36 protein-coding genes and 1 pseudogene (1 of these 37 running past the window's edge) are annotated in these 49,183 nt (G+C 31.7%); 27 read left to right on the plus strand and 10 right to left on the minus strand.

The genetic code is table 11. The features are described 5' to 3' along the window. From N4T77_RS04970 to N4T77_RS04980, 3 genes are all read left to right on the plus strand, one after another. Nucleotides 1–1,236, plus strand: the 3' portion of a protein-coding gene (locus N4T77_RS04970; RefSeq protein ID WP_261670636.1) for a DEAD/DEAH box helicase. Its footprint begins 210 nt before the window's first position; the window shows 1,236 of its 1,446 coding nt (coding positions 211–1,446); its start codon lies beyond the left edge, outside the window; its stop codon occupies nt 1,234–1,236. A gap of 261 nt (nt 1,237–1,497) precedes the next feature. Next, nucleotides 1,498–1,668, plus strand: coding sequence for a zinc-ribbon domain-containing protein (locus tag N4T77_RS04975; RefSeq protein ID WP_261670637.1), 171 nt, complete (start codon nt 1,498–1,500; stop codon nt 1,666–1,668). Between the two features lie 202 nt (nt 1,669–1,870). Then, nucleotides 1,871–2,737, plus strand: a complete 867-nt coding sequence (locus tag N4T77_RS04980; protein ID WP_261670638.1) for an ATP-binding protein — start codon at nt 1,871–1,873, stop codon at nt 2,735–2,737. A 38-nt stretch (nt 2,738–2,775) separates the two neighbouring features. Here the strand turns inward: N4T77_RS04980 and N4T77_RS04985 are convergent, their stop codons facing one another. Further along, nucleotides 2,776–3,708, minus strand: a complete 933-nt coding sequence (locus N4T77_RS04985; protein ID WP_261670639.1) for a DUF2935 domain-containing protein — start codon at nt 3,706–3,708, stop codon at nt 2,776–2,778. Nucleotides 3,709–4,249: 541 nt separating this feature from the next. Here N4T77_RS04985 and gdhA point away from each other — a divergent pair. From gdhA to N4T77_RS05000, 3 genes are all read left to right on the plus strand, one after another. Then, nucleotides 4,250–5,617, plus strand: a complete 1,368-nt coding sequence (gene gdhA / locus N4T77_RS04990; RefSeq protein ID WP_261670640.1) for an NADP-specific glutamate dehydrogenase — start codon at nt 4,250–4,252, stop codon at nt 5,615–5,617. Between the two features lie 183 nt (nt 5,618–5,800). Continuing rightward, the gene (locus N4T77_RS04995) at nt 5,801–7,342 is read left to right on the plus strand and encodes a glycosyltransferase family 39 protein (RefSeq protein ID WP_261670641.1); all 1,542 of its coding nucleotides are present in this window, start codon (nt 5,801–5,803) and stop codon (nt 7,340–7,342) included. 92 nt (nt 7,343–7,434) lie between these two features. Further along, the gene (locus tag N4T77_RS05000) at nt 7,435–8,415 is read left to right on the plus strand and encodes a glycosyltransferase family 2 protein (RefSeq protein ID WP_261670642.1); all 981 of its coding nucleotides are present in this window, start codon (nt 7,435–7,437) and stop codon (nt 8,413–8,415) included. 28 nt (nt 8,416–8,443) lie between these two features. Here the strand turns inward: N4T77_RS05000 and N4T77_RS05005 are convergent, their stop codons facing one another. Next, on the minus strand, nt 8,444–8,983 hold the full coding sequence (locus tag N4T77_RS05005; RefSeq protein ID WP_261670643.1) for a hypothetical protein: 540 nt from the start codon (nt 8,981–8,983) through the stop codon (nt 8,444–8,446). Nucleotides 8,984–9,066: 83 nt separating this feature from the next. Further along, nucleotides 9,067–9,501 (minus strand): cell wall hydrolase, encoded by a 435-nt coding sequence (locus tag N4T77_RS05010; protein WP_261670644.1) that lies wholly within the window; start codon nt 9,499–9,501, stop codon nt 9,067–9,069. Between the two features lie 223 nt (nt 9,502–9,724). Between N4T77_RS05010 and N4T77_RS05015 the strand changes: the two genes are divergently transcribed. Continuing rightward, nucleotides 9,725–11,965 carry a bifunctional diguanylate cyclase/phosphodiesterase gene (locus tag N4T77_RS05015; protein WP_261670645.1) on the plus strand — a complete coding sequence of 747 codons (2,241 nt, stop codon included), beginning with the start codon at nt 9,725–9,727 and terminating at the stop codon, nt 11,963–11,965. Between the two features lie 71 nt (nt 11,966–12,036). Here the strand turns inward: N4T77_RS05015 and N4T77_RS05020 are convergent, their stop codons facing one another. The 5 genes from N4T77_RS05020 to N4T77_RS05040 form a co-directional block, all read right to left on the minus strand. Next, a complete protein-coding gene (locus N4T77_RS05020; protein WP_261670646.1) occupies nt 12,037–12,900 on the minus strand; it encodes an SDR family oxidoreductase in 864 nt (287 codons plus the stop codon). Next, the gene (locus tag N4T77_RS05025; protein ID WP_261670647.1) at nt 12,900–13,160 is read right to left on the minus strand and encodes a spore coat protein; all 261 of its coding nucleotides are present in this window, start codon (nt 13,158–13,160) and stop codon (nt 12,900–12,902) included. Before N4T77_RS05025 ends, N4T77_RS05020 begins: the two co-directional genes overlap by 1 nt. A gap of 31 nt (nt 13,161–13,191) precedes the next feature. Beyond that, nucleotides 13,192–13,440 carry a hypothetical protein gene (locus N4T77_RS05030; RefSeq protein WP_261670648.1) on the minus strand — a complete coding sequence of 83 codons (249 nt, stop codon included), beginning with the start codon at nt 13,438–13,440 and terminating at the stop codon, nt 13,192–13,194. 299 nt (nt 13,441–13,739) lie between these two features. Further along, complete coding sequence (locus tag N4T77_RS05035; RefSeq protein ID WP_261670649.1) at nt 13,740–15,179, minus strand: IS200/IS605 family accessory protein TnpB-related protein; 1,440 nt, start codon at nt 15,177–15,179, stop codon at nt 13,740–13,742. Nucleotides 15,180–15,755: 576 nt separating this feature from the next. Further along, nucleotides 15,756–17,768 (minus strand): cell wall-binding repeat-containing protein, encoded by a 2,013-nt coding sequence (locus N4T77_RS05040; RefSeq protein WP_261670650.1) that lies wholly within the window; start codon nt 17,766–17,768, stop codon nt 15,756–15,758. 370 nt (nt 17,769–18,138) lie between these two features. Here N4T77_RS05040 and N4T77_RS05045 point away from each other — a divergent pair, with 370 nt between their 5' ends. The 20 genes and pseudogenes from N4T77_RS05045 (at nt 18,139) to N4T77_RS05140 (ending at nt 48,246) form a co-directional block, all read left to right on the plus strand. Continuing rightward, a complete protein-coding gene (locus N4T77_RS05045; RefSeq protein WP_261670651.1) occupies nt 18,139–19,005 on the plus strand; it encodes a DegV family protein in 867 nt (288 codons plus the stop codon). 183 nt (nt 19,006–19,188) lie between these two features. Beyond that, on the plus strand, nt 19,189–20,229 hold the full coding sequence (locus N4T77_RS05050; RefSeq protein WP_261670652.1) for a cell wall-binding repeat-containing protein: 1,041 nt from the start codon (nt 19,189–19,191) through the stop codon (nt 20,227–20,229). A 563-nt stretch (nt 20,230–20,792) separates the two neighbouring features. Further along, nucleotides 20,793–24,491, plus strand: a complete 3,699-nt coding sequence (locus tag N4T77_RS05055) for a cell wall-binding repeat-containing protein (protein ID WP_261670653.1) — start codon at nt 20,793–20,795, stop codon at nt 24,489–24,491. A gap of 668 nt (nt 24,492–25,159) precedes the next feature. Continuing rightward, the gene (gene ltrA / locus N4T77_RS05060) at nt 25,160–26,581 is read left to right on the plus strand and encodes a group II intron reverse transcriptase/maturase (RefSeq protein WP_261670679.1); all 1,422 of its coding nucleotides are present in this window, start codon (nt 25,160–25,162) and stop codon (nt 26,579–26,581) included. Between the two features lie 296 nt (nt 26,582–26,877). Further along, nucleotides 26,878–28,695: an O-antigen ligase gene (locus N4T77_RS05065; protein ID WP_261670654.1), complete on the plus strand. Its 1,818-nt coding sequence runs from the start codon at nt 26,878–26,880 to the stop codon at nt 28,693–28,695. 378 nt (nt 28,696–29,073) lie between these two features. Beyond that, nucleotides 29,074–29,832 (plus strand): IS110 family transposase, encoded by a 759-nt coding sequence (locus N4T77_RS05070; RefSeq protein WP_261670655.1) that lies wholly within the window; start codon nt 29,074–29,076, stop codon nt 29,830–29,832. A gap of 68 nt (nt 29,833–29,900) precedes the next feature. Then, nucleotides 29,901–30,220, plus strand: a pseudogene (locus N4T77_RS05075) (transposase). A gap of 607 nt (nt 30,221–30,827) precedes the next feature. Continuing rightward, nucleotides 30,828–32,306, plus strand: coding sequence for a polysaccharide biosynthesis tyrosine autokinase (locus tag N4T77_RS05080; RefSeq protein WP_261670656.1), 1,479 nt, complete (start codon nt 30,828–30,830; stop codon nt 32,304–32,306). Between the two features lie 86 nt (nt 32,307–32,392). After that, nucleotides 32,393–33,349: an NAD-dependent epimerase/dehydratase family protein gene (locus N4T77_RS05085; protein ID WP_261670657.1), complete on the plus strand. Its 957-nt coding sequence runs from the start codon at nt 32,393–32,395 to the stop codon at nt 33,347–33,349. 113 nt (nt 33,350–33,462) lie between these two features. Continuing rightward, complete coding sequence (locus N4T77_RS05090; protein WP_315903156.1) at nt 33,463–34,818, plus strand: nucleotide sugar dehydrogenase; 1,356 nt, start codon at nt 33,463–33,465, stop codon at nt 34,816–34,818. A gap of 3 nt (nt 34,819–34,821) precedes the next feature. Then, the gene (locus N4T77_RS05095) at nt 34,822–35,904 is read left to right on the plus strand and encodes a glycosyltransferase (protein ID WP_261670658.1); all 1,083 of its coding nucleotides are present in this window, start codon (nt 34,822–34,824) and stop codon (nt 35,902–35,904) included. Between the two features lie 21 nt (nt 35,905–35,925). Then, nucleotides 35,926–36,999, plus strand: coding sequence for a hypothetical protein (locus N4T77_RS05100; protein WP_261670659.1), 1,074 nt, complete (start codon nt 35,926–35,928; stop codon nt 36,997–36,999). A 23-nt stretch (nt 37,000–37,022) separates the two neighbouring features. Next, nucleotides 37,023–38,129, plus strand: coding sequence for a glycosyltransferase (locus N4T77_RS05105; protein ID WP_261670660.1), 1,107 nt, complete (start codon nt 37,023–37,025; stop codon nt 38,127–38,129). Nucleotides 38,130–38,132: 3 nt separating this feature from the next. Next, the gene (locus tag N4T77_RS05110) at nt 38,133–39,308 is read left to right on the plus strand and encodes a glycosyltransferase (protein ID WP_261670661.1); all 1,176 of its coding nucleotides are present in this window, start codon (nt 38,133–38,135) and stop codon (nt 39,306–39,308) included. A gap of 34 nt (nt 39,309–39,342) precedes the next feature. Further along, entirely contained in the window at nt 39,343–41,313 is a 1,971-nt protein-coding gene (locus tag N4T77_RS05115) for an alginate lyase family protein (protein WP_261670662.1), read from the plus strand. A 158-nt stretch (nt 41,314–41,471) separates the two neighbouring features. Then, nucleotides 41,472–43,595, plus strand: coding sequence for a bi-domain-containing oxidoreductase (locus N4T77_RS05120; RefSeq protein WP_261670663.1), 2,124 nt, complete (start codon nt 41,472–41,474; stop codon nt 43,593–43,595). Further along, the gene (locus N4T77_RS05125; protein ID WP_261670664.1) at nt 43,596–44,687 is read left to right on the plus strand and encodes a glycosyltransferase family 4 protein; all 1,092 of its coding nucleotides are present in this window, start codon (nt 43,596–43,598) and stop codon (nt 44,685–44,687) included. Between the two features lie 111 nt (nt 44,688–44,798). Further along, a complete protein-coding gene (locus tag N4T77_RS05130; protein WP_261670665.1) occupies nt 44,799–45,983 on the plus strand; it encodes a hypothetical protein in 1,185 nt (394 codons plus the stop codon). A gap of 17 nt (nt 45,984–46,000) precedes the next feature. Continuing rightward, a complete protein-coding gene (locus N4T77_RS05135) occupies nt 46,001–47,482 on the plus strand; it encodes an oligosaccharide flippase family protein (protein ID WP_261670666.1) in 1,482 nt (493 codons plus the stop codon). Nucleotides 47,483–47,532: 50 nt separating this feature from the next. After that, the gene (locus N4T77_RS05140; RefSeq protein WP_261670667.1) at nt 47,533–48,246 is read left to right on the plus strand and encodes a hypothetical protein; all 714 of its coding nucleotides are present in this window, start codon (nt 47,533–47,535) and stop codon (nt 48,244–48,246) included. Nucleotides 48,247–48,319: 73 nt separating this feature from the next. Here N4T77_RS05140 and N4T77_RS20275 read toward each other — a convergent pair whose 3' ends face one another. After that, nucleotides 48,320–48,682 carry a transposase gene (locus N4T77_RS20275; RefSeq protein ID WP_396125088.1) on the minus strand — a complete coding sequence of 121 codons (363 nt, stop codon included), beginning with the start codon at nt 48,680–48,682 and terminating at the stop codon, nt 48,320–48,322. Beyond that, on the minus strand, nt 48,682–49,183 hold a 502-nt coding region (locus N4T77_RS05145; RefSeq protein ID WP_261670668.1), incomplete at its 5' end, for an IS3 family transposase. The genes N4T77_RS20275 and N4T77_RS05145, both read right to left, overlap by 1 nt.

The following is a 49,183-nucleotide window of genomic DNA, read 5'->3' on the forward strand; positions in this document are numbered from 1 at the left end:
AGAGACTCCCAGGTATTAGTGCTTACACCTACTAGAGAATTAGCAATTCAGGTAAAAGAAGATATAACTAATATAGGAAGATTTAAAAAAGTAAGAGCTGCAGCTATCTTTGGTAAACAGCCCTTCGAATCACAGGTAAGAGAGCTAAAACAGAGAGTTCATATGGTAGTAGGCACTCCAGGAAGAACAATGGATCATATTGACAGAGGAACCTTAAGCTTAGATAAGATTAAATATTTAATCCTAGATGAAGCTGACGAGATGTTGAATATGGGCTTTATTGACCAAGTGGAGGCTATAATAAATAAGCTGCCTAAAGACAGAATAACTATGTTGTTTTCTGCAACTATGCCAGAGCAAATAGAAGAACTAGCCCGTAAATACATGATTAATCCTACTAATATTGAGATTGAATCTAAAACACTAAATAGGGAAAAAATTAAACAGGTGTACTACGAAATTGAAGAGGATAAGAAATTTAATCTTTTAAATAAAGTTATATACACAGAAAGACCAGATAGCTGTATACTGTTCTGCAGAACAAAAGATAACGTAGGAACCTTAGCTCAGAAAATGAAAAATAGAGGTTATTCTGTAAGTGCACTTCATGGAGGAATGCTTCAGAAGGAAAGAATTGATACTATTAGAAGCTTTAAGCGAGGGGAATTCAGCTTTTTAGTAGCTACTGATGTAGCAGCCAGAGGAATTGATGTAGAGGATATAACTCATGTTATAAATTACGATATTCCGCTAGAAAATGAAAGTTACGTTCATAGAATTGGAAGAACTGGTCGTGCAGGCAGCGAAGGAATGGCAATAACTTTTGTAACTCCTTATGAACATAGATTTTTAAGTGACATAGAAGAATATGTGGGATATAAAATAGAAAGAGCTGAGATGCCTTCTAATGAAGATGTAGAGCAGGGAAGAAAAATATTTGAGGAAAAGTCTAAGGTTAAGCCTAAGTTGAAAACCGACAAAAGTGCTAAGCTTAACAAGGAAATCATGAAAATATATATAGGTGCTGGGAAAAAGAAAAAAATAAGACCAGGAGATATAGTGGGGACTATTACCAGCATTGAAGGTATAACTGCAGATCATATCGGAATCATAGATGTTCAAGATAATGTTTCCTATGTGGATATATTAGATGGAAAAGGAAAGCAGGTGCTAGAGGCACTTCAGCATAAGACTATAAAAGGGAAAAGTGTTAAGGTTCAAAGAGCAGCAAAGTAAACTGAAAATTATTCAATAGATTAAAACAGAAATTTGCATCACCAAATAGATGGAATAGTAAATATTTCATAAATATGGTTAACGATTTTTAAAATATTATTTTATTATCTATTGCATAATAAATAGTGGTATGGTATTATGAATAAGTACTAGCGGTTAAAATAATCGCTAAGGAGATTTAATAATGGTGAACAACATGTCCTCGTTTTGAGAATTAGTTGTCAGTTTTAAATCTTAATTTTCAAAAAGGAGGAAATTAACATGGCAGATAAGAATTTAGTATGTAAAGACTGTGGTAAAGATTTCGTATTCACTGAGGGAGAGCAAGCTTTCTACAAAGAGAAAGGATTCGAAAACGAGCCACAAAGATGTGCTGATTGCAGAAGAGCAAAGAAGCAACAAAACAACAACAACAGAGGATTCAGAAGATAATAACATTTTGAATACTTTACCCTATAAGATTTAATCTTATAGGGTTTTTAGTTTTATATAACATTATACATCTTAATATAAATAAGCTGTTATCTAAGAAATAATTCTTTTTGGTAATTGTATCTACAAGTTACGATAATTTTCAAAGACAAAAAATTAAAAAAATGATATAATGATGTGGTCAAAAAGCGAGGTGTTAAAGATGAGTGATATTGCAGGAAGTGGTTGCGACGTATTAGTTCCCTTTAATGAAAGAAAGCCACTAGAGGAAATAGAACGTAGTATTACCAAGAGATATAAAAAACATATATGGTCAAAATTTATAAGAGCTATAAAGGACTACAAATTAGTAGAAGAGGGAGACAAGATAGCAGTAGCTGTATCTGGAGGAAAGGACAGCTTACTTATGTCAAAGCTATTCCAAGAATTACAGCGTCATGGCCAGATGAAGTTTGAATTAGAATTTATCGCCATGGACCCAGGATATCATCCAGATATAAAAAAACTTTTAATTGATAACTGTGAATACCTAAATATTCCTATTAACATATTTGAATCTGGTATTTTTGAAGTAGTAGACCGTATTGCAAAGGACTACCCTTGCTATATGTGTGCAAAAATGCGTCGTGGTTCGCTATATTCAAAAGCACAGGAATTAGGCTGTAATAAACTAGCTCTTGGACATCACTTTAATGATGTTATTGAAACTACATTATTAAATGTACTTTACTCAGGGAACTTTAAAACAATGCTTCCCAAATTAAGATCAACAAACTTCTCAGGATTAGAATTAATTCGTCCTCTTTACTATATTGAAGAGCAGAACATTCAGCGTTTTACACAAAATGCTGGTATATGGCCATTAAACTGTGCCTGCATGGTAGCTGCGGAGAAAATAGGAAACAAGCGCTATGAAATTAAGGACTTACTAGTTGAATTAAAGAAAAACTTTAAGGATGTAGAAAAGTCTGTATTCCAAGCAGCACAAAATGTCAACATGGATTCAATTTTAGGTTGGCAGAAGGACGGAGAAAAACACTCCTATTTAGATTTTTACGATGAAGAATAAAAAGGTGCCACCCAAGCTTAATTGGGTGGCGCTTTTATTTATACATTATGAACAGTACTAAATTCTCTAAGAAGTCTCAAATAATGATTTGCTTCTCTAGTTACATGGTCTGCCAAAAGTGGCAGCATAACAGATCTTATCTTACAATCTAGAATTCCTTCAGTACCCTGTTTCTTAAAGTTCCTCAATTCTGTAACTTCATTTAAGCTTTTCTTTGTAACTGCTGGGAATCTATTAGGTTCCTTCTTAAGGGAATTAACCTGCTTTTGAAGGGCGTCAAAGGTATTTGCAAAATCGTTAGCCTTTTGGAAAAGCTGTACCTCAGTTGGGTCTAGATATCCTCTTATAAATTTAGAATGATCTCCCATAATATCATTCCAAAGAATTTCCTGCTCAATCATTTCTCTAATACTGTCAATACCATCTTTATTCTCAAGTTTAGTAAGAAGCATAACGTAGAATTTAGATTCTTCTATTATATGATGAAGCATAGAAGGATAAGTATAGCTAAAGGCTTTACAGGTAGATATATTCTTTAACAGATTTGATTTAAATATTATAGCAGTATTTGTCCCTGATATTGCAGCCTTATTTAACATGGAAACCTGCTTTAACAGTTGTTTAGTTTGCTTTCCTTGGGTAGCAGCTGTTAAGTTAAGTTCCCTTTGAGTAATTCTAGTATCTATTGGTATACCAGTTAATGCTTGAGTCTGCTTTTCAGCAGGAAGTGTAAGCTTAGTCACAAATTCTCCAGAGGAGAGGGCTTCTTTTCCTATTATTCCATTTGCCAGTATTACTGTTCTAGCTAAGAGTTTTTCGAAGGTGTTTTTTAAGGCAACTAACTGACGGGATACTGTTATGTCTCTTGGAGGTAGAGAAGCTGCTGCGAAGATGGCATGCTCCTTTACAATTCTTAAGAAGAATAGATTTGTTTCTAGTGAGTGTCTTATATAATCCTTATCAGATAACATTATAATCTCCTTTATATTAATGATACTATCCACTTACTATAGTATGCTTTTCTGCATAAAGTTGTGACATTTATTTTTATAAAAATGCAGATTAATCCATAAAATGGAACATAATCTCCGATTTTATAGAGATTGTTACTAAAAATTATATTTAATTTAAAATATTAAATGTAAACGTTTTGTAAACAAGGTTAAATAATTAACAGACATATAATTCTGAATATTAAAACTAATGCATAGTGCTTTTTGGAAATGTTTTTATAAATTAAATAAATTACAGCAGTCCAATTGGAGTAGAATAAAGTCCATGTGAAAATTCTATAATTCAGTACCAAAAAATTCATAGTGAGGTTTAAGTTCTATTTGTAACACATAAACTACAGTGAATCTTTGATAAATTATTAATTAAGAAATTAAAAAAGATTAAAAAAAAAGAGAAGGATTAATTCAATAGTTATCGAATATAAATAGTGTAAAGAAACTTAGACATCAATTGTACAAATTTAATGATAAAATAAATTCATATATGGGGGTAAATAAAATGACAAATGTAAAAGTAAACTCAGCAGACTACATTAAAGAGGTCATTGAAAACGTTAAGAAAAGAAATGGCAATGAGCCAGAATTCTTACAAACTGTTGAAGAGGTTTTAGGATCACTTGCTCCAGTACTTGACAAACATCCAGAATACATCGAAGAAAATCTTTTAGAGAGATTCTGTGAGCCAGAAAGACAAATCATGTTCAGAGTTCCATGGGTTGATGATGCTGGAAAGTTACAAGTTAACAGAGGTTTCAGAGTTCAATTCAACGGAGCTATAGGACCTTACAAGGGAGGATTAAGATTCCATCCTACAGTTTACATAGGAATAATCAAATTCCTAGGATTTGAGCAAATATTAAAGAATTCCTTAACTGGTCTTCCAATAGGAGGAGGTAAAGGTGGTTCAGACTTCGATCCAAGAGGAAAATCAGATGCTGAAATCATGAGATTCTGCCAAAGCTTCATGACTGAACTTTACAGACACATTGGACCAGACGTTGACGTTCCTGCTGGAGACGTTGGTGTTGGTGGAAGAGAAATTGGTTACCTTTATGGACAATACAGAAGAATCAGAGGAGCTTTTGAAAATGGAGTTCTTACTGGAAAAGGCTTAACTTATGGCGGAAGCTTAGTAAGACCAGAAGCTACAGGTTTCGGAGTAACTTACTACTGTAACGAAATGTTAAAGCATGAAGGAGAAACTTTCGAAGGAAAAACTGTTGTAGTTTCAGGCTTTGGTAACGTTGCTTGGGGAGTTTGCCAAAAGGTTAGCGAGTTAGGTGGAAAAGTTGTAACGCTTTCCGGTCCAGACGGATACATCTATGATCCAGAAGGAGTAACTGGTGAGAAGATAGATTACATGGTTGAAATGTTAAGAATAAACAAAGGTGCAAGAATTAAAGACTATGCTGACAAATATGGCGTAGAATTCTTCCCAGGACAAAAACCATTCGGCGTTAAAGCTGACATAATAATACCATGCGCAATCCAAAATGATATTAAAATAGATGAAGCTAAGCAAATAGTTGCAAACAAAGTTAAATTTGTTTGTGAAGCTGCTAACATGCCATGTACAAATGAAGCAGTTGAGTACTTCCAACACAACGGCGTAATAGTAGGACCTTCAAAGGCTGCTAACGCTGGTGGAGTTGCTACATCTGCATTAGAAATGGCTCAAAACAGTGGAAGAATAGCTTGGACTGCAGAAGAAGTAGATACTAAGTTACACCAAATAATGGTTAACATCTACAACAACTGTAAGAAAGCTTCAGAAGACTATGGCTTTGGATACAACTTAGTTGCTGGTGCTAACATCGCTGGTTTCGTAAAAGTTGCTGAAGCTATGCATCAACAAGGAAACTACTAAAATTAAAATAGCGTAGAACCTTCTAAATTAAAGGGGCTGTTCATAGTGATTAAAAAAATCGCTAATGTAACAGCTCCTTTAGTTTATTTATAAAGGAATAGCTTTTAACTATATTAATGAATATAATTGAGCCCAGTTGTACAAAATAACAACTGGGTTAACTTTTGGAAAAGGAGTGCCGACATGAGAAGTACTGAATCAAATAGCCTGGATAAATTGCTGAGTTTTATTGAGAAATACTATTATGTATTTCTAATGCTTGTACTCTCCTTAACATTATTCAATCTTTTTTATTATCTAGGAGAAACCCCTATCTACAGCTGGGATGAGGCAAGACATGGGGTAAGTGCCTATGAAATGGTTAAAAATAATGACTTTATAGTAAACACTTACGGATATAAAAATGATTACTGGAACCTAAAGCCTCCTGTAAGCTTTTGGGCAATAGCCCTTGGTTATAAAATAGCAGGCTTCAATCCTTTAGGTTTAAGATTATTTTCTGCAGTTGCAGCTCTTTTAACTATATTTATAGCAGCAATGCTGGTGAAATATAAACATGGAGCAGCAGCTTCTTTAATCTGTGTATTAATTCTTACTACATCACCAAAGTATATTGTAATTCACAGTGCTAGAACAGGAGATGCAGATGCATTATTTGTGTTGTTTTTCACTGTAGCTATGATATCTATGATTTTAATAGAAAAAAATAGAAGATTTTTATATTTAGTAGGATTAGCATTTTCATTAGCTTTTTTAACTAAAAGCTGGCATGCCTTAAGCATAGCGTTAACAGGCTTTATTTATCTGCTTTTTACTAAGACTTTATTTAAGCTAAAGATTAAAGAATGGATTTTATTTATTTTAAGTTCCTTTTCTCCTATATTAATATGGGGGATTTTAAGATACAGCAGAGATGGTTTTGAATTTTTCAACATGATGATAAATTATGACCTTTTAGCAAGAACAAGCAGAACCTTAGAAGGACATATAGGAAATAAGTGGTTTTATGTTAATACATTAAGGTCCTACTATTCCATGTGGTTTGCAATTCTTATATTAGGTTTATTTATTTACTATATCTCAAATTCTGATTTAATAAAAAAGGATAAAATTAATACTGAAAAGAGAAATTATTATCTGGCGTTAGTTTTATGGATACTAGTTCCCCTACTAGCCTATTCAAAGGCCAGTACAAAGATATACTGGTACATATATCCAGTGTATATTCCTATAGCTATAGCAGTCAGCGGAATATGTGGTGCTTTAATAAGGGGAGTAAGACGAAATGCAGCAGTTCAACTAGCAGTGATTATATCCCTTTTAGTAGGGGCAGGCACCTATGAGACTGTAATTTTAAAGCACATTGTACAATTTAAAAATGACAGTAAAAGGGTAAATATTCAAAACATCCACTTGAGTGAGGATATAAGAGGTGCTGACGTTTATGTCTATTATGGTGCAGATGCAAAAATAAATGTGGGGCCTATTAGTGAAATGAAGGATTGGGAGCAAAGCGATTTGCTGTCTGCAGAGTTTTATTGGGATTTGATACCTAAGGATGGTGGTTTTAAAGCCTTTCTTAAGGATGGAGAAAACTCTGTTATATTAGTCCCTAAAAGAAAAGAGTTTACTAAGGTTATAGAAGATAATAAGCTTAGGGTTATATCTGACAGTGGCTCCATGTACATTTTGACCAAGAATAAAAGTTCTTTTACCAAAGAATAATGATAGTTAGGATAAAAACTTAGAGCTGTAAATTAATAATGAATGGAGGCACTGATTAAGTTTTTCTAAGTTTTCTTAACCAGCATATACTAATGGATGATAAGGCTTTAATTTCAGTAGTTGTACCTATGTATTATGAAGAAGAAGTAGCAGAGGAATGCTATAGGAGATTAAAGGAGGTTATGAATACTGCTGAGCTGGATTATGAACTCATATTTATTAACGATGGCAGCAAGGACAGAACTCTGGAAATACTGAAGTCTATAGCAAAGGAGGACAGAAAGGTAAAAATAATCGACTTTGCTAGAAACTTTGGTCACCAGACAGCAGTTACTGCAGGAGTTTTTAATTCTAAAGGAGATGCAGTTGTTATAATAGATGCAGATCTTCAGGACCCTCCGGAGCTGATTATAGACATGATTGATAAATGGAAAAGCGGCTTCGATGTAGTATATGCAAAGAGAAAGAAGAGAAATGGAGAAACTTTTTTTAAGTTATTCACTGCTAAGTGTTTTTATAAATTTCTATCCTGTATGTCAGAAATTGCAATACCTAGAGACACCGGTGACTTTAGACTTATGGATAAAAAGGTGGTAGAAGTATTTAAATCTATGCCTGAAAAAAATAGATTTGTAAGAGGAATGGTAAGCTGGGTTGGCTTTAATCAAAGTTATATTGAGTACGAAAGAGATGAACGTTTTGCAGGAGAGACAAAGTATCCTTTAAAGAAGATGTTGAAGTTAGCCTGTGACGGTATAATTTCCTTCTCCACTAAACCTTTAAGGGCAGTAACAAAGCTAGGAACTGTAACCATAGCTTTATCCTTAGCAATGCTGCTTTACTCAATAATTATGAAACTTGCAGGTGGAAGTCCCATTAACAGTTGGACTTTTATAATGGAAGGAATCATATTCTTTAGTGGAATACAGCTTCTATCTATAGGAATTCTAGGAGAATATGTAGCGAGAATATACGATGAGAGCAAGAACAGACCTCTGTTTATAGTAAGAGATATGATAAACTTTGGGGAAGAGGAAAAGCAGATATTAAAGGAAGTAAAACAAATATCTTAATAAAAGACCAGCAGTGCTGGTCTTTTACTTATGAAAGGATGCTTACAAATTTAATAGAATAAATATCACATAGTGTACGTCTATTTGTTTCTGGTTCTCCTATGATAATATAACTAATTCCAACCTTTTCCAAAACTCCTGTACGGTCTTGAAGAGTACCGGTTCCTAGAAGGAAGGTTACTAATACTCTTTTACCTACCTGAGTTCTTAAGTAGCCTTGAGTATATTCAGTGTCTAGAATAGTAGGTGAGCCTGGTGCAGTTTCGAAAGGTGAACCAGCAAAAGGTGCCTGAGGAGATTGAACACCAGTAGTTCCAGTACCAGGAGTCATGCCAGTACCAGGAGTCACACCAGTTCCCATACCAGTACCAGGAGTCATTCCAGCACCGCCGCTAGCAGGACCCATTTCAGTTCCTTGCATCATTTCATCAGCCATCATATCCTCTCCTTCATACATATTAATAGGTGTTCCAGTAGCTGCTGGAAACGAACCAGGAAATGAGCCAGGCATTATTGGAACAGCTCTTTGACAAGGCATCATGCAATTAAAGCAGTAATTTGGATACATAAAAATACCTCCGTGATAAATTTATAAAATTAAAGGCTCCGTAACTTTCTGTTTTTAAATTTAGTGATACAAATAGTAGTTAACTAGCTTTGAAAATAACTTGCTGTAGGATTATAGAAACAATGATTTTCCACCTTTACTTGAAAGGTTCCGTTTCCGTTATATGGGAAAAGATAAGGGCAAGGAGCATATGGGTTGAAGTACCATAAAGAGGACCCTACAGTAAATAATCTGTTACCAGCTAATGCCCAATCGGCAATATCATAATGTATTTGCTCTGGAGGATTAGCCCAAAGAGTCTGAGGATTAGCTACTCCACCAAGTACTGGACGGGTACAGTCAAACTGGCCTTTTTGATAGATTACATTTCTTACATTACCTTGACCTATTCTTTGATATTCACCGCCGGGCGTTCTTACTCTGTTCATTACAACAGAAGCAACGGCTTTCATGCCATTGTCACCTTCTCCACCGGCTTCACATTTTATAAGTCTTGCCAGCAGTTCCCTGTTATCCATTAAGTTATACACCTCATTAATTTTGCTTACACTATTATTTTATTTTACAGCACCGAAATGGTTACAAATATTACAAAAAATTATTAGTAAATTTTTAATAAATGCTTTTATGTACAAGGTAGCAAGAAGGTAAAACCTTGCATAGTATAAAATCACAAAGGGTAAGTGGTTACTAAGGAGGGAAAGGGGATAGCGCTCTATTGAGAAATGAGGGGATAAGAAAATGACAATGATAAATAAGACTGCTCATACCATTATTATAAGTACGTTGATTTTTATGCTAGTGTTATCTGGTATTTCTAATGAACTAGTATTTAAAAAATTTTCCCTATTGGAAAATAAAATTGTAGAGGAAAATATAAACAGGGCAAAATATGCATTAGATAGAGAAGTAAACAGCTTGAATACTAGTGCCAGCGACTGGGCAGCCTGGGACGAAACCTACGAATTTATCCAAAATAAGAATAAAAGCTATATTGACAATAATCTAGTAGATGATGTTTTTACTAATTATAAAATAAACTTTATGATTTTTATAAATGAAGATGGAAAAATTATTTACAGCAGATACTTTGATTTGAAAGAAGGTAAAAAAACAGAAGCACCAGCAGGTTTTGAAAATTACATTATTAGATTTTCAAATCTTACAGCGGTAGGAAACCAATCAGATAGGGAGTCAGGAACAATGGTCTTTGAAAAAACTCCTATAATGGTCTCCTCAGCACCTATTATAACCAGTAGTTTTTCAGGACCTGTCAAAGGAAGGCTAATTATAGGAAGATATCTTAATGAAAAAATAGTGGAAAGTATCTCTGAGGCAACAACCTTAAAGGTAACTTACAGCCTCTACAACAGCATGGAAATAGCCAATGATTTTAAAGAGGCCAAGCTATTCTTTGAAAAAGGAAATGAAAGCTTTACTCAGACATTAAATAAAGAAGCTATGGGCGGATATGCTCTGATAAAGGATATACAGGGAAAGCCTATTTTAATATTAAAGGTAGAGATTCCAAGAGAAGTCTATAAAGAAAGTATCAACACTAAAATATACTTCTTTGCACTGCTTATACTAGTTTTTGTAATAGGTGGTGCTGCAATACTGTGGATATTAAAATATAAAGTGCTGCTGCCAGGTATTAAACAAAAGCAAACGGAAGAAAAGCTATATCATGTAGTATATTTTGATCAGCTTACTGGGCTGCCAAATAGACTCTTATTTTTGAAGTGTATAGAGGATTTCGTTGCTACTGCAAAAGAGAATTCTGTAAGCATAGCTATTTTATATCTTGATATTAACAGGTTTAAAATAATAAATGATATTGAAGGCTATGATGCAGGCGATAAATTTTTAAGAGATTTAGCAGAAGAACTTCCTTCCTGTCTAGGAGAGGATATGATACTTGGAAGACTTGGTGAAGATGAGTTTGGTATATTGATGCCTAAGGTTAAAAGTGAGGAAGAAGTTCTGCAGCTGTGCGACAAGATAATAGCATCTATAAATAGAGATTGGAAGATTAGCAATAGAAACTTCAATATAGCAGTTTGTATAGGGATAGCAGTATATCCGCAGCATGGTGAGACTGCTCTCGAACTTCTAAAAAATGCTGATGCAGCTATGTACTACGCTAAGGAAAGGGGAAAGAACTATTATGAGTTTTATAAACCAGCCTTAAGCAGTAGAACTTTAAATCAGGTATCTATGGAGAACTCTATTATTAAAGCTATAAATAGAGAGGAATTTATTCTTTACTACCAGTCTCAAATTCGTATAGTAGATAACAAGGTAGTAGGGGTAGAGGCTCTTATAAGATGGCATAGCCCTGAACATGGAATTGTTCCACCGGACAAGTTTATACCTTTTGCAGAGGAAAACGGACTGATTGATTTTATTGACAGATGGGTTATGAAAACTGCCTGTCTTCAGAGCAGAAGATGGCAGGAATTAAATAAAAAGCCTATAAGAATTTCAGTAAATGTATCTAGTAAACAGTTTGAAGATCCGAAGTTTATAGAATATGTGAGAAATACAATAGATGAAACTAAAGCAGATCCTGCTTGGTTAGAAGTTGAAATTACAGAAAGTGCTCTTATGAAATATCCAGAAGAAACTATTAAAATTCTCAATGAATTAAAGAGCATGGGTATAAAAATAGCTTTAGATGATTTTGGTACCGGGTATTCATCCTTAGCCTACTTGAAAAAGTTCCCTATAGACAAACTAAAAATAGACAAGTCTTTTATAAGGGATATAACTCAAAATAAGGAAAACGAGGCTATAGTCAAGACTATAATTGACTTATCTAAGAGTATGGGAATTAAAGTAGTAGCAGAAGGGGTAGAAACAAAGGAACAATTAGAAATACTAAGGAAGCTTAACTGCGATGAGGTTCAAGGATATTTATTTAGTAAGCCAGTAGAAGGTATAGTTATTGAGGAAGCACTTATTGGAAGGGTTGAAAATTGAGTATAGGGACTGTAGGCTGGTATTTAATATTACTTTTATACCAGCCTGTTAAAATTAAAGACTAATTATATTTATCCGTTTACAATTTCTCCGCCGTTTACATGGATAGTTTGCCCAGATACATAGGTAGAATCACTGGAAGCCAAAAATACATAGGCACCAGCTAGCTCCACTGGCTGACCTGGTCTTCCGTAGGTTACATCTGAACCAAAGGTACCAACATCTTCTTCGCTGAAGGAGGCAGGAATAAGAGGAGTCCAAATTGGTCCTGGAGCAACGGCGTTAACTCTTATGTTGCGATTTGCCAAAGATGCAGCCATAGAACGGGTAAAGGTAACTACTGCACCTTTAGTAGAAGAGTAATCTATTAAAGTTTTACTGCCTTGGTATGCAGTAATAGAGGCAGTGTTAATTATAATACTGCCATCCTTAAAATGAGGCATAACAGCCTTTGTCATATAAAAAAGACTGAAAATATTTGTTTTAAAGGTTTTTTCAAGCTGCTGAGAGGTTATGTCCTCTATACTATTTTGAGGATACTGCACCGCAGCGTTATTCACAAGAATATCTATTTTGTTAAAGGCAGTTATAGTTTTTTCAACTGCTTCCCTGCAGAAGTCTTCGTTGCTTACATCGCCAGGTATTAATATACAACTTCGTCCTAATTTTTCTATAAGACTTTTTGTTTCTTCTGCATCTTGATGCTCATCAAAATAAACTATAGCTATATCTGCGCCTTCTTTAGCATAAGCTATAGCTACAGCCTTTCCGATACCGCTGTCTCCACCGGTAATTAAAGCTGCCTTATCCTTTAACTTATCAGAACCTTTATACTGAGGGTCGTCAAAAATAGGTCTTGGATTCATCAATGCCTCTACACCAGGCTGCTTATCCTGTTTTTGAGGAGGTATTGATTTTGGAAAGTTAGTATACATTATTGCAATTCACCCATCATTTTATTAGCATCATTTTTAGCTTTAGTAACATCAGCATCTGGAGCATCCTTTGTAGCGTACCAGCCCTTTTGCTTCATAGCATCAAATATTTTGTATTGAACATCTTCAACATTTTTAAAGTTGTTAACTAAAGTATCTCTAAGATTTTGACAGGAAGCTTCAGTTATTCCTGTGCTGTAAGCTGATATAACCTGTTTTTCACTAGTAAGTAAATCCTGCATTAAGTCTTTTTCTTGCATTATGTTTCCCTCCAATTAATTAAATTTTACGTTATTGATGAGAGTCTAAATAAGATTTAAGTGAAGTAAAGTTTTGTTTGTGAACATTTGCAGCTTGGTTGCATAGATTTTTTAAATTAGAGTCCTGGCACATTCCAGCAACTTCGTGGAACTTTTTGTTCATAAGTGCTTCATGATTTAATTGATCCTCTAAGACCTTTAAGTTATTGCTTTCTATTTGCATGTTGTTTGGCATAAATTTGACCTGATTTCTAAAACTATGACAAATTGACTTTTTCATAGTTTTTCATCCTACTCACTAAATAGGACGGTAGTATCACAGGATTCAACTACTAGGATTAAGACAATCATCTTAAAATCTCGCTTTACATCTAAGTAATGCCTTTGTTATTTTATACCTTAACAAAATCCTGCAAGATTACGGGTGTTACCCGTTCCTCAAGTATATTATTCCACCAAAGCCTTTCCTTCTAGGTGTACTTTGGCAGTTCTTAATATTTTAAAGGAAACTCCTTTTCGATTCCTCAAAGGAGTAAGCGACTCACACAAAATCAAAGATTTTGGTTCCCTGCTTAAGATTTATGCTATTCCTAATATTTGTTTCCTATTTACTATCCAAGAATCAGGGTTTTCACCTACCTTCCTTTTTATAATTTTATTTATATAACTCCATTTACTCCATTCATTCTTTTGATTGAATAGTTCAATGTTATCTATAAGCTTATCTTTTAATATCCTAGGTACTCTTTCTTTAAATTTATAACTTCTCCTGGCTATTACCATAGCAGCACCATTGTGGACTTCAATTCCATATTGATGGCAATATTTATATAATCCTATTTTACTTGTATACTGTGGTTTTATTTTAAGTAATTCTATGCCCTCTTTATAACAAGATGTTTCAATCATTGTCAGCAGTTTTGAGTATATAAATCCATGCTTTACTCTTGCGAATTTACGTTGAACATCTTTATCATTTTTGAATTTTAAGTTCTCAATAACTAATCCACAATTATAAGTTTTAGCTATTAAAACAACTTGCTTAACTAATTTACCGCATAAGTTTAATCTTCTATTACTTCTGGCATATAATAGTTCATGTTGTTTCAGGTAAGTATGCCATTTATAGTTACCTTTGTTGTCTATCATAGTTAAAGCTACACCATTTGGATTGGTATCTATACCTATAATCCCATTATGTCCTGTATATATTTCATCTGGCTTTGCTAACTCAAAGGTTATATGGCAATAATATTTACCTTTTTTCTTAATCATTTCTACTTGATAAGCTTCTCCAGTAGCTAAGTGATTTAAAAATAGGCTTCTATAATCAGTTCCATTTACTTTACCAGTCTTCTTTGATAATTTTTGTGGCAAATATATAGGAATTTCGATTTTTACTGCTCTATTATTCTCAGTTTTTTCAAGAGTAGATATTTGGAGATAACTCATCCCATTATTTATTATTACCCTTAAATTTGGATTACCCTTTTTAGTTTTATCTCCCCTTGAGTATATACGATTATTTCTACAAGACTTCCATCCCTCATTAGATATTAATCCTCTGCACCTTTTTAAAAACATTTGTTTAGTTCCGAAAACTACAGATGGAATGGAGTTAGTATTAATGAATTCCTTAAAATAGTTAGCTTTTCTTTGTCTTTTATCTAGCTTTTTAAGTAAAGCGATTCGTTTCTTTTCTGATAAGTTTTTCTTCTTATCCTTTAAAACATTTTGTATATTTGCAATCTTTTTAACGTAATTTTCATAGTTCATTTTTAATAATTCTTTTTGTGAAGCAATAGTTTGCCTTGCACTTTCTACTGCATCTTTTGCCTGTCTTATGTTAACATTGAACTTAGAAGCTACATCTTTTTCTAAAGCTCCAATTTTTTTACCCTCTAAGATTCTCTTAAAAGAGTATCTTGTTGCAGTAGAAAATACTAACATCATATTATCTATAACCTGAGTTTGTTCACTTGTTTCATTTATCAAAAGTGCTTTTATTGTTATTTTCAAAGCTTCTTACCTTACCTTCTTTTATAATTCTAATCATCATGCCATATTTGTTTACAGTATTTTCTGGATTTTTATTAATGCTAATATAGTTACTATTTTATCCACTTTAACATAATAATTATAAAGAAACCTATCGGTATTAAGATTTTTGTAATAGCATTTTTTATAAATAAATTTCTATAAGATGTATTTTGGGTACAATTATCAACACAGTATTAATGCTCAGGTAATTGACTGCTCCGCAGTATTATTAAAGCCATTGGTTTAAACTATATTATACAAGTATCAGCTTATTAAAAAAGTTATCATACTAAATCACGTTTTGTCATATTTATCAGCAACTGTTGCTACCTCCTTAGAATTTTTTACAAAGTTATTATTAGCTATTAGGGGAGAAATATGTGTGGAATAAATAGGGATAAGGCGTAGAAATTGATTCCTTAGTTATCTGTTATTGTAAAACCTAAGGAGCTTATTTTTATGCTATTCGCATAAATAAATTTAGTATATAATAAAACCCTATGCTGGGCATAGGGTTTTTCAACACTTTTAAATACTACTATAGCAACTTCTTCCTTATTGCAATTTAACAGCAGCGTTGTTTATTTTAGACACAAGATAGTTGCTCACTATTCCGTTTCCACCAAGAATATCAAGAGTAAATCTATTGCTTCCTGTAAGCTTGTTTATAGACCTTGCTCCGTTAACATAGGATCTATCTGACACAAGAACTAAAGGAGCACCATTATTAAAGGCTGCGGCAGCACTTCCACTTAAAGAATCAGGGAAGTTTTCACCATTTGCTAAAAATACTCGATTTAAGTTACCAGAATAAAAATAATCATTTATCTTTTCATTGGTATCATATCTATCTAGTCCGCCTAATCTTACAATTTTGCTGCTAGTAATATTACTGATTTTATTTTTCACATTTTCAGAAACAACACCAGTTCCACCTACAATATAAACAGTTGAAGGCTGCTGATCTTTAATATAATTTTCTACTGCTCTATTTAAGTTATCCTTAGAAGTTAAAAGTATAGGCATCTGACTGGCACCTGCCTTTGAGGAAATACTTAAGGCATCTGCAAACATAGAGTCATTTGTAACTATTACAGGCATTCCCTTTGTTAAGTTTAAAGTTTGAGCTATTTTAACACTAGTTTCATTTCTATCTAGTCCGCCTACTCTTGTTATATTGTTTCCTGAATAGCCTTGCTGAGTAAAGTATTCAACATAGGAGCTGTCAACAGCGCCTTGTCCTCCTAAAATGTATATCTTGCCGTTTTTATCAAGATTTTTAGTAATATACTGCAGTACAACCTGACTATCTTGAGGATTTTTATCTACAAGAAGCAGTGGAGAATTAAGCCTTCTTGCTAAAGTAACTCCTGATAGACCATCTGGAAAATCATTACCGCTGGCAATAACTACATTTTTTAAGTCTACATTCTTAAAATTCTCATCTGCTATAATCTTTGAAGTCTCATATCTGTCCTGGCCGCCAAATCTTTCAGTTTTGTTTATTTTAGAAGGTACAGTAGAGGTTCCGTTAACAAAGTTTAAAGGACTTAAAACAGGATTGCTCCAATAGCCTCTATTGTTTTTTGTTTCTAGAATAAAATAATAATTACCTTCTGCCATGTTATCAAGATATACTGTTGTCTCTGTTACCTGAGTAGTTCCAGATACCTCTTTAACTAAAAGACCACTTTGATCAGAACTGTTATTTAAATCACCTTTATAAATTCTAATTCTGTACTCGCTTTGGTATCCATTGCTTCTAGTGTCGTTAAAGTTCCAGTCGAAGAATACCCTGCCGCTCTTTTTATCAACAGCTTGTCTGTACAAAGGACTTTCTAAAGTAGGCTGCGCAGAATTGCTTTCAATATAATCACTGTTTATATACTTATATCTGTAGGCCTTGTAATTATTCATTAAATAGTCCTTAGATCTATAAAACTCTTTTACCTTTTGTCCAGTACCGTCAGTATTATCTATAGTTGCCTCTAAAGTAGCAGCTCCTATTACATTACCATAATCATCATAAACCCAACCTTGGAAGAAGGCAGCACTATCGCCTTTATTTAAAAGCACGTCCATATTTCTTAAGTCATCAAAGGATATAGGATCTAGATAATCCTTTAAAGTATAAGAAGTAAGCTTTCCACCGGCAATTTTTAAACTACTTTGAATAAAACTAGCAGAATCTATACCAGCAGTTTCGCCTTTATACCCACCTTCAAAACGTACATTTCCAGCGGTAGCCCCTTTAGTGAGAGCTTCAGAAAAGTTGCTCCATAATCTATTAGAAGTAGTATCAATTCCATCAGAACCACCGTAATTGTAAGGTATACCTGTTTCTGTAGAATCGGTTTTATCTCTTAAATGTTCAGGTAATTGGATATAACCATAGGTTTTTCCATTTGAGTCTTTATTATAATGCCATTGAGTATAAGCCATCTTATAAGCTCTGTCCTGAGCTTCCTGTCTAGAAATAGCTGAAGCGGCCTTAGGGCTGTATATTGAAGAGCTTGTAGCTAAAGAAAATGTCAGTATAAACATAATAAATTTATTTCTTCTTTTCATTCAAAAACCTCCTGATAGGATTGATTTTCCTTTATAAGGTCACAATTTAAAATACTTTTGCTCCTGTAATTATATTTTAACTTTCTCTCTACTTCAATGAAGAAATAATGGAAGCGGTGGAAAAGGAGGAGAGTTCACAAAAAGGTATACAAGTGGTATAATGTTAATTAATATTTTCAAAAGAAGACCAGTATAATTTAGTACTAGAACTTTAAGAGCTAGAAAAGCTCTTTTTTGTTTTGTTAGACTAATTAAGTTTAAAATGGACAAAACTACAATAATGCAATAGTGCATTAAATAATAATGTCTAGTATTAGCAAGTCAAGCTGAAGCAGATATGACGTGAATATAAGAGAAAGGAAGTGCTGACATGAAAACAATATTAATAACTGATTCTTGCAGCGATTTACCATTAGAGTATATAGAAAATAACAACATAATATATATGTCATTAACCTATGAAATTAAAGGACAAGAATTTAAAGATGACTTTTGGAAAACAACAAAATCTAAAGAGTTCTATGACAAACTAAGAGAAGGTGAACTTTCAAAAACCTCACAGGTTAACTCACACAGATACTATGAAGAATTTAAGAAACATATAACTGAGAATAACTCTATTATATATGTAGGCTTTTCCTCTGCTTTAAGCGGAAGTACTAATAGTGCTGCCATAGCAAGGGAACAGCTTCTAGAAGAGTTTAAAGATGCTGACATCACAGTAGTTGATACTAAAGGCGCCTCTATGGGTCAGGGGCTTTTAGTTTATTATGCTAACGAGATGTTAAAAAAAGAAGCTCCTAAAGAAGAAGTTGTTAACTGGTTAGAAGAAAATAAACTAAAACTAAGTCACTGGTTCACAGTAGAGGATTTAAACCACCTAAAAAGAGGAGGTAGAATATCCAGTACTGCAGCAGTAGTAGGTACACTACTTAACATTAAGCCAGTGCTTCATGTAGATAACGAAGGTAAATTAGTTCCTGTTGAAAAAGTAAAGGGCAGAAAAAAATCTTTAAAAACCCTTGTAGATAAACTAAGTGAGAAAATAGTAAATGCCGAAGAGCAGATAATAGGTATAAGTCATGGCGACTGCATTGAAGATGCAGAGCATGTAAGAGATTTAATTCTAGAGCAATATAAGGTGAAGGATTTTATTATAACTAATGTAGGGCCTGTTATAGGCTCACATTCAGGTCCTGGAACAGTGGCGTTATTTTTTCTAGGCAGCAGCAGATAGCTTTTAGGTAGAAAAAACTTATGAAGATATCTTAAAAGTTTTCGATTATAATACTGGGACATACTTTTTAGGAAATATTTTCAATGGTAAAATATTTATCCTAAAGCTGTAAAAAAGTTATGTTATAATATATAATAAAAATAGTTGAATATTTTACTAATTAGAATTTAGGAGGACTTTAAGATGAAGGGAAGAAGATTTCTAAGCTCTGTTTTAACGGCTCTAGTTGTATCAGTAACTTTAGGAACTGCAAGTGTACAAGCAGCTTCCGTAGAAAGAACTAGCGGAAGTGATAGAATAGGAACTGCAAATCAACTGGCTGTTAAATCCTTTGGAACTGCACAAAATGTAATTCTTGTAAACGGATATGGCTATGCAGATGCAGTAAGTGCAACTCCTCTTGCAAAGCAATTAGGTGCACCAATACTTTTAACAGAAAACAAAGGTGCTCTTGAAGCATCAGTGTTAACTACAATGCAAAGCCTTGGAGCTTCTAAGGTTTATATAGTTGGTGGAACAGGAGTTGTATCTCCAGCTATAGAAGCTTCTTTAAAATCAAAGTACACAGTAGAGCGTATAGCAGGAGTAACAGATACTTCAAGAATGGGAACTAACGCAGAAGTTGCAAAGAAGGTTTTAAGCTTAAGTGGACAAAAGGGAGCAATCCTTGTAAATGGACAAGATGGATATGCTGATGCCTTATCAGTAGCATCTATAGCTGCTAAAAAAGGATACCCAGTACTATTTGGAACTCGTACAGAGGTAGCTCCAGTAGTTAAGGAAGTTGCTAAAGACCTAACTATTCTAGGTGTAGGTGGATCATGGGCACTTCCAGATGCTGTTGTAAAATCTGTAAACGGAACAAAGATAACAGACACAGCGGAAAAATCTAAGGACAGATTTGCTACAAACTTAGCAGTTTTAGATTACTTTAAAAATGATTTAGATTTTACTAATATATATGTAGCAGCAGGTGGAGCAACTAATACTCAGTTTGCTGATGCTCTTGTAGCTTCTGCAGCAGCAGCTACAAAAGGCTCACCACTAGTTTTAAGTGGAATAGGAGCAAATGCAGATCAAGTAGCAAAAGCTACTGAATACGTACTAGCAAAAGCAGGAGACAGCGGTAAGGTAATTATAGTTGGTGGAACAGGCTCTGTTTCAACGGATATTGAAGCTAAGTTTGTGAACCAAGATTCTCTTGAAGTAATAAGTATTGAATAATAGCTGGCAAAGTCATAGATAATTTGAATAAAATTATCTATGACTTTTTTTTGTAAATAAAAAAGGAATTCTTAAAAATATGTAGAATAGTATAAGTCATATGAAAATATAATACTAGGAGTAGACCATATTTTTCATAAGCTAGAAATAAGGTGGTCATCGTACCTAAAATTACATAGTATAAAAGTATGGAAAAACCAAAACTAGTGTTGTATAATGATATCAGAGGTTAGGAGTTCTAAAAAAACTAAATTAAAATAAAAAAGCTTATTAAATCATATAAAGTATGGAAAATACAATACGAATATGATATAATAAGGAGTGAGTTTTATATAACTAACTTCTAAGTGGTTTAGTATAATACACAGAAACTCCAAATAATTACATCAGAATTACATAAATTTTAGTAGAATATGCTGTACAAGTGTGTTATAATTAAATCTGTTTCGAAATATAGACCAAGCCATAAGATGCTTGGATATATTGGTAAAGTATATATTTAATAATATATATCTAAAATTGTAAAACAATTTATTCACTTAAATCGAGGAGGGTATTACGATATGAGTAAAAAAGGTACAAGAGCACTTGCTAGTGCTACACTTATGTCCTTAGTTTTAACTACAGCTTTATCAGCTGGTCCAGTTCAAGCTGCAGCAGGACAAGCAACAAGACTTGGAGAAGCTGACAGATACGCTACAGCTGCTAAAGTTGCAACAAGCAACTGGGATAAAGCAGAAACTGTTGTATTAGTAAATGGTGAAGGATATGCAGACGCAGTAAGCGGATCAGCATTAGCTAAAAAATTAGGAGCACCAATACTTTTAACTGCAGGAAATGCATTAACTACAGAAACTAAAGACGCTTTAACAAAATTAGGCGCTAAGAATGTATATGTAGTTGGTGGAAACGCTTCAGTATCAGCAGCTTTAAGAACAGAATTAAAAGCTAGCTATACAGTAACAGAATTAGGTGGAGCTAACAGATATGAAACTAACGCAGCAGTAGCTGAAGAATTAGTTAAATTAGGAGTAGATCCAGCTAACGTAATGATGGTTGGAGGAGAAGGATTCTCAGATGCTCTTTCAGTAGCTCCAATAGCAGCTGCTAAAGGACAAATCCTTTTACTAGGAATGAATGATGCTAACTACATGAAGCCTGTAGTTGACTTCGTTAAGAAGCACAACTCAAAAGTTACAGTAGTTGGAACAAAAGGTGTAATAAACGACACAATCTACAGTGCAGTTGGAGCAACTAGCAGAGTAGAAGGTGGAGCTGATAGATGGGATACAAACCAAAAAGTTTTAGCTGCATTCAAAGAAACAGTTAAATTTGACAAGTTATATGTTGCTTCAGCATCATACAACGCAAAAGATAATGGATTCGCAGACGCTCTAGTAGCTTCAGCTTTAGCTGGAAAATATGCTGCACCATTAGTATTAGTTGATAAAGATGGATCAACTGGAACTAACAATGCTTTAGATTACATTAAGAAGAACGCAAGCAAGACAACTGACTTAAATGTTGTTGGTGGAACTGGTGTTGTTTCAGAATCAGTTCTTAATGCTATAACTAATGCAGTTAACCCAACTACTCCAGTAGGAGATACTACTGTTAAGTCAATAGAAGCAACAAGCTTAAATCAAATTAAAGTTGTATTTGGTACTGATGTTGATTCAGATTCAGCTGAAAGTGTATCAAACTACAAAATAGATGGTGCTACATTATCTGACTCTAATGCAGTAGCAACACTTGGAGATGACAATAGAACTCTTTTAATAACATTAAAAGAAGCTAAGGAACAACACAAAGAATATACTGTTTCAGTTAAAAAAGGTGTTTTAACTGCAGATAAAATAAACAGTGTATCAGAATTTGAGCAAAAAATTGAATTCGTAGATATAACTGCTCCAACATTAGCTTCAGTAGCTGTAAAAGGAAACAGCAAAATAACAGTTAAGTTCTCAGAGCCAGTTAGAATGGAAGCTAATGCTGCTACAACTGGTGCAGGAATAACTGTAAGACCAGCAAATAGCTTAGCAACATATTTCAAAATAAATGGACAAAATATATCAAGCTTTGGTCTTGACTTAGCTAACAGTGAAATCAAACACGCTATAACAACTGGAACAGGAAGTTATGTATGGTCAGATGAAGTAGACTTCTACTTTACAACAAAACTTCCAACTGGAAACAGCACATTAAAAGTTTCAGATGGAAAAGCTAGTGATATGCTAAGCGATGCAACAAACTTTATAATCAAAGAAGTTACTCAAGATTTCAATGTTGATGCTGTAACAACTAAGCCTACAGTTAAAGAAGTTCAAGCTGATGCAGACGGAACACTTTGGGTAAGATTTGATAGACCAATGGATTCAGTTACAGCTACAAGAGTTGGTAACTATGAATTAAATGGTGCTGCATTAGCAGCAACAAAGCTTGAGTTAAAAGAAGGCGACAATACAGTTAAAATTAAAGGTGTAACAGGCATTCAAATCAATTCAAATACTTTATATATAAAAGATAATGTAAAAGATGCTTATGGCAACAAAGTAGATGATGATACAAGAGTAAGCTTTACAAAAGTTAAAGATGAGACTAAGCCAACAGTAACAAATGTTAACATGATAGATAGTGAAACTATCCGTGTAAGATTTAGCAAGGATGTACTTGCAACTGATGCAACAAAGATAAGTAACTTTACGCTAAAAGATTCAAGTGGTGTAGACATATCAGATCATATCAGATTAGTTAAGCCATCAACTACAAGTGTTTCAGACACTACTACTGCAGGCGCTATATCACAAGTTGGCGGCGACAATGTTTGGGACATAAAGATATGGAAGAATGAAGGAGATTATGTAAGATACGGAAGAAGTGGATCTCCAACAGCTCAACAAACTGCTAACGATTGGAGATTAACAGGTTCTAAGTATACTTTAACTATTAAAGGTTTAAGAGATACAACTGGAACTGGCAATACAAGCGCTAACTTCATGGATGAATACACAACTACTATAAATGGATCAGACGATATAGCTCCTAAGATGAACGTTACTTCTTATAGAAAAGATAATCAAAAAATCGTTCTATTCTTCACAGAAGCTATGGACACTGATACTTTAAATGATTTAGATAACTACAAGTACAAGAACGCTTCAGGAGATAGTAAGCAATTACCATCTGCTGCTAAGATTACAGTTGGTAACGACAACAAGAGCGTAACAATAGAGTTCCCATCAAACTACTATGTTCTTGGAAGTTCACCAAGTGGCACTATAGACAATGATAACTGGGTATATGGTATTGTTGCTTCAAACTTAAAAGATGAAGCAGGAAACTTAATAGATTCATTCAATAACTATGCTAATGTAGGTAGCGATGCATATATGGTTTCATATAAAGACAAGACTTACAGAATGGAAAGTGACGGAGATGACCTACTAGTTAAGTTCCAGTATGATAAGACAATAGATCCTGATACAGTAGCTGTAGATAAGTTTACAGTTGCAGGTGAACAACCAGATAGCGTAAGCATTATTGGTTCTGACATTGTATTAAGATTTGTTAAAGACAGTCCAAGTACTACAACAGTAATGGCTGGATATAGCAATGTTATTTCTGGAGTGGACAATGCAGTAGAGAATGCTAAGGCTTCAGATAAGAGAGACGTTCTTGATAAGATTGAAGTTATTAAACTTCAAGCATCACAGGCAAGAGTTGTGGTAACTGATAGAACTGCAGCTACAGGAGTTAAAGATATAGCAGGAACTACTGTTCAAGCTATAGGTACTGTAGATGTATATGACTACTTAGTAGCTCCAAAAACTACTTCTGACTACTGGTATGCTACAGATGTACAAACACTTGCTGATAATGTTACAACAGAAGCAGCTGTAGTTATATCCTTCGATAGTATGCTATATTCAAACAGTGGAGTTAGACCAGATGACTTTACATTCAGAGCTAACGGAGAAGAAATAAAAGCAGATAGAGTAAATGTAAAAGGAAACAGCTTAGTATTCCATTTTGTTAAGGGAGCTGCCCTTACAGATGCTGCTAGAAACTCATTAATAGATACAGCATTTGCTACTGGAAACACTAATGGTATAAGTGTTGCATTGAAAAATACAAGCATAGATGTATCCTCTATAAAAGATGGAAACGGAAATTACGCTAAGTATGTTCCATCAAATGATGATAAGAATAAAACAAGAACAGTTAAAGTATTTAATACTGTAGACATTGACAACTTGAAGTAATAGAAAAGTTAGTTTGAAAGTCTAGTATAATACTTCTAGAATGTAAACAGAAACAGCAATGTTTTTGTTACTAAGGCTAGTAACTAGGAGAGGGGAGGGGAACCTTCCTTCTCTGATTTATAATATGAGCGGAAACTTCATATCAAATATTCATAAAAACACTGAAGTCATATCATTCAGTGAAAAATTAAATAATCCTATCATAATATATGCAAAAGACTAATAATATTTTTATTAGTCTTTTTTGCATGTGCGCCCAGCATGGGCGCTTACTTGTCGGTGAAAGTCCGATACGGGGGTTGATAGTGCCAACCGTTAGCTTAAGACAAGGGTGTCCACCGTGAGGTGGAATCTGAAGGAAGTCGGCGGCAAAGCTCTGGTCTGACGAACAGAAACTACATATGAGGCATATGCTTGTGGGTGAGTTTGCATGACAAAACGAAACCCTAAACTATCCGAAACAGGCAGTGTAAATGTAGCAGATATATGGAGTGAAAGTAAGCGTTCTTACCTGGGGAGGTCTTACAAATAAATTACCCAAAGATATATTTCTAGGTAATAACCCATATAGTGATATATGGCTGAATTGTAAGAAGTCAGCAGAGGTCATAGTACCACGTGAAAATGCGTTAGCGTGGGAAGGACTGAACGTTAGGAGGTTTTCAACTTTGATAAACTCAAAGAATCAAAATAAAAAGCAGACAACTCAATATAGAGGTCACCTTGTGAAAGTAGAAGTGGAACTTCAAGGTAAGCAAGGGGCGCTTAATGAAAATTTGGCGTTTACAAAGAGAGAAAGGGAAAACGATGAGTTAGATTATACCAGTAACTTACTCGATAGAGTATTAGAGCGTGAAAATATGCTTATTGCTATGAAACGAGTGATTTCAAACAAAGGAAGTCATGGTGTTGATGGTATGAGAGTCGATGAACTTCGGACGTTTATCATTGACAACTGGCTGAAAATTAAAGAAAAGTTACTGGAAGGTAGATATAAACCATCTCCAGTCAGGAGGGTGGAAATACCAAAGCCTGATGGCGGAATAAGATTGCTTGGGATACCTACTGTACTTGATAGGTTAATACAGCAAGCGATAGCTCAAGAACTTAATAAAATTTATGATCATACATTCTCAGAAAGTAGTTATGGATTTAGACCAAATAAAAGTGCTAAGCAAGCTATACTCAGGGCAAAAGAATATATTAATGAAGGGTATAGATGGGTAGTGGACATGGATTTGGAAAAGTTCTTTGATAAAGTTAATCATGATATATTAATGGATAGGTTATCAAAGAAGATTAGGGACAAAAGAGTTCTAAAGTTGATAAGGGCATATCTTCAATCAGGAATCATGATAAATGGAATCAAAGTAAATTCTGATGAAGGTACTCCACAAGGGGGACCGTTAAGTCCACTACTAGCTAATATAATGCTTGATGAGGTAGATAAGGAACTTGAGAAGAGAGGACATAGATTTTGCAGATTTGCTGACGATGCAAATGTGTATGTAAGAAGTAGAAAAGCAGGCTTGAGGGTAATGGAAAGTATGAGAAATATACTTGAAGGATGCCTAAAACTCAAGGTTAATGGGAATAAAAGTGCAGTAGACCTTGTATCCAAAAGAAAATATCTAGGTTTCTCGTTCTACTTTGTTAAAGGTGGAGCAAATATAAGAATTCATGAGAAATCGTACAAAAGATTCAAGTTAAGGGTTAGAGAGATAACTAATCGAAATATAGGTATAAGTATGGAGTTAAGGATAAAGAAACTCAACGAATATACCGTAGGTTGGATTAACTATTATGGAGTAGCGAAGGCTACCGCCAGAATAAAGGAACTGGAGGAATGGCTAAGAAGAAGGTTGCGAGCATGTATCTGGAAGCAATGGAAGAAGGTTAAGACCAGAGGTCGTAATCTCATGAAACTTGGAGTACCCGAGTACAAAGCTTGGGAATACGCTAACACAAGGAAAGGCTACTGGAGAATATCCAACAGCCCAATTCTTAATACAACTCTAAATAATAGATATCTTGAAAGTCTTAAATATAAAAGTATTTCCAAGAGATATCAACTAATTCATAATTCTTAATGAACCGCTGTGTACCGAACGGTATGCACAGTGGTGTGAGAGGTCGCTGAATAAAATAATTATTCAGCTCCTACTCGATTGCTAAACAACAAATAGAAATGCCTTATCATTCAATATGCCGAACCCCATCTTCAAAAATAGAATTTTATTTTCTAAAATAGAGTTAAATGAAGTTTAGTGTAATTTTACTCTATTACCTCCAATTTCTCTTACGGTATTTGGTTAAAAAAGTTGAAAATAGGCTGCAAATAAATTAATATTATAATGAATGATTAATTTAATAAGGGGGAAAAAAGATGTATGATGATTTATATGGAGAATCACCAAATGAAAGTTGGTACTCGATAATACCCATTGCTTTTTTAGTTTCGGTGATTCCGCTTATTGTATATGGAAAGATGGTCAAGCTTACAGGGGATTATTTTAAATATTGGAATGGTATGAATACTAGCCTAGACTTCTTTTCATACTATAAGTCTATGTGGATATTGATATCAGTAATAATGTGTATAGTAATCTTCTTGGTAAAGTTATTTAGTAAGAGTATTAAAATACAGAAGAATAAAATGTATATACCAATGGCTGTTTATTCAGCAATGGTTATTCTCTCTACTATTTTTTCCGATTTTAAGGAAATTGCTCTTTGGGGATTTGTAGAAAGATATGAAGGAATGTTAGTAATCTTGGCCTATATGGCAATAATGTTTATTACCATAAATTTAGCATCAAATGAAGCTAGCATAAAGGCAATACTTGCGGCACTAATTTGTTCTGCTGTGGTTATTGGAACTATTGGTATTCTACAGTACTTAGGTCATGATTTTTATAAATCGATGTCGGGAAAAAGGCTTATTCTCCCTTCTCAAATGCAGAATCTAGCATCACAATTAAAGTTTCAGTTTGAGGACAAGATAATATATTCTTCGTTATATCATTATAACTACGTTGGAAGTTACATGGCAATGTTATTCCCTTTAACTTTTACTTTATTTATTCTGATTAAGAATAAGTTTTATAAGATGGTTATGGGTCTTATTGCAGCGCTTATGTTCTTAAATATGATGTTAAGTCATTCACGTGCAGGTATTATTGGTGGGGGAGTAGCTATACTTATTCTTGCAATAGTATTGAGAAGATACTTTGTTAAAAAATGGAAAATATCTATATCTGTTATAGTTGTAGTATTTGTAGCAGCAGTAGGATTTAATATATATTCTAAAGGAATGTTAGCTAGCAGAGTGGGATCCCTGTTTAAGGATGCTGAAAGCTTGACTAAGACTTCTTCTAAATCTGAATCTTTAATTAAGGATGTTTTTACTAAAGATAATTTAGCACAAATTACTACTTCGACTGAAACATTAAAGATAGTTAGTGAATCAGGTATTCTTTCTTTTAAAGATGAAAAAAATCATATAATAAAAAGTAATGTTAACAAGGATACAGGATATGTGACGTTGGAAGATAGCAAATATAAAGACTATGGTATTATAGTAAAAGATTATTCCACAACTACAGATAAGAAATATATGGTAGAAATTAGCAAAGACAAGTTAAGAATGCCGTTTTTAGCTACAAATAATAGGTTTATGTTTGAGACTAATAAAGGAAATTTAGTAGATTTAAAACCTATAGAAAAGTGGGGATTTGAAGGAAAAGAGCAACTTGGTTCAGCGAGAGCGTATATATGGTCTAGGAGCATACCTCTTATAAAACACTCTATGATAGTGGGTTATGGACCAGATACCTTCGCCGCAAAGTTTCCACAACAAGACTATGTTGGAAAAGCAATAGCTTATCAAACTACAGATATACTTGTTGATAAGGCACATAATTTATATATTCAAAATGCGTTGAATACAGGGGTGATTTCTTTAATATCACTCTTAGCCATGTTTGTAATATATTTTAAGAGTTGTTTTAGACTGTATATGAATAATAATTTCAATAATTTTTATTCTATAGTTGGCTTAGCTGTGCTTGTATCTATAATTGGATACTTAGGAGCTGGATTCTTTAATGATTCTGCAGTATCTGTAGCACCTGTTTTTTGGGTATTGTTCGGAGTAGGTGTGGCCGCTAACTGTAAACTTAAAGCGGAAAGTATGAAAGAATAATGTTGGAATGGGGCTGTCGCACTAAAATTGAACTGCCCCCTGTCAAGTAGACAGGTAAAAAATAGGGAACGTACTTAGATTTTGTACAATATAAGCATAGATAGATATCACATTAGTGGTAGACATCTATGCTTACTTTTTTTATGATAGGTTTGATTGGTCAACGTACATAGATTTGAGCTGAAATACCCAGTACACAAAGTGTTGACCAGCACCCCTATTCAATATTCGATTAAGCAAATTGGGAGAAACACCCGTGTAAATAACAAATTTGAGCGAATAGGATTGTGTTGGAACCAATCGTAAAAAATATGGAGTTGATGAAAAGTAATAGGTATTGAAATTGATGTCTCCAAAGGTAAAAATACAGTAGCTGCTATGGAGCATACTGGAAAAGTAATTGTGAAGCCATATGAAATTAAGCATAACCACGTTGAGGTTGATATGCTCATTAAGTGGATTAGGAATCAGAAGGACATGGTACTTGTGGTTATGGAGTCTACTGGTCACTACCATTATCCTGTACTAAAGGAGTTGTATGGAACTGGAGTATATGTTAGTGTAGTTAACGCTTATCTTCTGAAAAAGTATGATGATACAGAGATCAGAAAGGTAAAAACTGATAAAAAGGATGCTATCAGAATAGCTAAATATTCGATAGAAAAAAGACACAGTCTTACAAGATATGAAGGTAACGATGAAAAATATAGGGATTTAAGATTTTTATCTAGACAGTATAATCAAACAGTTTCTATACGTGTAAACGCTAAGGTTCAACTTAACAACCTTCTTGATGAGATTATGCCAGGAATTCAAACTATTCTTCGTACAACTACTGGAAAGCCAAATAAAATACTATATGACTTTGTTGAAGAATATGAGCACTTTGATAACATTAGAGCAAAAAGCGAGAAAGGATTTATTGAAGAATACTCTAACTGGGCCAAAAAGAAAGGATACCGTAATGGGGCAATTAAAGCGCTAAAGATATATGAATTGGCCCAAAACAGTATCACAACCAGAACGGCTGACAGTTACACTTGTATTGCCGTTAAAAGCTGCCTTCAAGTGCCAAGAGAAGCAGAAGAAGCTAGCAATGCTATTTTAACACAGATGCAGACCTTGCATACACTTTAACTGAATATAAGATTGTTAGGGCGCTAAAAGGCGTTGGAGACAAACTTGCCCCACGATTAATTGCTGAGATTGGGGATGTAAGAAGATTCAAAGCGCTAAAGCTTTGAATGCCTATGCTGGAAATGATGCTCCCTCGCATCAATATGGCCAATATCAAGGAACAAAAAGGCATATATCAAAGCGTGGATCTGCTAGCCTGAGAAAGGTTGGATACGAAGTAATAATGGCTTTAAAGGTTACAAAGCCAACTGAGGATAGTGCCGTATATGAGTTCATGATTAAAAAAGAACTTGAAGGAAAACCAAAAAACATAGCTAAAATGGCTGATGCTAATAAGTTTTTAAGAGTTTATTATGCTCGTATTATGAATGTGTATAAGACTACATAATGATTGAAAAGCATCAAGAAAGCTACTTGACAGTAGCTTTTCAGAGTACTGACAAACGTATTTTGTCAGCAGTCTGAGTGGTAGTTACTCTTAAATAACTACCACTTTAAATTTATGCATATATTAGATTTTAAACTCAAGTTTCTAAATTGGAACAGAACCCGCCACCACTGAATAGCGGTTTCGTTCTATATTACTATTTTAACTTAACCAATGGTAATTACGTCATATTTACACGGCTTTTCATGGTTAACCTTGTAATAAATATAAAATAGTTACTCTTCCAACACTGTATTATTCAATTTTCAAAGATCATCATTCGTATTTTCTTTTTCAATGATTCTATCGCATTTTTTTCATGATCCCTAACTATCCTAGACTTACGATAGTTAGGCAAAATTTTAACTATTGAACTTATTTGGGTTTAAAACATTATGAATTTTTGTATAGAATACTTAAAAAACGCTGCCGCGTTAGCATATTTTTTTATGTTAATGCGACAACACCATTTTTTCAGTTTAATATAGTCAATTACTGTGATATAATAAAAAGTGGTAAATTGTACGGTGGAAATCTAATAATTTGTCAAATCACAGGGGGATATTTTATGGAAGAAGTTACTTTAGACTTAGGAGAGCTATTCAAAGTAATTAAAAGGAAGAAACACATAGTTTTAGGTATAACCTTACTTTTTTTAATTGCGGGTAGCCTAATATCTTTAGAAGGCAATAAAAACCTACAAATTAAAGAACAGGAGTATGTGTACAAATCAATGTCTAGTATTCTTGTTGGGGATTTACCAGATGCATATAGTGAAAATGTTAAGGATGTAACAGCACTTAATCAGCACATGGTGAAGACTTATGGAGCTATAGCAGCTTCAAGAACCGTAGCTAAAAAAGTTATAAATGAAGTAGGCTTAAATGTTAGAGTAGATGAATTTCTTAAAAATGTAAAAATCAAAGCAAATCCTGATGCACAGATGATTATCATAATATATGGAGATAAAAATGAGAAAGATATAAAGAGAATTACTGATACATATATAAATCAGTTTACGACAGAGGCTCAAAAAATGTACCCTAATAGTAAATTGAAGATATTGGATGAAGCTTCTAGTCCCGAGAAGATTACAAAGGATGAATTTAATAAGATTGATTCTCCAAAGAATAATGAAGTTCAGCAAATGACTACTCAAGACAACAAAGGTAAGAGCAAAAAATTTGTATTAATAGTATCACTTGTTATTGGAATAATGGTTGGCCTAGGTGTAGTCTTCTTTATGGAGTTTATGAACAATTCAATTAAAAAAAAGGAAGAAGCTGAGAGTATCTTTAATACTAATGCATTAGACTTTGTTAAAAGAAGTAGTAAAAATAATTTTAAATTAAACTTAGATGAAGACTGTAGAATTGCTAGAACTATTTTGCAATATAACAATAATAATTTAATAAAATCTAAAATTAATGAAACTTTACAAGAGTCAAAAAATGTTTTTATGGTTACCTCGCCAGGTGAGGGAGATGGAAAAACTGACATATCAATCAATCTCGCAAGGTCTTTTGCAGAAGTAGGGTTTAAAACACTTGTAATAGATGCTAACGGCAGAAACTTTATGTTAAGCAAGATGTTTAATATTGAAAATAATATAGGATTAAGTGATTTACTAGCCAAGAAAGTAGGTAATTTAACAACTAAGAACAATGCTATTGACAGCAAAATAAATGATAACACTTTTCCTACAAAGATTATAAGTTTTAATAAATATATAAATAGTATATTAAATGATAACTTGTTTTTATTAGGTTGGGGTATTTCAAACATAAATCCAGCAGATTCTTTTATCATGGGACAAGTGGAAATAATTATTGAACAACTTAGACAGAATTTTGACTATATTATTATAGATACACCTTCTATGACGCAATATGCAGATTCTCGAGTTTTACTAAATTGTACAGATGAAGTTTTAGTTGTTGTATCACAATATAAAACAAACATTAATGCTGTTATGGAATCAAAAAAAGTATTTGATATTATGAATATAAAAAATATAAACTTATTTTGGATTGCTGAACCATCATAATATTATATAAGGTGAATTTAGTATACTTGATAACAAACATTATTAGTTATAGTATTAATTATTTTTAATTAGGAAGAAGGGAAAAAATGAAAATATTAGTTACTGGTGGTCTAGGTTTTATTGGTTCAAATGTGGTAGACGAATTAATAGCTAACAAACATGAAGTTTGCATAATAGATAACTTATCGACTGGTAGGATAAGCAACTTAAATGAAAACGCTAGGTTTTATAAATGTAATATTACAAACATAGACGCTTTAAAATTGGTATTTCAAATAGAGAGACCAGAAATAGTGTTTCATTTTGCTGCACAAATAGATGTGCAAACCTCATTAGATAAACCGAGCTTTGATGCTAATAATAATATAATAGGAACAATAAATATACTAGAATGTTGTAAATTTTTTTCTGTTAAAAAAATAATATATCCATCCTCAGCAGCAGTATATGGTGACCCGAGGAAGTTACCGATAGATGAAAATCATATCATAGATCCTATATCATTTTATGGTATTTCTAAACATACACCAGAACATTATATAAAGATATATTGTAGTCTTTATAATATAAAATATACTATCTTTAGATATTCAAATGTTTATGGAATAAGGCAAGATCCTAAAGGGGAGGGAGGAGTTGTTTCTATATTTATAGATAAGTTTCTAAAAAATAAGTCCCCTTTGATATTTGGAAATGGGGAACAAACTAGGGACTTTATATATGTTAAAGACGTATCACGAGCTAACTTGCTTGCATTATATGATGGTGATAACTGTATCTTTAATATTAGTACAGGTTTGTCTATAACAATAAATAACTTATTTCTAACTATGAAGAAAATATTAAATAGTGATATAAATGCAATTTATCAGGAGCAGAGACAAGGAGATATTTATAATAGTTATCTATGTAATAATCTAGCTAGGGATGTGCTAAAATGGGATATTAGATATACATTAGAAGATGGCATTAGAGAAACAATAAGTTATTATAAGCATTTATATGAGTATAACAAGGAAGTGGCTAGTGATAGTGATTTATAGCTGTCATTAGTTTATACTTTGTTGATGAGAACTAAGTTGAGTTAACAAAGTATAAACATTACAAATCTATATATTAAGATTTAGATATAATAAATAAGAGAGGAGACAGTTCTGTGTTAGATAAGGTAAGTAAGCTAAATAAGTATAAGCAAATGGATATATCTGAAAAGAATAAAAGGGTTTGTATCTTTGGACAAGGATATGTTGGATTACCATTAGCATTAAGTTTTGCATTTAGGGGTTGTGAGACCATAGGTGTGGATGTAGATAAAAGTTTAGTTGAAAATATTGATAACGGGGTGACGCATCATACAGAAGAATTTGATGGAATTACCATACAGGATATTTTGCACAATGAATTAAGTGAAAAAAGATATAATATAACAGTAGACGGTGCAAGTGCCGTTAAAGAGTGTAATAATATTATAGTAACAGTTGGGATACCAATAAAAAATGGAAAGTGTATAATGGATTATTTAGAAAGTGCATGTATAGTAATTGGGGAAAATCTAAAAAAAGATGATTTAATAATAATAAGAAGTACAGTAATCCCAGGCACTACTGAGAATTTTATATTACCTATACTTGAGAGGGAGTCAGGACTGAAAGCAGGTGAGGATTTCTATATTGCTTACTCATCAGAAAGAATTGCTGAAGGTAAGGCTTTTGATGAGTTTGCTAACATGCCAACACTCGTTGCAGGTATTAACAGTAAGAGTTGTGAAAGAGCTGTAGACCTTTTAAGTATAGTATGCAAGGCAGAAATAGTGAAAGCATCATGTATAAAAGCAGTAGAAACTTCAAAGGTGTTTGAAAATGTCCAAAGAGATGTAAATATAGCTATGTCTCAGGAATTTGCCAGATTTACAGAAGCTTTAGGAATAGATGTTTTTGAAGTTATTAAGCTTGCGAATACTCATAAAAGAGTAAATCTGCTAATGCCTGGACCAGGAGTAGGGGGATTTTGTATACCAAATGCCTACCATTATATTGCACCTAAAGCTGAAGAACTCGATGTTAACATGGAATTATTAAGAATTTCAAGGGAAAAAAATTCACAATTACCACAATTTATAGTTAATAAAACAGTGCAACTTTTAAGTGAGATAGGAAAGGATATAGAAAATTCAAAAATAGCAGTTTTAGGACTTGCAATGAAGGATTATTCGAGTGATGATAGGATAAGTCCCTCAGTTGATATTTGTAAGATGCTACTAGAAATAGGAGCAAATGTTGTAGCTTTTGATCCAACTGTATCTACAAAATATGAATTTAAAATGAATTCACAAGAGGAAGCACTGAAAAATGCAGATGTAGTCTTAGTTCTGGCAAAACAAAATTTAATTAAACTAGACGATGTAAAGTATATATCTAGATTTATGAATGATAGACCTATACTTATTGATGCAAAAGGAATAATAGATAGAGTTGAAGCGGAGAAGTTTGGAATTAGATATTGGAGAATATAAAATATGAAAAAAATTGTATATGTTGTTGAGTCTTTTGCTGGTGGTGTTTATTCATTTTTAGCAGATTTATGTAACTCTCTTGTAGATGAATATGAAATAGTAATTATTCATTCTTTAAGACCTGATACACCAAAGAACTTTGAAAAAGATTTTAATCCTAAGATTAGATTTATTTATATACAAATGAATAGAGGGTTAGATATATTTAAAGATATTAAAGCATTATTAATGTTAAAAAGAATCTTAAATATTGAAAACCCACAATTAATACATTTACATTCATCTAAAGCAGGTTTTTTGGGAAGGTTAGCCAGCTTTACGAATGGATTCAATATGGAAAAAGTTTTGTATAATCCTCATGGATTCTCATTTCTCCAATTAAATGAGTCCAAAATTAAAAGAAGACTATTTTTTTTGTTAGAAAAATTTGCATCAAGGCTCGGTGGAATAATTATAGGATGCTCAAAAGGAGAGTATAGTGAATCAATAAAGTTATGTGATAAATCTATTAATATTGATAATGGAATAGATATAAATAAAGTGGATGAAATTGTTGAAAAAATTAAAATAGAAAAGACTAATGAGAATATTACTATTGCGACAGTAGGAAGAATTTGTTTTGCTAAAAATCCTAATATGTTTAATGATATAGCACAACATTTTCCACACTTAAAGTTTCTTTGGATAGGAGATGGAGAGTTAAAGCATCTGCTGACATCTTCTAATATAACTATTACAGGATGGCTAAATAAAGAGGTACTATATAGAAAACTTATATCTACAGATATATATCTTATGACTTCTTTATGGGAGGGGCTGCCTATTTCACTTTTAGAGGCAATGTATCTCAACAAGGCATCAATTGTATCTAATGTTATTGGAAATAGGGATGTTATAGAAAATTATAAGACTGGTCTAATAGCTAATAATAAAGTGGAATTTATTGAAGCTATAAATATTTTACTAAATGATTTAAGTTTGAAGAAAAAGATAAGCAAAAATGCTAAAATACAAGTAACTACAAGATTCACGATACAAAGAATGATAGATGATTATAAAAAGTTATATTTGAAGTGCTTAGTATAGCATAAAAGTGGGTGTCTAAAATTGAAAAATAAAATATATAGTATAAATAAAAATAAATATTTTTATGTTTCCTATATTATGTTTAGTTTTGCAATAGGATTTGTAACGAAGATTTCTTTAGATAAGTTTTTGGATAGTAAGTATTTTTATGATACTATTAAGATTATGTCTCTAATCACTAAAAATACAGTAATTGATGATAAAGGATTTGATTTTAGTAAAAAGTTTTTTTCTATTCTAAATTTACCATTAGAATATTGGAATATTACTATATTTCTTATAACTTTTTTAATTTTTTTAGTATCATTATTAAAACTACCTCCGAATTTTAACAATAGAGTTTTTTATGTTATTTTACCTATGTGGATATTTATTTTTAATATTTATAATAATACAGTATCTAAAGAAACTATACAATTTTTCGTTACTTGGGTAATAGCTTTTATACTATGTATTGAAAAGAGACTATTATTCATTAATTTTTATTTAGGTACCATACTAGTATATTTTTCAATAAATTTTAGAGTATACTTGGTATTGCATCTTATTGTATTTTATGCCTTGCAATTTATTTTTTTAAAAAAAAGTAATATAAAGAGCAAGTTGTTAATAATTTTTATAATGGTTGTTATTGCTAGTGTGTTTTTAGAAATAAGGAAGCCAGATTTGATTAGTAGTGTTCTAAATGCAAGGATAGGTGTTAATCAGTATAGAGCAAATGACCCGGATGCAAATACCATAATAAATGATATATTTAATAACAAAAATAATAGTATTATAATTTATAGTATGAATTCATTTATAAATGTTTTTAGGTTTCTTATACCATTAGAGCTTCTAAGAATGCATAGTATAAAGTATTTGGTTTTTATACTATATCAACTTATAATAACATTTTTAGTTATAAGAAACGTTATTGAATATAAAAATTTAGATAAAAGAACCAACTTAATATTATTTATGACTATAGCTATATTTTTAGTACAGGTAATTTTCGAACCGGATTTTGGGTCATATCTAAAACATCAGACAGCATATATACCTTTCTTGTATTTGTCGATATTTAGAAAGGGGTATGTTGCTAATAAAATTTAAATTATATAAAGTTAGGTGTTAACATGAAAGTATTACATGTCTTATCTACTGATAAGCTAAGTGGAGCAGAAAAAGTTGCTTTGGACATTTGCAAAAATTTGAATCAACGTAAATTTGAACCGTTATGCGTTTGCACTGGGGAGTTACGTGAGTATTTTACGGAAGGTAATATAAAGGTTTTTAATATAGACGTTTCAAGATTAAAGATTAGTGAATTATTAAAATTAAGAACAATAATATTAAGTGAAAATATAGAAATAGTCCATGCACATGATAACAAAGCATCAATAATCTCAAAGTTAGTAACAATAGGGACCAATGTAAGGATAATTTCTCATATACATGCTAAATATGAGTGGGTTAAAAGTATTAACCTTATGAGAACTATAGATTCAACTTTTCGAAATAAGTATGATTTAAGTATAGCTTGCTCTAAAAGCACTTATTACTATTATTTAAAATATAATAGTAATGTTAAAAATATTACATATTTAAATAATAGTATCAATTTAGAGGAATTAAGTAGATTTTGCTTTGTAGATAAAAATTATTTAGCTGATTCATATAGTATACCTAAAAATAAATATATTTTTGGGTATATTGGAAGGTTAATAAGTTTAAAAGGTGTTGATTTATTAATAGAAGCATTTTATGAATTCTGTAAAGAGAACAATGAAGGTATACTTATAATCACTGGTGATGGTGATGAAATTGACAATCTGCGTAGTTTAAGTGATTCCTTAGGAATAGCAGATAAAGTTATTTTTACGGGGTTTAAAAAGAATGTATATGATTATTTAAATTTATTTGACTGTTTTATCATTTCTTCTGTTAGTGAAGGTCTTCCTATTAGCTTGCTTGAGGCAATGGCTTTAGAAAAAATTATAATATCTACACCTATTGAGGGTGCTATGGAAGTAATTGAAAATAATTATAATGGTATAATATTAAAAGAAAGAACAAAATACGAACTGTTAAAAATGATGAAATATGTATATGAAAATAATAGTGTGTTGAACAATTTAGGTATAAATGCAAGAAAAACTATAGAAAATGGTTATAGTATGAATAATTATATTAAAAACATTGAAGAAATTTATACTAAAATTATAGGTATAAAGGGTGAATAATCTATGTATGGATACTATTTAAATTATGATGGCGTTGAGTGTAGCGTATATGAATCCCAAGTTCTAACTTTATATAAATTGCTTAAGAAAAGTATGGATATAAAGTTGATTAACTTTAATAGAAGTGAAGGATTTAATAAAAATTTTAAAGACAAGTGCACAGATAGTGATATTTACTCAATTATTAAAAATAAAAAGTATGATTTTATAATTGACAAGAACCATATAGAAAGTGTAAAAAGCATTATCCAGAATGAAAGAAAAAAAGATGATAAAATAATTTTACATTGTAGAGGGATTTATGGAAGTTATATTGGAATAAAGATAAAACAACAGCTTGAACAATATAATATAAAAGTAATAGCTGATTTTAGAGGCGCAACAATAGAAGAGTATAAATTGAGATTTGAAGATACTGGGATTATAAAAAAGCTAATGATTTACAATTTAATTATTTTTATAAGACATATTGAAAAGTTTGTTTATCGAAATTCGGATTTTGTTTTATGTGTATCTAATAAGCTGAAACAGTATTTATTTGACAATTATGGTGCGAAAAAAGATATTTTTGTAATTCCAACTTGTTTAGATATTAATAGAGGGAATTTTTGCTTACAAGATAGGGCAAGGATAAGAGAACAATATAAACTTGAAGACAAGTTTGTTTTTGTTTACTGTGGTGGAGGACAAAAGTGGCAATGTCCAGATAAAGTAGTTCATGAATTTAGTATTTTAAAAAGGTATATTAGCAATGCATATTTACTGATACTAACAAAAGATAACGAGGTATTTCAGAAATACTTATCAGATATTAATAGTGAAGATTATCTAATTTTAAGTGTATCTCATAGTGATGTAAGTAAATATTTAAGTGGGTGTGATTGCGCCTTTCTAATAAGAGAAAATAACATGACAAATACTGTTGCTAGCCCAACAAAGTTTGCAGAATACCTAAATTGTAGTTTGCCAGTTATTGTTTCTAGAGGTATTGGGGATATTGATTATATTATTGATAAATATAAAGTAGGAATATATCTAACCGATTTTGATAGTAATGTTAAGAGTAAAATAATTAATGTAGTAAAAGAAAACTTTAAAACTGCAATATCTAAGTATTATAGTTGGGATAAAAATATAAAGAAAATATTAATTATTTATAATAATATTTTTAATATATGATTTATAAAAAAGTATTATTTACAGGAGTTTTTATATGTCTGATTTATATAATAAAATTTTAAAAGTTAAGACGATGCCGATAGATTTAATTTTAAATAAAATTTTTGATAAGTTATGGAAAAGTGTTTATTATAGATATAGAAAACTTAAAATAACAATAAAGCCAATTAGTATCAACAGTATTTATTTTTCTAATTTTAGAACAAGTTGTGCTTTCTTTTACGAAGTTAAAGATAAAGAGTTTTTAAAATCAAAAATAGAAACATTGAGTTTAAAATCGGAAACAATAGAAGATGCAGATAGGATTTGTAAGCACATTTTTAATGTGTTAGGCTCTGGAGAAATAAAATTAGGTGACAAGATTCCATGGAATGAAGATTTCAAAACAGGCTTTAAGTGGAAAAATAAATTCTATAAGGATATTAAAATTGTGAATTTAGATAACTACGCTGATGTTAAGGTGCCATGGGAAATTTCAAGATTTCAACATCTTTTTACGTTAGGAAAAGCATATTGGCTAACGGATAATGAAAAATATGCCATTGAATTTAAAGACGAAATAGAAGATTGGATTCATAACAATCCAGTAGAAATGTCAGTTAATTGGACTTGTGCAATGGATGTAGCTATAAGAGCTGTAAATTGGATTACAGGATATCACTTTTTTAAGGATTCAAAAAGTATCCATAATAGTTTTTGGATCAAATTTAATCGTAGCTTATACTTACATGGTAGGCACATAATGACTAATTTGGAAAAGGGTAAATTTGATAAGCTTGCTAATAATCATTACTTGTCTGATTTGATTGGGGTTGTTTGGATTGGGTTGTATTTTAAGAACTTAACTATAGAAGATACTAAACTCAAAAATAATCCAAAGACATGGTTGGAATTTGGATTAAAAGAATTAGAAAACGAAATGTTTATCCAAGTTAACGAAGATGGTACAGATTTTGAAGCGTCTACGTCTTATCATAGACTTGTAACAGAATTATTTTTGATAACTACAATATTATGCAACAAAAATAATATTAAATTTTCTGAAAGCTATAATAAAAGATTAGAGAAAATGTGTGAATTTTTAATGGATATTACTAAACCTAATGGATTATCTCCCTTAATTGGAGATGCAGATGATGGCAGACTACTTATATTGTCTAGTTATTTTTTCTGGATAAAGAGAGAGTTTACACATATATTAGCGATTGCAGGTGAATATTTTAAGAGAGATGACTTTAGATGCTTGGGGAGTAAGTATAAGCAAGATGCATTGTGGATTTGTGGAAACTATGTGAATTTAAGCAGTATAGGGGTAACATTTAAATCTAAGTCCTATGAACAAGGTGGATTTTACATATTGAGGAACAATAGAATATTTTGTATTATAAGGTGTGGAGAACTTTCATGTAGAGGACAAGGCGGCCATAGCCATAATGATCAGCTTAGCTTTGAACTCAATGTAGATGGATATGATTTTATTATTGATCCTGGTACATATGTGTATACTGCAGATTATAAAATGAGAAACTTATATAGAAGTACTAAATATCATAATACATTATGGATTCAAGGTTATGAGCAAAATAATTTTTATGAGAAAATTTTATTTGAAATGCCAGAGCAAAGTTTTGGAAAGTGTATTGAATTCAACAATGAAACTTTTAAAGGGAAACATTTTGGATACAAAAATAAGTGTGATATAGTACATGAAAGACACATGCACTTAAATGAGAATAAAATAGAAATAGAAGACATATTATATGGAAAAAGATTGGAAGATAACTATAAGTTAAGTTTTGTTTTAGATAGTGATGTGAAGGTAGAGCAAAAACAAGGTGGATTAGAACTTATTAAGAATGGCAAGAAAGTATATATTATCCTGGATAATGAATATATAATTGAGGATTCATATATATCTTATGGATATGGACAAATTTTAAAAACTAAAAAAATTTTAGTTGATATAGATGATATGAAAAGCAAAGTATATATTGCTTTTTCCTAAGAATAACTTATTTTTAAATTTTTCTATTTGTTATGATTACATATATTTATATTAACTTACAAAGCAATATTGATAAATATCGGTAAGATTAATTATATATGATAAGTGGATTTAATATAAAATACATAGCAAAAATTATCTAAGTAGGAGTTGATAATTTGAAACAAGTACTTGTAAAAAAGGGTGAAGTAATAGTAGATGATATTCCAGCACCAGTTGTTTCTGATAACGGTGTATTAGTTAAGGTAGTTTACTCATGCATAAGTGCGGGAACAGAAATGGCTGGAATAGGTAATTCCGGAAAATCTTTAATAAAGAAGGCTATGGAACAGCCAGAAAAAGTAAAAAAAGCGTTAAATATTATGAAAAGGCAAGGAATAGATGCAGTATTAGGTAAAGTTAAGGAAATGGAATTTGCAAGTCCTACAGGATATAGTGCAGCTGGGGTAGTACTAGGTTTAGGAAAGAATGTTACAGATTTAAAAATTGGAGATAGAGTTGCTTGTGCTGGAGCTGGATTTGCAAATCATGCAGAGTATATTGATGTTCCTAGAAATTTAGTCATGAGAGTTCCAACTAACTTATCACTAGATTTTGCTTCGACAGTAACTCTGGGAGGAATAGCTCTTCAAGGAATCAGACGATCTGATGTAAGATTGGGAGAGATTGTTGCTGTAATAGGAATGGGTATATTAGGACAGTTATCAGTTCAAATGCTTAAAGCTTCGGGATGCAGAGTTATTGGTATTGATATAGACGAAAGAAGACTAGCTATAGCAAGAGAGACAGGGTGTGATTATACCTTAAACTCTACAAAAGATAATATAATTAAAGAAGTAGAGAAAATATCTGAAGGATATGGTGTAGATGTATGTATAATAACTGCGGCAGCAAATAGTAATGAAATACTTTCGCAAGCTTTTAATATTTGTAAGAGAAAAGGAAAGGTTGTACTAGTCGGAGTAGTTGGCAATCAATACAATAGAGACGACATGTATAAAAAGGAACTAGACTTTTTAATAGCAACCTCTTATGGGCCGGGTAGATATGACTTGAATTATGAGGAGAAGGGTATAGATTACCCTTATGCTTATGTTAGATGGACAGAAAATAGAAATATGGAGGAATACTTACGACTTATAGATGAAGAAAAAATAAACATCAAGCCTATTATAGAAAAGATTTATGATATCGACGATGCTGCAATAGCATATGAGGAATTTAAAAATCCTGAAAACAAGCCTCTTATTATTCTTTTAAAATATAATGAAGAAAAAAAAGAAATAAATAGATCTGTATATATAAAAAGTCAACCAATAAAGAAAGATGATAAAATAAATGTAGCTATAATAGGAGTAGGAGGATTTGCAAAAACAATGCATCTTCCTAATTTTAAAAGGTTAAGCAGTTTTTACAACATATATGCTATTATGAGTAGAACAGGAACAAATGCTAAGGCGATCGCACAACAATATGGAGCACAGTATGCGACAACAGATTATGATGAAGTACTGAATGATCCTAATGTAGATATGGTGGTTATATGTACTAGACATAACTTGCACTCAAATATGTCAATTAAGGCAATGAGAAAAGGAAAAGCGGTATTTGTAGAAAAACCGATGGCTCTAAAAGCTAGTGAAATGGAAGAAGTATTAAAAACCATAGAAGAGACTGGGGTTCCATATACGGTAGGTTTCAACAGAAGATTTTCTAAATATGCGGCAGAAGCCAAGAGACTTATAAGAGATAGAGTTAATCCCATGATTATAAATTACCAAATGAATGCAGGGTATATTCCGCTTGATCACTGGGTTCACACAGAAGAAGGTGGAGGAAGAATAATAGGAGAAGGTTGTCATATATTTGACCTTTTTAACTACTTTACCGATTCTGAAGTTATAAGTATTTCAGTAGACAGTATAAGTCCAAGAACAAAAAATATTTCTGCGAGGGATAACGTAGTTACAACAGTAAAGTATAAGGATGGTAGCATTTGTACACTAACCTACACATCTCTTGGAAATGAGGGGGTTTCAAAAGAATTTTGCCAGATTTATTATGATGGAAAAATAATAACAATGGATGATTATAAAAAACTGAACGGATTTGGTGTAAGAGTATCTAATCTAGAAAGTAATACTCCTGAAAAAGGACAGTATGAAGAGCTGATAGAATTTGCTAAGGCTATAAAGAGCGGCAAAAATTACAGTATACCTGTTTGGCAGTTAGAGCAGACAAGTAAAATAAGTTATTTAGCTGATGCGGAGTTGAAGAAGTAAATGAGGAAACATAATATTGCTATAATAGGTAATTATCCGCCTCCTATTGGAGGAGTATCTGTTCATATTGAAAGGTTAGCTAAAAATTTAAAAGAGAAAAATGTTGACTATATAGTTTATGATATTTCAAAGAAAAAAAAGTACACAGACTTAAATGTTATATATATAAAAAGTTTGAAAATGTGGATTATTAAATATTTATTTAGCTTTAATAACAGCATAGTTCACTGCCATGAAAAAAATTGGTATCTATTATTTATACTTTGCATTATTACCAAACTGCATAAAGCTAAATTAATTTTAACTTTACATAGCTTTCGAGAAAATGTAAAGGAATTTAACTTTATAAAAAGAAAAATTTTTAATTTTTGTATAAGAAATATTGACTGCTTTATTGCGGTTGGTGAAAATGAAAAAAATAAGATAATAAAATATGGCGGTAGTAGTAGTAAAATAGAGGTTATTCCTCCATATATAAATCCTAGGTATTCTAACGAGGATGATAAGAAAATACCACAATATGTCTGGGAATTTATAAATAATAAAGATATCTGTATTTTGGCTAACGCATTTAAAATATCCTTTTATAAAAATGAGGATTTATATGGTTTGGATATGTGTGTAGAATTATGTAAAAAATTAAAAGATAATTATAAGAGCAAAAGTGTTGGGATTATTTTTTGTCTTCCAGATATAGGACATTATCAATACTATAATAAGATCAAAAATGAGATAGTTAGATTAGATTTAAATGATGACTTTTTGATAGTCAATGAAAATATACCAATGTATCCTATAACAAGGCGGTGTCATATATTTATAAGACCGACTAATACAGATAGTTACGGACTTTCTATTGCAGAGGCTATACATTACAATATTCCCTCAATTGCAAGCGATGTATGTAAAAGACCAAGAGGAACTATATTATTTCAAAATAGAAATATAGAAGATCTTTACTTAAAAGTCTTAAATGTATTAGAAGATTATAATAAGGCTAAAGAAATTGTAAGTAATATAAAAATATACGATAACCTTGAAGAGCTATTAAATTTATATAATAGTTTAAATAAAGATTTAATACAAAACTAGAGATTTGATGAAATGTATTTGGAATATAATATTAAAAAATGTAATTTATATAAAATATAAATATGTATACTGTATTGTAAAGATTTATTGCAGAATTAATGGAGTGGTTATATGAAAGTTAAAATATGTAAGTGGTATAATAATGCACATTCTCCAGTATTGTTTTTTATTGATGATTTAGCCAATGTATGGGTGGATGTGAATGGAAATGGAAAAGTTGACTTAGGAGAAGATTGGGGATATGACAAAGATGGAGAAAATTCTTCATTTAGGTTTTTAAATGAGACGATATTAAAGAATTTCCCGATGATTAAAACAACCTTTTTTGTACCAGTTGGCGTAAGAGTGGGAATGATTAAAAATCCTAAAATTATGTCTGTTTCTAAAATGATTAATTGTGATGAAAAGACTAAACAGTTTTTTAAGAAAATAAATGATGAGGAAAAATGTGAGATAGCATATCATGGAACAACTCATGGAAAAGTGGGAGAAACAGCAAGTGAGTTTAGGCAAGAATGGGAACTATTTGATTCTATTGATAAAGCAGTTAGAACTATTAATAAAGGAAAGGATATATATAAGGAAGTATTTGGAGGATATCCTAGGGGTGGTAAGTACTGTGGATATGCAACTAATACTTTATCTGATGAAAGCATAGATTCAACTGGATTTTTGTGGTGGTGCAGAAAATGGAATAGGGGTGTTTACGGTAGTAACAATAAGTTAGACCCTCAAAAATTATTTGATATAAGTACATTTGGAAGAAATAATATAATTGATATTCCTTCTACAATTGATGGTGGATTACTAACTGGAGTTTTTAAAGCTAATATCAAAACAATTAAAGGTTTAATTAAAAGGTTACTAAGGGGGTATTTGATAAGTAAGAAAATGGAGCAAATACAATTTCTGATAGATAACAAGCTAGTAATTAGTATCCAAGAACATATGGCTCCATCACGTGACGATGGGATGAGGCAGAGTCCTAATATTTTTGATGACAAAGAAAGCTTAATTTATATCTTTCAATACTTACAACGCCAAAATGTGTGGTATTGTACAGGTACTGAATTAGCCGAGTATTACTGGACTAGAGAAAATATAAATGTTGAAACCATAGATAAAACACATTTTAAACTTTCAAACTATATTAAAGAAAATATAAAATTTAATCAATTGTCGATAATAATTGATAATTGTAAAAAGGTTGTATGCCCTGATGGAAGCAATATTTTTGCTAGTAACAATGGTTGTTTTAACATAGAAATATTAAATGGAATTTATACAGTATACTAATATTAATAGGAGACTATATGAAAAGAAGAGAATATGTAAAACAGGGCTTAACATACCAAGCATTTTCTATTTGTATACAGATAATAAATATATTTTTGATACCAATATATACTAAAAACTTATCAATAGAGGATTTTGGCCAATATAATATAATTACATCCGTATTATCGCTATTATCTATGATTGTTAACTTGGGTATTTTTTCGGGTCTTACAAGATTTTATAATGAGTATGAGGATAAGAATAGTTTAAAGAATACTGCTTTAACATTTTCAACTATGTGGGGGATAACTTGTTGTACGATAGGAATTCTGTTATCTGATAAATTATCACATTTTATTTTTAGGAATAACATTAATTTTAGTATATATTTAAAATTTATTTTTATCAATTCATTTATGATGTGCCTTATTACAATTTATTCCAGTTATTTTTCAATGCAATTTAAGGCATTAAAGGTAAGCTTAATAAACCTAGGACAAATGTTATTGACTTTTATTTTTGGTATTTTTTTTGTAGTAATTATAAAAAAAGGAGTTTTGGGTACTTTGTACGCCCAAACAATCTCATCTATTATTATTATTATTATATTAATTAGTTTAGATTTTAGGAATATAAATCTAAGTATTAATAATAATCAATTATCAAAAATGCTAAGATTTGGAGTTGGACTTTTACCGGGTAATGCATCAGCCTGGATATTAACATTAATTGATAGATACTTTTTGCAATATATTAGCGGTTTATCAGCAGTAGCAATTTACTCAATGGGGTATAAGATTGGAATGTTGATACAACCATTATTGCTAAATTCTTTTAGCAACATTTTCAATGTGTATAGACTCAAGGTATATAAAGATGAGGATGCAGTATATAAGTTACTAAAACCTTACAGATACTATAATTTTATTAGTTGGCTTTTTATTTTAGGTATATCTTTATTTGCAGATACGGCAATACATATACTATCAACAGATAGTTATAGTGAAGGCTATAAGATAGTACCAGCTATAGCAATTTCATATTATTTATATGGTTTAGGAGATTGTTTTTATGGCATGGGACTTTTTATATCAAATAAGACAATAGTATTTTCAATAATACTTTTTATAGCTGCATGTATAAATATTATTTTTAATTTTTTACTAATACCAAGATGGAGTATGATGGGAGCTTCAATTGCTACTATTATCTCGTATATTTTTATAAATCTTACTTACTATTTTTCAGGTAAGAAATATTATAATATAAGCTTTTCGTTTGTCGAACCATTAAAATATTTTTTTGTGTTCTTAATTTCCTATGCTCCATATATTTATTTAAAAGGGGTTATTTATAGCAAGTTAATAGAAGTTTGTTTATGGTTATTCGGGTTAGTGATTTTTATTTCATTTGCAATTATTTTTAAATTAATTGCGTTAGATGAATTTAAGTATTTAATATCTATTGGTGTTGATAAAATAAAAAATTCACATAAATATGAGGGAAATAGAAAATGATAATATCTAAATTAATTTATAAATATAGAAAGAGAATATTGTTAAACAGTATGTTACTAAAAACTCTAAATGTTTATTCAAATATTTTCGGATATCTAAAGAAATATAGTATATATAAAAATATGCATAAAGGAGATCTTTTATGTATTAACTTGGGGGCAGGGCTACAAGTAAATAGAAATTACATAAATATTGACTTTAATTTACCTAGCTTATTCTCAAATAAGAGCGAAAGGTTTATAAGAAAGCTATATGATATATTACACAGTACAGGATATTCAGAATTATACATTCCCATAAGAGGTATAAAAGTAAATAAAGATAAATTTGTTAATCTACTAAAAAATAATACTTTTATATTTCACAATTTACTTTATGGTATACCTTTAGAAAATAGTATTGTAGATTTATACTATTCTTCACACATGCTTGGGTTTTCTTTCAATAAAGTGAAATCTATTAATCTTTTGGAGGAAGTATTTAGGACTTTAAAGGTAAATGGTGTTATCAGGCTTTCACTAGTTGATGGTGAATATTATTGGAAAGATAAGCTTAAGCCTAAGGCTACGAAAGCTTTCTCAAACGATAATTGCTTTACATATAGTGAGATAGAATATATTTTAATAAAAATAGGATTTAGATATGTGAAAAAGTACGAATATAAAAGAGGTTCTCATAAATTATTGATAGAATTGGATGATTATAGTCCGGAAGTTGATTCGCAATTTGGACAGAGGACTATGTATATTGAAGCTATAAAATAAGTTACTTATATGGATATCGGATTGACCCCTTTTCTTTGGACAAAACCTAACAAGTTCTCTATTTTTCTTAAATTTACACTCTTATTTCAATGTTAGTTAGGTTTTCTCCAAAATGAAGGTTATAAAATCCATTTGGTGACATAAACCTTAAGCATGAGTGAAGTCTTTTATTGTTGTAAAACTTCATGAACTCGTTTACTATTTCATATGCTTCTGCATAAGTTTGAAATTCATTGATTTTTAAACATTCATCCTCAAGAATTCTGTGAAATGATTCTACATGTGCATTTTTATTTGGTGTTTTTACTGGAATTCTCTCATGCGCTATCTTAATTTCCTCACAGCATTGGCTAAATTTATGGCTTACAAATTGTGGACCGTTATCTGTTCTTATTACAGGTTTTTTAGATCCTTCCTCAAATAAATTTCTTCTTATTAAACACTTCCTAAGTAATGCGGCAACATCCTTAGCTTCATATGGTAGTCAATAATACTTCTATCGAAGATATCAATTAAGTTTAGTATGTAGAAGAACTTGTCCTCACCTTGAATATAGCCATATTTTATATCCATTTCCCATAGCTGATTTGACCCTGTTATTGTCCTATTAACTGCAATAGTTCTCTTTATTGTAGGCTTGATTACCCTTTGGTCTTTAAGTATGCCAAGCTTTTTGCAGAGCCTATAAACCTTCTTATGATTGATTATAAGATTATAACATTTTCTTAAATGATATGTTATTTTTCTATATCCATAGTTAATAGCATCACCTTCAATAGATTCTATAATAAACTCTTTAATTTGCTCATCGCATATCTTGTTGTTATCTCTGTCTATGCTGTATCCTTTAGGTTTACCGCCTGGCGGCTTCTTCTTTTCCTTGCCTTCTACACTTAAGCTGTAATAGTATGTTGATCTACCTAGTCCAACAACCTTT

Source organism: Clostridium sp. CX1 (assembly GCF_025398335.1).
GTDB classification, from domain to species: domain Bacteria; phylum Bacillota; class Clostridia; order Clostridiales; family Clostridiaceae; genus Clostridium_AM; species Clostridium_AM tanneri.

Excerpts from the sequence above, each read along its gene's own strand:
- N4T77_RS05130 (WP_261670665.1), top strand. The coding sequence starts at position 44,799 with ATGAAAGTTAAAATATGTAAGTGGTATAATAATGCACATTCTCCAGTA.
- N4T77_RS05005 (WP_261670643.1), bottom strand. The coding sequence starts at position 8,983 with ATGTATCCAAATTACTGCTTTAATTGCATGATGCCTTGTCAAAGAGCT.
- N4T77_RS05140 (WP_261670667.1), top strand. The coding sequence starts at position 47,533 with ATGTTACTAAAAACTCTAAATGTTTATTCAAATATTTTCGGATATCTA.
- N4T77_RS05110 (WP_261670661.1), top strand. The coding sequence starts at position 38,133 with ATGTATGGATACTATTTAAATTATGATGGCGTTGAGTGTAGCGTATAT.
- N4T77_RS04985 (WP_261670639.1), bottom strand. The coding sequence starts at position 3,708 with ATGTTATCTGATAAGGATTATATAAGACACTCACTAGAAACAAATCTA.
- N4T77_RS05125 (WP_261670664.1), top strand. The coding sequence starts at position 43,596 with ATGAGGAAACATAATATTGCTATAATAGGTAATTATCCGCCTCCTATT.
- gdhA (WP_261670640.1), top strand. The coding sequence starts at position 4,250 with ATGACAAATGTAAAAGTAAACTCAGCAGACTACATTAAAGAGGTCATT.
- N4T77_RS05000 (WP_261670642.1), top strand. The coding sequence starts at position 7,435 with ATGGATGATAAGGCTTTAATTTCAGTAGTTGTACCTATGTATTATGAA.
- N4T77_RS05115 (WP_261670662.1), top strand. The coding sequence starts at position 39,343 with ATGTCTGATTTATATAATAAAATTTTAAAAGTTAAGACGATGCCGATA.
- N4T77_RS05055 (WP_261670653.1), top strand. The coding sequence starts at position 20,793 with ATGAGTAAAAAAGGTACAAGAGCACTTGCTAGTGCTACACTTATGTCC.
- N4T77_RS05030 (WP_261670648.1), bottom strand. The coding sequence starts at position 13,440 with ATGAAAAAGTCAATTTGTCATAGTTTTAGAAATCAGGTCAAATTTATG.
- N4T77_RS04995 (WP_261670641.1), top strand. The coding sequence starts at position 5,801 with ATGAGAAGTACTGAATCAAATAGCCTGGATAAATTGCTGAGTTTTATT.
- N4T77_RS05085 (WP_261670657.1), top strand. The coding sequence starts at position 32,393 with ATGAAAATATTAGTTACTGGTGGTCTAGGTTTTATTGGTTCAAATGTG.
- N4T77_RS05080 (WP_261670656.1), top strand. The coding sequence starts at position 30,828 with ATGGAAGAAGTTACTTTAGACTTAGGAGAGCTATTCAAAGTAATTAAA.
- N4T77_RS05020 (WP_261670646.1), bottom strand. The coding sequence starts at position 12,900 with ATGTATACTAACTTTCCAAAATCAATACCTCCTCAAAAACAGGATAAG.
- N4T77_RS05045 (WP_261670651.1), top strand. The coding sequence starts at position 18,139 with ATGAAAACAATATTAATAACTGATTCTTGCAGCGATTTACCATTAGAG.
- N4T77_RS05050 (WP_261670652.1), top strand. The coding sequence starts at position 19,189 with ATGAAGGGAAGAAGATTTCTAAGCTCTGTTTTAACGGCTCTAGTTGTA.
- N4T77_RS05010 (WP_261670644.1), bottom strand. The coding sequence starts at position 9,501 with ATGGATAACAGGGAACTGCTGGCAAGACTTATAAAATGTGAAGCCGGT.
- N4T77_RS05105 (WP_261670660.1), top strand. The coding sequence starts at position 37,023 with ATGAAAGTATTACATGTCTTATCTACTGATAAGCTAAGTGGAGCAGAA.
- N4T77_RS05015 (WP_261670645.1), top strand. The coding sequence starts at position 9,725 with ATGACAATGATAAATAAGACTGCTCATACCATTATTATAAGTACGTTG.
- N4T77_RS05025 (WP_261670647.1), bottom strand. The coding sequence starts at position 13,160 with ATGCAAGAAAAAGACTTAATGCAGGATTTACTTACTAGTGAAAAACAG.
- N4T77_RS04980 (WP_261670638.1), top strand. The coding sequence starts at position 1,871 with ATGAGTGATATTGCAGGAAGTGGTTGCGACGTATTAGTTCCCTTTAAT.
- N4T77_RS05065 (WP_261670654.1), top strand. The coding sequence starts at position 26,878 with ATGTATGATGATTTATATGGAGAATCACCAAATGAAAGTTGGTACTCG.
- N4T77_RS04975 (WP_261670637.1), top strand. The coding sequence starts at position 1,498 with ATGGCAGATAAGAATTTAGTATGTAAAGACTGTGGTAAAGATTTCGTA.
- N4T77_RS05040 (WP_261670650.1), bottom strand. The coding sequence starts at position 17,768 with ATGAAAAGAAGAAATAAATTTATTATGTTTATACTGACATTTTCTTTA.
- N4T77_RS05070 (WP_261670655.1), top strand. The coding sequence starts at position 29,074 with ATGGAGCATACTGGAAAAGTAATTGTGAAGCCATATGAAATTAAGCAT.
- N4T77_RS05135 (WP_261670666.1), top strand. The coding sequence starts at position 46,001 with ATGAAAAGAAGAGAATATGTAAAACAGGGCTTAACATACCAAGCATTT.
- N4T77_RS05095 (WP_261670658.1), top strand. The coding sequence starts at position 34,822 with ATGAAAAAAATTGTATATGTTGTTGAGTCTTTTGCTGGTGGTGTTTAT.